A 57,671-nucleotide genomic window follows, 5' to 3' on the forward strand; every position below is an offset into this window, starting at 1 on the left:
GCAATTTTAATGGTTCAAGACAATGTACCTTAAAAGGTGGCTATTATGGTTTGGAGGAAGTGGTCACACCGTATATCAAATACACCAAAGGTACGCCACGTTCGAATGTTAGTGCTGAGGTGAAATATGATTTACTCAATCAAACACTGAAGTTGAAAGATGCTTTAACGCATGCAAAAAATCTCTTAAAACAAAGATTCCACATTCAGTCACCTCACTTTGACTCAGTTTTTGTTGATACTGCTGATATTGAGAAATTAAAAGCCAATATTCAACTGGAACTTGAGCGCTACGCTGTACAGATTCAAGATACTGAGCGTCTTGAACAGCTGTGTAAGCAATAATGAGTTGAACTGAATGAAAAGCCCAAAGCATTTGAGTTCAGACGCAACGTCTTCAATACTCGAACAAGCAACACAACAGTTATATGATGAACTGGAGCAATCGACATTAAGGCATTGGTTAAAAGATCATAAAGTTGCTAAAAATTTAGATGAAAAGGTTCGGCAATGGGCATTTCAGGCAAAATCAAGTTTAGATCAACAGCATCCGTTTATGACTGCGCAGAAGCAGTTACAAGGATGGCTTGAATTATCCAACATTGACGGAGCTCAATTTAGACACATGCTCTCTGAATATCAGGAGTTTAATCATCTATTGGGTGCGCCTGATTTAACCGAAATGTTAAAACCGCAAGCGAATTTAGATCTGTCATTTTCCAAGATTTCTGCCAATACTTTACAATTTCAACTCTTAAAAGAAAAGTGGCAACGTAAACTGACCCAAGCGGTGGCGCACTGGGAATTTGAGCAATTGGCATTACAACGAGATGCTTTTTTAGATGAAATGAAAGACTTTTTAGCCACTTTGCAAAAAATGTCTAAGCATAAAGATTCTTTGGGCATCGAAACAGGCGTGTTTATTGATTACTCCAGTGGAAAATTAACCCCACAAGATGTGCAGCAATTTGAAGAATGGCTGAGTTATCTGGAACATGATGCCGAGTTATTGAAACTATGCAAAATGATCGGTTCAGCTCAACCAGCTCAGCACCATAGAAAAGCATTGCCAGTGACCAATAAATACAGTGTGGAGGACGTGATAGAACAACAAGCCAAAGAAGAAATTGTCGGTATTCAACTGTCTAAAGAATTAAGTTTGGCTTTACCCAGTGAGCTGGCGCTATTGACTGATCCAGAGTTGCAAATTTTATTTGACCTGAAGTACTTAGAGTCAAATCTGATGAGTTTTAACATGCAGGGGCAGCAATCAGGCCGTGTTATTGAAGATCAACATCAATATAAAAGAAAACTCGGTCAGAAAGGACCAATGGTGATTTGTTTAGATACCAGTGGTTCCATGCATGGTCAACCTGAACTCATTGCCAAAGCGATGACTTTATATTTGGCGATGCAAGCTATGAAGACAAAACGCGCCATGTATATCATCAATTTTTCGACCAATTTAACTGCACTGAATTTAAATGGTAAAACAGCCTTGGATGAATTGATTCACTTCTTAAGTCAATCCTTTCATGGCGGTACAGATATTCTTCCTGCCATCGAACATGCAGTTGATATGCTTGTAGATCCACATTTTCAACATGCAGATGTGGTGGTGATTTCAGATTTTATTATGGGTCAACTTAATGATGAGTTGATGGAAAAAATCATTGAGCAAAAACAGCAGGGCAATGGTTTTTATGCCGTAGCAATTGGTAATTTAAGTCTAGATCATTTGGATGAAGAATTATTTGATCATCAATGGATTTATCAAAGCAATCATGGAAAAGTGGTTAAAGTTCATTAAATCTTATATTTTGAAAATGGCCTTTTATTGTTGATGGATTGCTTGTATGTCAATAAAATGCACATTTCATTTTTTATGATTCGATTTATATGTCTTTTATTTTTTAAATTTATTGTTTAGATAGGTTTATGACAATATCAATCTTAATGGTCATAAGACTAAATCAACTTCGCTTGATAAAGTAAAATCACAAAATTCAGAAACAAAAAATGAGAACCTCAGTTCTCATTTTATTTAAAAGCCTTTCAACGGCTTTTCATTCAACACTTCATCATTAAATATGCCCAATAGAGCGAAATCGTAATGGACAATGAACGACTTCTTCCATTTCTTCAACATCGATAATTTTCCCCGGTACCCATTGCTCAAAACAACGCTGGCGTTGTCTTTCGCTAAAACGAACTGAAATGTAGCATTTCATTTCATGGGTTTCTTGTGCTTGATCTAAATAGGTAATTTTGTATACGAGATCGTGAGGCCATGCCACGATGCTCCAAAGCACCAGTAATAGTGCTGCGATTGACAGAAAGACAGAAGGAAGACCTTCAGCGTAATAGCTGAATACTGAAAGAACGACAGCGCATAAAATGATGACAATGCAAATCGCAGTATTCTGTTCAATGATTTTGATTTTCATACCAATGACTCGTATTAATCTAGAGTGGCTCGACTAACGACTCGAATAAGTGTCTTCTATGACATTAAAATCCATCATGCAGATGTGTTTAGATTGGGATAAGCCAAGAGATTAATCAGAGGGAGAGAAAATTAATCTGACAGTTTGAGCTCATCTAAATGAGAGACGACACATCTTGTTCTAAGAGTTTGTTTTACTCCAAGATCAAATGATGAATGGATCACCCTGAAAATGACTTTATACCCGCATGAAATATGGTGCTAGTGATCTGTAAAAGAAAGTGATTGCATGTTGATTTATTCAACAAAATCAGATGCTTTGCTGTACATTATGTTTCTGAATGTGTCATTTGCTTAAATGATCAGCGCTTAAAAATCGACTTTTAAGGATGAAATTGATCTTAAACAAATGAGATAAAACTAAAAATTACTTCAATAATCAGTGTTCTAATTTAATTGTTAGAGGTCATATTTATATTTAATCGCAATTTATTCGGCATAATTGAGAAAAATCAAATCTGATGAAGTGCGATATTGAGCAACACCATAAAGAAAAAATAAAAAAAGGCTTTTGTCCTGTATTGATAAAATTTGGAATGAAATGAAAAATAAACAAATATTTTGTTAGACAAATTAAATAATAGTCATTATTTGCAAATCTAAAGGACACTTCTGCAAATGGTTCATGCATCTTTTTGGCTTACTTTTTAGTCATTCCAGATTCGTTTGTTGTTTTAAAGACATTCGATCAAATGATAAAGACAAAAAGAGAATTCGCCATGTTACTCACACAGCCGATTAAAAAGACCGTATCGAGATTATTATCTGCACCATTTTTTGATCCAGAAAAACAGTCAAAAAGTATTCCCATTCGTCATATGAAATTTGATTTTGATCCAAAACAGATCGATCCAAAATTTTATTTAAATGCCGAATTGGCCAGTGCATATTTTGCATCACTTTCAATTTTCTTGACCTATGGTGAAGATTTAGTGATTGATACAGCACGCTATCATCGAGATTTTATTGATGATCCATTACTTAAACAACGCGTCACGTCTTTAATTGGGCAAGAGGCGTTACATTCTAAATTACATGAAGAGTTAAATGATGCATTTTTACAAGCAGATTTGCCTGTGAAATTATTCCGCTTTCTGGCGCATCATGTCTTTGAATATGGTTTTAACCGCTTACCACAGCCAATGAAATTATCACTCATGGCTGGGATTGAACATTTCACTGCAGTGCTCGCTGAATACATGATGAATCACGAAGAGATTTTCTTTAAATCTCAAGATGAAAAACAACGTGCAATTTGGATGTGGCACATGCTTGAAGAATCTGAGCATAAAGATATCGCCTATGATGTGTTCCAAAGCTTATCCAATAATTACGCACTTAGAATCGCAGGTTTCTTCCCAGCATTGATTACGATTTTAGGATTAATTTCAGCTGCTTCGTTGATCGTACCTTTTTATCGTAAACCATCAAATTTGATTAGTCTGACTTATTATAAAGATATGGTACGCAGTGTTGGACTGATTTTTGGTTTGAAAAATGGCGTTTACGGTAGCTCAATTGGTCATATTTTTGATTACTTGCGTCCAAGTTTTCACCCCAATGATCATGACACTTCAATCTTCCTTGAATATTACAAAGAACGTCTACTCAATCCAGTCGATGGAATTTTGACACCTTACTTCACCAAAGAGTTTACACCTGCTTTAAAAGCATAAAATTTTTGCATGGTTTTGATGATAACGATAAAAATTTTAATGGAAAGAACACATGGGATTATTTAAAAAGAAAATCCAGCCTAGCCAAAAAGCCTATGCTGTTGTAACAGGCGCGGGTAGTGGGATTGGACGCAGCTTCGCAATGCAATTGGCTGAACGTGGTGGATCGGTAATCTGTGCTGATATCAACTTAAATGCAGCACAAGAAACAGTTGATTTGATCCAAAAACAATTTGGACCAGTTGCATTTGCGATTCAATGTGATGTTGGAAACAAAGAAGATGTGCAAGCATTGGCTGAAAAATCAGCTGAACTTTTGAAGCATCCTGTCACGCTGCTCATTAATAATGCAGGGGTTGGACTGGGAGGTAAATTTGATGAAGTCAGTTTAGAGGATTGGCAATGGTGTATGCATGTCAATTTATGGGGCGTGATTCATGGTTGCCATTACTTCGTGCCTAAATTTAAGCAACAAGGTTATGGTGCAATTATTAATGTGGCTTCGGCTGCAGGCTATACCGCCGCACCCGAAATGACAGCATATAACGTCACTAAATCAAGCGTTTTAGCATTGTCAGAAACATTATCCGCTGAACTGTATAGCGCTAATATCCGAGTTAATGTGCTTTGTCCAACGTTAGTTCCAACCAACATTATGAAAAATGGTCGTTTGCCTAAGCAATATTCTGGTTTGGCGGACGATTTGCTGATGAACCATGCCTTTGTGACAAGCGATGATGTAGCCATTAAAACTTTAAATAATTTGGATGCAGGAAAGCTATATACCATTCCGCAACCCGATGCGAAATTATTCTGGCTCATGAAGCGTATATCACCTGTTTTATACGCAAAAATGTTAGGTGTGGGTTATCCATTATTCAATAAATATATAAAACAAAAAGGAGCTTAAACGTGAATAGCAAAGCAAAATTACAAGATGATATTCAGTTGAGTTCTAAAGCGAAGCAAAAAATCAAATTGTATGACACGATAGTGGTAGGCGCAGGAATTTCGGGTATTGCGGCAGCAGTTAAACTCAATGAAATTCACTATGACAATTATATTGTGATTGAAAAGGCCAATGAGGTGGGTGGAACTTGGCGTGACAACACCTATCCAGGCTGTGGGTGTGATGTGCCTTCTGCATTATATTCATTTTCATTTTCTCCAAGTTCAAAGTGGAGTCATTTGTTCGCGCGCCAACCTGAAATTTTAGATTACTTAAAAGACGTTGCTCAAAAATTCGATTTGTATAAAAAAATCCAATTTGACACTTCAATGGATGAGGCAGTTTGGAATGAAAAGGAAAATCTTTGGGAGCTTGAAACATCGAAAGGGCACATGCGTGCAAAGACCGTAATTTTTACCACGGGGCCAATTACTGAACCTCAAATGCCAAAAGTTAAAGGGATTGAAAGCTTTAAAGGTGAAATGTTTCACTCCGCTCGTTGGAATCATGATTATGATTTACGTGGCAAACGTATCGCTGTGATTGGAACAGGCGCTTCTGCAATCCAATTTGTTCCTCAAATTCAGCCTTTGGCAAAAGAACTCTACGTTTTTCAACGCACAGCGCCTTGGGTGTTACCAAAACCAGATATGGATCTAGGGAATTCATTACAATCCTTCATTGAGCGTTTTCCAAAGATTCAGCAAACGTGGCGTGGTGCGGTTTCACAATCACTTAATTTGATTAATTTAGGTCTACGTAATCCAGGTTTTTTAGAACCCGTTAATTTTCTAGGTAAAAAACTACTCAATTTACAAATCAAAGATGAACAATTGCGTAAAGATGTCACGCCGAATTTTTCTATTGGTTGTAAGCGATTATTGTTTGCCAATAATTATTATCCTGCTTTACAAGCGGAGAATACGCATTTGATTCCACACGGTTTGGTTGAGCTCGATGGAAATACGGTGATCTCAGCCAATGGTGATCGACATGAAGTTGACGTCATTATTTGGGGAACAGGATTTGAAGTTGCACACCCTCCAATTGGTAAAAAAATTAAAAATACCAAAGGGCAAGTATTAGCAGAACTATGGAAAGATAGCTCACCAGAAGCCTACTTGGGTGCGAGTATCAAAGACATTCCAAATGCATTTTTAGTCTTAGGACCGAACATTCTGGTGTATGACTCATTTATTGGTATTGCTGAAGCGCAGATCAATTATATTGTGGATGGTTTGAGAAAGCTGAAGGAGCAGGGCATTAAACGAATTGAAATTCGACCTGAAGTGTTGAAATTTCATAATGTGCGAGTACAACAGCATCTTCAAACTACTGTCTTTAATGCAGGCGGATGCAAAAGTTATTATCTAGATCAAAATGGACGAAACTTCGCAGCATGGCCTTGGTCATTAAAAGAGTTAAAGCGCCGTTTGAAAGCGTTTAGCCTTGATGATTATGAATATGTTTAATTGCTAATTGAAATAAGCCTTGTGGATACAAGGCTTATTTATTTCATTCGTTTTTTAGCTTGTGATGGTGGTAAATATGGAAGAGGAAACCAATGTCCTAACTTAGCTAGCAATTTTAAAAAGAATCGTTGTTTAAAGCTTAGTCTTAGGTGTTTAAGAGAAGGCATGGTTTTTACGTATTCTGGCGCAATTTCAATTGCCGCTTTGACCATCAGGATTTGTAGCCATTTCAAAGGGCGCGGTAAAATATCTGCTGTTTGCATAATATGCACAAATTCTGCCAAGATTTTACTATCCGTGAGTCTGGGTTGGGTTTGCGCATAGAGTTCCTCCCATTCTTTCCACGAATAGGGTAAGTCTTTGGCGCCATAAAGTTGAGCAGCGGTTTGCCCCTCAATAAAAGCCAAATCTTTTTCAATTTTTCTTAAGGGTTCGACGAACGCTGAATAAGCTTCTGTAAACCCAAATAGCGCTGTAGCTTGAACCCAAGTGAGTAGTTCAGGATCATTAGCACGATAGGCTTGCCCTAAAAAATTAATCCCTTGAACTTGATCATGCATTTTGACGACACGTGCAATCATTTGCTCAGCAATTTCTTTAGGCGCATAAACCGTGACCATGGCTGCATAACCAGTACGATGTAAGCGACCAAAAGTATCTGTCTTAAAATTACTATGATTCCAAACACCAGAAGCAACTGAAGGTTCAGTAAGTTCTAATAAAACTGCTGTAATGCCACCAATATATAAAGATACTGGGTTGGAAAAAATTCTCCATGAGATTCCATGATGTGGAGTAAGTGCAGGGCTACCTTTGGGTTCGCTAAAGTTGTAATTCATGCCTCTGGGAGGAGTCACAAATTTTTTTACAGTCAAAAACATATTGGATTAAATTATTTTTAATTAATACTTATCATAAATTCTATTGTTCAGCTGGTCTGTAATTTTTGTTAGACGGAATAAAAAAACCACCCAGAAGGGTGGCTTTTTTTGGTTTTTAATTCGAAATGAATTAACGACCTTGGATATCGCGTTGAGTTTCGCCAGTGTAAAGCTGACGAGGACGACCGATTTTGTAAGGAGCGCTGTGCATTTCGATCCAGTGGCTGATCCAACCAACAGTACGAGCAAGAGCGAAGATTACAGTGAACATTTCTGTTGGGATACCAATCGCTTTAAGGATGATACCTGAGTAGAAGTCAACGTTCGGGTAAAGGTTACGTTTAACGAAGTATTCGTCAGACAACGCAATGCGTTCAAGTTCCATTGCAAGTGCAAGTTGAGGATCATTGATACCAAGTGCACTTAACACTTCGTCGCAAGTCTCTTTCATTACTTTCGCACGTGGATCGAAGTTTTTGTAAACACGGTGACCGAAGCCCATGAGTTTAACTTCTTTAGTTTTCACTTTTTCCATGAAGCCAGCAACGTTTTCTACAGTGCCGATTTCGTCAAGCATTTTAAGAACAGCTTCGTTTGCGCCACCGTGAGCAGGTCCCCAAAGTGCAGCAATACCCGCAGCGATACATGCATATGGGTTCGCGCCAGTAGAGCCAGCTAAACGTACTGTAGATGTAGAAGCGTTTTGTTCGTGGTCAGCATGAAGCGTAAAGATACGGTCCATTGCTTTAGCAAGAATTGGGTCAACTTTGTAGTCACGGTCAGCTGGAGTAGCAAACATCATGTACAAGAAGTTTTCTGCATAGCTTAAGTCATTACGTGGGTAAACAAACGGTTGACCGATTGTGTACTTATACGTCCAAGCAGCTAAAGTTGGTACTTTAGCGATTAAGCGAATTGCAGTGATTTCACGGTGGTCAACATTTTCAGCATCAAAACCGTTGTGATAGAACGCAGAAAGCGCACCAACAACACCACACATCACTGCCATAGGATGTGCATCACGACGGAAACCGTTGAAGAAGCGGCTTACTTGGTCGTGAACCATAGTGTGGTTACGTACTTTCGCATCAAATTCTTTCTTTTGCTCAGCAGTTGGAAGGTCGCCATTTAATAATAAATAGCAAGTTTCTAAGTAGTCTGCTTTCGTTGCAAGTTGGTCAATTGGGTAACCACGGTGTAAAAGAACACCTTTACCGCCATCAATGAAAGTGATTTTTGACTCGCACGCTGCAGTCGAGACAAAACCAGGATCAAAAGTGAAGTGACCAGCGGCCAACACATCTTTAACGTCAATTACATCTGGGCCCAATGTACCACTGTAGATTGGTAATTCAATTTCTTTGCCATCAAGTTGTAAAACGGCTTTTTTGCCAGTTGCTTCAGACATTCAATAGATCTCCTGTCCTGGTGAATGTTTTATCTAACGTCGATATAGATCTGTGTAGTGATCGAGTTAGACGGATCAAAATTTGCATTAAGCTTAGTGAGTAACAAAAAATTGTCAATTATACTTATGGATACAAATAACAAATTCACTTGCCAAAAAGAGTGAGAGAACTCAACTAAGGGCGAAGTATGTTTCACTGTTGCCGCAGTATCATAAGGTAATTTTATGCAAAGTTGCAGTATAAAAAATAGTCGCTGTATGTCATTTATGCATTTTATTTCGTTCAATTTGAAGATATTGATATCGTTTTAGATTTTATTCCGACCAATTTGGATGGAAAATTCCTTGGTTTTACAATTATTAGAGCGTTAAAATAGGTTGTTTTTTAAGCAAAAATGATCTTGAAATATTTCTTTGCATTTTGCTGATTGATTGGTTAAAAAATAACTTATTTTTAAGTTTGTTTGTGCTAAAAATGATCATTTTGTGTGAAAAAATAAAATCAATAGATCAAAAAACAGACATTTAAAATAAAAAATATAATTAAAACATCAATTATTCACAAACTAAGTTGTTATTTCTCTTAAATATGTATTAAGTCAAATCATTTTTGGCAATGTCAATATTTTGAAAATAAATAAAAGGGGGTGTTGTTGATTGATAAAGCACCGTTATTACTGGCTTTGCGGTGAACTTCCAAATTATCCAAGCGCTGTTTAAATTCATGACTGCTAAGTTGTGCTTTAGTCTATGAAGATTAAAAAAACAAACAAACATTTTTTCTATGTCTGAATGAATGAAATTATTATTGAAAAATATAGGTTTAGTTTAAGAAAATGGGTTTTATTTAGAGGTTAAAATATCACTTTAAATGTAAATGATTCTTATTTAAGTGCTTTTTACGCTTTTGTAAAAATCCACCTGTTTGTAATTTCATAGTTGACGTTTTATAATTTCGATGTCATTTATAGGTTCAGGCGATTGCTTGCCTGACAATGCCAGCTTTCCTTCGAATTAATTCCAACAAACTCCGGATGGAGTTTTTACTTACAGGATGCCCGCTGTGAAAAGCAACAGACCTGTCAATTTGTCCATGGGTCAAGTTTTAGATGTAAACTTAAAATCCCCTGTGGCAATTGCATCAATTCTACACCGTCTTTCTGGTGTCATCGTATTTTTACTCGTACCGGTTCTATTGTGGCTCTTAGACAAATCATTGTCTTCGCCAGAGGGATTTGCTGAGGTTCAGGCAATCTTTGGTGGCTTCATTGTACGTTTTATCGTATGGGTATTTGTAGCCGGCCTCATCTTCCACTTCATCGCTGGTGTTAAGCATTTACTTGCTGATATGGGCTTTGCTGAAGAGTTAGAGAGTGGTCGTCTTGCAGCTACAATTTCATTAATCTTGTCTGCGATTGGTATCATTGCAGCATTTGTATGGATTGTTCTCTAATGAAAAGTGCTACAGGTTTAACGGGTTCAGGTTCTCGCGATTGGTTTATCCAACGTGTAAGCGCTGTCGTATTAGCAGTTTATACAGTTGTTGTCTTCGGTTGGATTCTTTGCAATGGCGGATTCAACTATGAACAGTGGTTCGGCTTTATGATGACATTACCAATGAAGATTTTATCTTTGTTGGCGGTCTTATCACTTGTTGCACACGCTTGGATCGGTATGTGGCAAGTATTCACTGACTATGTGACTACTCGTCAGATGGGTCCTTCAGCTTCAGGTCTACGCCTTGTGCTGACTTCAGCAGTCATTATTGCTGTATTTGCATACGCAATCTGGGCAATCCAGATTTTTTGGGCAAATTGATAGGAAAATATCATGGGCGCTATAACCCCTAAAGAAGATTACACTAATATTCCACATGAAACTTTCGATGCTGTTATCGTTGGTGGTGGTGGTTCTGGTATGCGTGCGTCTTACCAACTTGCTCAAGCTGGTTTGAAAGTAGCTGTTTTGACTAAAGTATTCCCAACACGTTCACACACTGTGGCAGCACAGGGTGGTATTGGTGCGTCGTTAGGTAATATGCAAGAAGATAACTGGCACTACCATTTCTACGACACAGTGAAAGGTTCTGACTGGTTAGGTGACCAAGACGCAATTGAATTTATGACGCGTGAAGCGCCACAAGTTGTGTATGAGCTTGAACACTTAGGTATGCCATTTGACCGTAACGCTGATGGTACAATTTACCAACGTCCGTTTGGTGGTCACTCTGCGAACTATGGTGAAAAAGCAGTTCCACGTGCATGTGCTGCAGCTGACCGTACTGGTCACGCGCTTCTTCATACGCTTTATCAAAGCAACGTGAAAATGGGTACTCAATTCTTCGTAGAATGGATTGCACTTGACTTAATCCGTAATGAAGCAGGCGATGTACTTGGTGTTACAGCAATTGACCAAGAAACAGGTAAAATTGCAGTGTTCCAAGCGAAAGCAACATTGTTCGCAACTGGTGGTGCAGGTCGTGTGTATCGTGCATCAACTAACGCATATATCAACACTGGTGACGGTCTTGGTATGGCAGCTCGTGCGGGTATTCCATTACAAGATATGGAATTCTGGCAGTTCCACCCTACAGGTGTTGCGGGCGCAGGCGTATTGTTGACAGAAGGTTGTCGTGGTGAGGGTGCAATCCTTCGTAACGATGCTGGTGAGCCATTCATGGAACGCTATGCACCAACTTTAAAAGATTTGGCTCCTCGTGACTTCGTATCACGTTCTATGGACCAAGAAATTAAAGAAGGTCGTGGTTGTGGTCCTAAGAAAGATTACATCTTGCTTGATATGACGCACTTGGGTGCAGATACGATCATGAAACGTCTTCCATCTGTATTTGAGATTGGTAAGAAATTCGCGAACGTTGATATCACAAAAGAGCCAATTCCTGTTGTACCAACAATCCATTATCAAATGGGTGGTATTCCAACGAATATTCATGGTCAAGTTGTTGTTCCTGAAAGTCGCGAAACTGAAGCGCTTGAAGCAAATTACAATAAAGACACTGATGTGTATTCAATAAACCAAGAAGGTCGTAATTTCACTAAACCAGTGAAAGGTTTCTATGCGATTGGTGAATGTTCGTGTGTATCTGTACATGGTGCAAACCGTTTAGGTACAAACTCATTGCTTGACTTGGTTGTATTTGGTAAAGCTGCTGGTGAACACATCATCGATTACGTGACTAAACATCACGGTGATGAATATTCTCCATTGCCTACAACTGTGCTTGAAAAAACATTTGCGCGTATTCGTAAATTGGACGAATCGACTTCTGGTGAAAATGCACAAGAAGTTGCTGATGCAATTCGTGATATCGTTCAAGATCATGCTGGTGTATTCCGTACATCAGAGTTGCTTGAAAAGGGCGTAAAAGAAATTCTTGCGCTTGAACCACGTATTCGTAATATCCATTTGAAAGATAAATCTAAAGTATTTAACACTGCGCGTATTGAAGCTTTAGAAGTGGAAAACTTATACGAGGTTGCTAAAGCAACGTTGATTTCTGCTGCTGCACGTAAAGAATGTCGTGGTGCACATACGGTTGTAGACTTTGAGTTGCCGCCAGATCACCCATCTTACCCTTACGGTCGTCGTGATGATGAGTGGATGAAGCATACTTTGTGGTTCTCTACAGATAACCATCTTGAGTACAAGCCTGTGCGTTACAAACCATTGTCTGTAGACGCTATTCCACCTAAACCACGTACATTCTAATTGGGAGAAGTAAGATGAGTAGAGGTACTCGTACATTTAATATCTACCGCTACGATCCTGATAAGGATAAAGCACCGTACATGCAGACTTTTAAGCTTGAGTTGACTGATAAGCACCGTATGTTGCTTGATGCACTTTTGGCATTAAAAGTTCAAGACGAATCTTTAACGTTCCGTCGTTCTTGTCGTGAAGGTATTTGTGGTTCTGATGGTGTCAACATCAATGGTAAAAATGGTTTAGCGTGTCTTTGGAACCTAAACGATCTACCAGAAACAATCACAATTCGTCCTTTACCTGGCTTGCCAGTGATTAAAGATTTAGTTGTGGATATGAATCAGTTCTACGATCAGTATGACAAAATTCATCCATTCCTAATCAACAATCAACCAGCGCCACCAAAAGAGCGTTTGCAATCTCCTGAAGAGCGTGAACACTTAAACGGTTTGTATGAATGTATTCTTTGTGCATGTTGTTCAACTTCATGCCCATCATTCTGGTGGAACCCAGACAAGTTCTTGGGTCCTTCAGCATTGTTGAATGCATACCGTTTCATTATTGATTCGCGTGATACAGCAACTCAAGAGCGTTTGGCTCGTCTTGACGATCCATTCTCACTTTTCCGTTGTAAAGGGATCATGAACTGTGTATCGGTTTGTCCTAAAGGTTTGAATCCTACAAAAGCGATCGGTCATATCCGTAGCATGATGTTTGATCAAGCAGGTTAATTTCGATTAACTCAAAAAAACACACCTTCGGGTGTGTTTTTTTTGCTCTCTACATTCTGAGTGTGTGGCATGAGGCATGGTGAAAAATTAGGTTGTTCATCTTAATTTTAGATAAATGTTTATTTTTTTGGTCAACAATCTAACTTTTATTAAGGGTTAGTGGTGTTATTATATAACATTAGAGATCTTAGATTAGATTTCTAAACTCGCATGAACTGCTGGTTTTTCTGATATCAATTTTAATCGCCTTAGACTTTGGTCGTAAAACGGTTTAAATTAAGTTTTAGGAACAGATATTAAGTTAAAATTGAGTAGGTGTATTTAGCTAATTTATGTGAGGTATGTGTCAATAAAATCAATTCGTAAATCTGTTCATGTTAGCATTTACAAGAACATTATTTAGGAAAAAATAATGAGATTATGTACATTTTTTCAACACTTTGGCGCTGTGTTAAGGTCTAAAATTGTACAGTATGATTTTGCATCAAGTTGTTTTAGAAAAGGTAAATTTTACTTTGGTTTTTCTAAGTCAATTTGCAAAAAAATTGCTCGATTTCGGTCGAGTATAAGAATGAGTGATGATGCCAGAGAAGGCGTTATGATTCGTTGTTGGTATTAGAGAAAAGCTAATGCTATAAACGCCCCATGGCCATTCGTGGTGGATGGGTGTATGTCAATTTACCGATTTGGCATTATCAATCATGGGCGAGCTTAACAAGCTCCCTGTAATGTTTTGCAATAGGAAATGGGTCCACAAATGCAAGAAGTTGCTGACGCTTCGCGTCTTGACACTGAACTTTCCGCTGACAGTGCAGCGTATATTGAAGAACTGTATGAGCAGTATTTAACGTCTCCAGAGTCTGTTGGCTCCGACTGGCAAGAATACTTCAACAAATTCCCGAAAGGTGATCAACCACACAGTAATGTACGTGAGCAATTCCTTTTATTAGGTCGTAATTCAAATCGTATTCAGCCTGTCGTTCAAAGTTCAGTTAGCCCTGAACATGAACAACGTCAAATTGGCGTTTTACAACTGATTGCAGCTTACCGTAACCGTGGTCATCAAAAAGCAAAATTAGATCCATTAGGTTTGGCAAAACGCGAAGATGTGCCTGATCTTGATCTAGCTGCTCATGGTTTAACTAAATCTGATCTTGATACTGTATTCAATGCAGGTAACTTGGCGATTGGTAAGACACAAGCAACTTTAGGTGAAATGGTTAATGCCATGGAAGCAACATATTGTTCTTCTATTGGTGTTGAATACATGCACATCGTCGATACCAAAGAAAAGCGTTGGATTCAACAACGTTTGGAAGGTACACACGGTCAGTTTGGATTTACTGCTGAACAAAAGAAACATGTTTTAGAGCGTTTAACTGCTGCTGAAGGTCTTGAAAAATTCCTTGGTAACAAATACGTAGGTGCTAAACGTTTCGGTGTGGAAGGTGGTGAATCATTCATTCCAATGGTGAATGAACTTATTCAACGTGCAGGTTCTGTTGGCTGTAAAGAAGTGGTTATTGGTATGCCACACCGTGGCCGTCTAAACCTTCTTGTAAACATCATGGGTAAAAACCCAGCTGACCTTTTCGGTGAGTTTGAAGGTAAGGCACTGAACAAAAAAGGTTCAGGTGATGTTAAATACCATCAAGGTTACTCTTCAAATGTGATGACTCCAGGTGGTGAAGTACACTTGGCATTGGCATTTAACCCATCGCATTTAGAAATTGTAGGGCCTGTTGTTGAAGGTTCTGTACGTGCACGTCAAGTGCGTCGTAAAGACATTGGTGGTGATGACGTATTACCAATCATTGTACACGGTGATGCAGCATTTGCAGGTCAAGGTGTGAACCAAGAAACCTTCCAAATGTCACAAACTCGTGGTTATACAGTAGGTGGTACGGTTCATATTGTTGTGAACAACCAAGTCGGCTTCACAACTTCTGATCCACGTGATGCGCGTTCTACAGAATACTGTACTGACATCGCAAAAATGATCCAAGCACCGATCTTCCATGTAAACGGTGATGATCCTGAAGCTGTATTGTTCGTTTCTCAATTGGCACACGATTTCCGTCACACATTCCGTAAAGATGTTGTGATTGATATGTTCTGCTACCGTCGTCGTGGTCACAACGAAGCGGATGAGCCAGCAGCAACTCAACCATTGATGTATCAAGTGATTAGCAAAAAAGCGACAACACGTACGCTTTACGCAGACCAATTGGTTCAACAAGGTGTGTTAGATCGTGCCTCTGCTGATGCAATGGTTGAACAATACCGTGCAGATTTAGAAGCAGGCAACCACGTTGCAAATGCATTGGTATTAGAGCCAAACAAAAAAATGTTTGTGGATTGGACACCATACTTGGGTCATGAATACACAGACAAATGGGATACTTCTTTCCCAATCGAGCGTTTAAAAGAACTTGGTCGTAAAATGCGTGAGCTTCCTGAAGGCTTCGTAATGCAACGTCAAGTATCGAAAGTGATCGATGACCGTTTGAAAATGCAAACAGGTGAAATGCCACTCAACTGGGGTGCTGCAGAAACTTTAGCGTATGCAACAATCCTTGATGAAGGCTTCCTTGTTCGTTTAACAGGTGAAGACGTAGGTCGTGGTACATTCTCACATCGTCATGCGAAACTTCATAACCAAGTTGATGGTTCTACATACATCCCACTTTGCCATATCAAAGAAAACCAACCACGTACTGCAATTTATGACTCATTGTTGTCAGAAATGGCGGTTCTTGCGTTCGAATATGGTTATGCAACAACGCTTCCTAAGAGCCTTGTGATTTGGGAAGCTCAGTTCGGTGACTTCGCTAACTGTGCACAAGTCGTGATTGACCAATTCATCGCTTCTGGTGAAACCAAATGGGAACGTGTGTGTGGTTTGACTATGCTTCTACCACATGGTTTTGAAGGTCAAGGTCCAGAGCATTCATCTGCACGTTTAGAACGTTTCTTACAGCTATGTGCTGAAGACAACATGCAAGTGATTACACCGACGACACCTGCGCAGATTTTCCATGCATTACGTCGTCAAGCACTTCGTCCTATTCGTAAGCCGTTGATCGTGACTTCACCGAAGTCATTGCTTCGTCACAAACTTGCAACGTCTACGCTTGAAGAACTTGCAAATGGTCAATTCCAAACTGTGATCGATGAAATCGACAACATCAACAAAGCTGACGTAACACGTCTGGTTCTTTGTGGTGGTAAAGTTTATTACGACTTACTTGAAAAACGTCGTGAACAAGAATTGAACAATACTGCAATCGTTCGTATCGAACAATTGTATCCATACCCAGAAGCACGTCTTGCGGAAGTTCTTGCGCAGTATCCAAATGTTACTGAACTTGTTTGGGCTCAAGAAGAACCGAAGAACCAAGGTGCTTGGTTATTCATCGCACCTCGTTTATATGACGATGTGATGAAATCTGGAAAACAAGTTCGTATCAGTTATGCAGGTCGTGAAGCTTCTGCTGCACCGGCTTGTGGTTCACCTTACTTACATGCAAAACAACAAGCTCAGCTCGTTAATGATGCTCTTGCAATCGCAGCTGAACAATCAGGAGATTCACACTAATGGCAACCGAAATTAAAGCACCGGTATTCCCAGAGTCAGTTGCTGATGGAACAATTGCAACTTGGCACAAACAACCAGGTGAAGCTGTATCACGTGACGAAGTAATCTGTGATATCGAGACTGATAAAGTTGTATTAGAAGTTGTTGCTCCTGCTGATGGTACAATTTCTTCAATCATTAAAGCGGAAGGCGATACAGTACTTTCAAATGAAGTGATTGCTCAGTTTGAAGAAGGTGCTGTATCTGGCGCTGCTCAAACTCAAGCAGTTCAATCTGAAGAAAAAGTTGAACAAGCTGCAGCTGCTACTCAAGCAGGTGCTGCACCTGTTGTTGAACGTGCTCAAGCTGTAACTGATCAAGCTCCTGCTGTACGTAAAGCTCTAACTGAGTCTGGTATTGCTGCGTCTGACGTTGATGGTACTGGCCGTGGTGGTCGTATCACCAAAGAAGATGTTGCAAATCATCAAGCGAAACCAGCTGCACCTGCTGCTGCGCCATTAAGCGTTGCTGTTGGTGAACGTATCGAAAAACGTGTTCCTATGACTCGTCTTCGTAAACGTGTTGCTGAACGTTTACTTGCTGCGACTCAAGAAACTGCAATGTTGACAACATTCAACGAAGTCAACATGAAACCAATCATGGACATGCGTGCTCAATACAAAGATGCATTTGAAAAACGCCATGGTGCACGTTTAGGCTTCATGTCATTCTTCGTTAAAGCTGCAACTGAAGCACTTAAACGCTACCCAGCTGTAAATGCATCAATCGATGGTGATGATATCGTTTATCACGGTTACTATGACATCGGTGTTGCTGTATCTAGCGACCGTGGTCTAGTTGTACCAGTTCTACGTGATACTGATCGCATGAACTACGCTGAAGTTGAAAACGGTATCCGTGCATATGCTGGTAAAGCACGTGACGGTAAATTGGGTATCGAAGACATGACTGGTGGTACATTCACGATTACTAATGGTGGTACTTTCGGTTCGTTGCTTTCTACTCCAATTTTGAATACACCACAAACTGCAATCTTGGGTATGCACAAAATCCAAGAGCGTCCTATGGCAGTAAATGGTCAAGTTGAAATTTTACCAATGATGTATTTAGCGCTTTCTTATGACCACCGTTTAATCGATGGTAAAGAAGCTGTAGGTTTCCTTGTAACAATCAAAGAATTGTTAGAAGAACCTGCTAAATTGATTCTTGATCTTTAATTCTTCGTTTACACATATAACAAAGTAGGTTTAGAGTGATCCTTTAAACCTACACTTGGAGATAGACATGTCTCAACAGTTTGATCTTGTTGTGATTGGTGGTGGACCAGGTGGTTATGAAGCTGCGATTCGTGCGGCTCAACTTGGTTTCAAAGTTGCTTGTATCGAAAAACGTATTCACAAAGGCAAACCATCTTTAGGTGGTACTTGCTTAAACGTGGGTTGTATTCCGTCTAAAGCATTACTTGACTCTTCTCACCGTTATGAAGATACAGTTCATCACTTAGAAGATCATGGTATTACTACTGGTGAAGTAAAATTCGATCTTTCTAAACTTCTTGCTCGTAAAGACAAAGTTGTAGATCAATTGACTGGTGGTATTGCTCAATTACTGAAAGGTAATGGCATCGAATGGTTGCAAGGTACAGGTAAATTACTTGCAGGTAAAAAAGTTGAGTTCGTACCACATGAGGGTGAAACTCAAGTTTTAGAACCTAAGTATGTGATTCTTGCATCTGGTTCTGTTCCTGTAAATATTCCTGTTGCGCCTGTAGATCAAGATCTTATCGTTGATTCAACAGGTGCGCTTGAATTCCAAGAAGTGCCTAAACGTCTAGGTGTGATTGGTGCAGGTGTAATCGGTTTAGAGCTTGGTTCAGTTTGGCGTCGTTTGGGTGCAGAAGTTGTTGTATTTGAAGCAATGGATGCATTCTTACCAATGGCTGATAAAGCTTTGGCAAAAGAATACCAAAAATTGTTGACTAAACAAGGTCTTGATATCCGTATTGGTGCTAAAGTTGCTGGTACTGAAATCAACGGTCGTGAAGTAACAGTTAAGTACACTGAAGCTGGCGAAGAAAAATCTCAAACTTTCGATAAATTGATCGTTTGCGTAGGTCGTCGTGCTTATGCTGAAGGTTTATTGGCTGATGACTCAGGCATTAAATTGACAGAACGTGGTTTAGTTGAAGTAAACGATTGGTGTGCAACTTCTGTTGAAGGTGTATATGCAATTGGTGACTTAGTACGTGGTCCAATGCTTGCACATAAAGCAATGGAAGAAGGCGTAATGGCAGTTGAGCGTATTCACGGTCATGCTGCACAAGTGAACTACGACACGATCATTTCTGTGATTTACACACACCCAGAAGCGGCGTGGGTAGGTTTGACAGAAGAACAAGCAAAAGAGAAAGGTCACGAAGTTAAAACGGGTCAATTCGGTTTTGCTGTAAATGGTCGTGCTTTGGCTGCGGGTGAAGGTGCTGGTTTTGTGAAGTTTGTTGCTGATGCAAAAACAGATCGTCTTTTAGGTATGCACGTGATTGGTCCAAACGCATCTGACATCGTACACCAAGGTATGATTGCTCTTGAGTTTGTATCTTCAGTTGAAGATCTTCAATTGATGACTTTCGGTCACCCAACATTCTCTGAAGTCGTCCATGAAGCTGCTTTAGCAGTGGATGGTCGAGCGATTCACGCGATCCAACGTAAACGTAAATAAAAAAAGAGCGGCTTAGGCCGCTCTTTTTGCCTTAGATGGTTGTTTTTATATGAATAATCATCTAAAACTATAAGTACAAATTTTAATAATTGCTAATACTTATCGTGATGGAAGTTTAAGTATTGGTCTGTCATAAAAACGTGAAAAGTAGTAAAAGGTTAAAAAAATGAATCTACACGAATATCAAGCAAAAGCGCTGTTAAAAAAATATGGAATGCCTGTTCAAGAAGGGATTCTTGCAACCAATGCAGATGAAGCTGTCGCTGCATTTGAGCAATTAGGCGGCAAATTCGCTGTCATGAAAGCGCAAGTACATGCAGGTGGTCGTGGTAAGGCTGGCGGTGTAAAAGTTGCAAAATCTAAAGAGGAAGTTGCGGCTTACGCAAACCAAATTATTGGTACACGTTTAGTGACCTATCAAACAGATGCAAATGGTCAACCTGTGAATAGCATCCTCATCTGTGAAGATGTTTATCCAGTTGAGCGTGAACTCTATTTAGGTGCTGTTGTTGACCGTTCAAGTCGTCGCGTTACATTTATGGCATCGACCGAAGGCGGTGTTGAAATTGAAAAAGTGGCAGAAGAAACGCCAGAAAAAATTATTAAAATTGAAGTTGATCCTTTGGTCGGCTTACTTCCATTCCAAGCACGTGAAGTTGCATTTGCTTTGGGACTAAAAGACAAACAAATTAATCAGTTCGTGACCATCATGACGGGTGCTTATAAAGCATTTGTTGAAAATGATTTCGCACTGTTTGAAATTAACCCACTTTCAGTTCGTGAAAATGGTGAAATTCTTTGCGTAGACGCTAAAGTGGGGATCGACTCAAATGCGCTTTATCGTCTGCCAGAAATTGCAGCAATGCGTGATAAATCGCAAGAAAATGAGCGTGAGCTGAAAGCCTCTGAGTTTGATCTGAACTATGTTGCTCTAGAAGGTAACATTGGTTGTATGGTCAATGGTGCAGGTTTAGCAATGGCGACTATGGACATCATTAAACTTTACGGTGGTCAACCAGCTAACTTCCTTGATGTTGGTGGTGGCGCAACCAAAGACCGAGTGATTGAAGCATTCAAAATCATTTTGTCAGATAGTTCTGTTCAAGGTGTTCTAATCAATATCTTTGGTGGAATTGTACGTTGTGACATGATCGCTGAAGCGATTATTGCGGCGGTTCAAGAAGTGAATGTGACTGTACCTGTGGTTGTTCGTTTGGAAGGGAATAACGCAGAATTAGGTGCAAAATTACTCGATGAATCAGGTCTTAAATTAATTTCTGCGACTGGTCTTGCTGACGCAGCAGAAAAAGTCGTTGCTGCAGTAAAAGCATAAGGGGAGTATCAATCATGAGCGTATTAGTAAATAAAGACACAACTGTATTGGTACAAGGTTTTACGGGTAAAAACGGTACTTTCCATTCTGAACAATCGATTGCTTATGGCACGAAAGTGGTTGGTGGTGTAACACCAGGTAAAGGTGGTCAAACACATCTTAATTTACCTGTGTTTAACACTATGGCTGAAGCTGTTAAAGAAACAGGTGCAACTGCAACTTCAATTTATGTTCCAGCGCCATATGTATTAGATTCGATTATTGAATCTATTGATTCGGGTATTGAGCTGATTGTGGTGATTACTGAAGGTGTACCGACTTTAGATATGCTAAAGGCGAAACGCTACCTTGAAACCTATGGCAATAATGCACGATTAATCGGTCCAAACTGTCCGGGGATTATCACACCAGGTGAATGTAAGATTGGCATTATGCCAGGACATATTCATCAACCAGGTAAAATCGGGATTATCTCGCGTTCTGGTACATTGACTTATGAAGCGGTTGCGCAAACCACTAAACTTGGTTTAGGTCAGTCGACTTGTATCGGTATTGGTGGTGACCCAATTCCAGGGATGAACCAAATTGATTGCTTAAAATTATTCCAAGAAGATCCACAAACTGAAGCTATCATTATGATTGGTGAAATTGGTGGTACTGCGGAAGAAGAAGCAGCAGAATATATTAAGTCAAACGTGACTAAGCCTGTTGTGGGTTATATCGCAGGTGTGACTGCACCTAAAGGTAAGCGTATGGGTCACGCTGGCGCAATCATCTCTGGTGGTAAAGGTACAGCAGATGAGAAGTTTGCGGCATTCGAGAAAGCTGGAATGGCGTATACACGTAGCCCAGCAGAACTTGGCTCAACTATGCTTCAAGTGTTAAAAGAGAAAGGTTTGGCTTAAGCTAAATTTTCTATCATGACATCAACAGCGTATTGTTATTGATTGCATGGAATTTAAAAAAAGCCTCATTGATGAGGCTTTTTTTATGCTGAATAAAACATCTTAAAATGAAATACAGTAAGAAAAAGTGTGAATGCTATTGGAATTGTTAGAAATACAAGATAGTTTAATTTTAGAACACAAAAAGCATTATTTTTGAACAATATTATTTAATATAGAGATCTGTTTTTAAAGAATATTTAAATATACTTAATAAAATAGAGTGAATTGTGAATATAAAATTTGCATAAATTTACAATAGCTACAAAACCTATTCATACCAATCGAGCATAATCTGTACAAGGAAAGAATTCGATTAGGTGAAACAAATGAAAAATTTACTCATCGTTGCTTTGTTAGGTGTATCACTTACAGGCTGTGTCATGGCACCATATGATGATTATAATAATGGCACATATAATAATAGTGGTTATGATTATGGTCGTTACGATCATCGTTATGATAATAAACGCTATGACCATCGTTTCGATAAAAAACGCTATGACAGTAAGCACTACGACAAAAAACACATCGACAGAAAATTAATCGAAAAGAAAAAGCAAGAAAAAGCGCGTTTTGATAAAAAGCGCTATGAGCAAAAATACAAAAAATATGACAACAAACACAAGCCAGAATTCCGTAAAGATCATCCTGGTAACTGGCATAAATCTAAATAATCTGGCGAATCACGGCAGATGTTTGGGATAATATATCGGTTTGCGCATGTGTATATTTTCCAATAAAAAAAGGGCTTTATGCCCTTTTTTTTATGGTTTATCTATCGGGGTTTATGAAAAATTATCCCCGGTAGCTTTAAGTTTTATGACGGATTTAAACATTTTTTTGATATAAGCCTGCACGTACTGCACCCGCTTTAGTCTCTTTACTGAGACGCCATGAAGTGGGGAGAACCAGTTGGTCTAATGGGCAATCCGCTTCAACATAAATAAATCCTTCATTTTTAATCAACGGATCAACCAGACCAGCTAATTCTTGCCATAAACTGAGGCTATAAGGTGGATCGAGAAAAACTAAATCGAAGTTATTTTCGGGTAAATGACGGACGGCTGCTTGAGCAGTAGAAACGATCAGTTTGCTGTTTTGGATTTTCAATAATTGTAGATTGTCTTTGAGATATTGCGCTTGCTTTGTACTGGGTTCAATCATGGTGACATGCCCAGCACCACGAGATAAAGCCTCGAAACTAAGCGCACCAGAACCTGCACATAAGTCCAGCACTTGTGCATTCTGTACATTCCACATGAGCCAATTAAATAAAGTTTCACGAACACGATCAGGTGTTGGTCTTAGACCGTCAACATCTGCAAAAGGTAAAACTCGACGTTTAAAATCGCCACCAATAATACGTAATTGATTCTTCACTTACTCAATCTCATCTGTAGAATGTGTTGCCTCTGGTGTGTTTGCTGGCTGTACAGCAGGTGGTGCTTGTTCAGCACTTGGTACTGGCTGATTGTTTGTTGGTTTTGGTTTTACATTGGGTTGATTGGGTTTCTTAGCTTTAGGAACCGCATTAGGATTTGCTGAGAGGGAGATATCACCACTAGGTAATTCTCCAGGTTTAATACCCGCAGTCATTAAACCGCCACTAATATGATGATTAACAGGTTTAACGGGTTGACGTTTGCGATTGACTAACCAGTAATCAAATACAGGTTTAGCCAGTTGAGCTGCTGAGCCACCGTGTCGACCATTTTCCCAAATCACAGCAACCGCAATTTGTGGGTCTTCAGCAGGGGCGAACCCAACAAATAAACCATGATCCAGTTGACGTTCAGTCAGTAAAGCTTCGTTGTATTTTTTACCCTGCGCAATACTCTTAACTTGCGCTGTACCTGTTTTACCTGCAATCGAATATAGATGACTACGAATACCGCGTCCTGTACCAGATACGACAACATCGACCATGGCATCGCGCATTTTGACCCAATCTTCATCTTTACCATTGAAGTTGATTTTGCCGTCTGGGGCATTGAGCACTGTATGTGGTTTTGCACCTTTGGATTCACGTAAAACGTGCGGGATCACATGTGCACCGTGATTTGCTGTAATTGCCGTTGCCATAGCAAGTTGTAAAGGCGTTGCGGTAAATGCGCCCTGACCAATACTTACAGAAATGGTTTCACCTTTAAGCCATTTGGTTTTTCGGGTGCGCATTTTCCATTCAGGAGAAGGGTAAAGACCTGTACTTTCACTTGGTAAATCGACGCCAGTTTTTTCACCAAAGCCAAATTGGCGCATCCAAGCATTCATTTTTTCAATCCCCATCTGGTATGCAAGTACATAGAAGAAGGTGTCGCATGAAACGACGATGGATTTATGCATGTTGACTACGCCATGACCTGTTTTACGCCAGTCACGGAATTTGTGGGAATCACCTGGTAAATGGAAATACCCTGGGTCATTGATGGCAGTCCCCCAATCGGCAATACCATAATGGATACCGCCTAAAGCAGACATTGGCTTAATGGTTGAACCTGGTGGATAGGTCCCTTGAACAGCACGGTTATAAAGCGGTTGGTCTAGATTGTCACGTAAAGCGCTATAGTTAGTGTTGCTAATACCTGTCACAAATAGATTGGGATTGAAACTTGGACTCGAAACTAAGGCTAAGATTTCACCTGTACGCGGATCCATAGCCACAATTGCACCACGACGGTCAACCAATTGTTCTGCTGCAATGGTTTGCAAACCATAATCCAACGACAAATACAGATCATTACCACGAACTGAATCTTTACGACCTAAGTGTTTAAGTACATTACCAAAGGCATCCGTTTCAATCGATTCGAATCCAGGTTGACCATGCAGTAAATCTTCGTAATGATTTTCAACCCCAATTTTACCAATCAAGTTTGTACCCGCGTAGGCATCTTTATCAATTGTTTTTAATTCTTTGTCATTGATTCGACCCACATAACCAATCACATGAGCAAATAATTCTCCATGTGGATAGTAACGGGTCATTTGGGTTTCAATGGCTACACCCGGAAATTGATATTTGACTTCGCTAAAACGTGCAATATCTGTTTCGGTCAAATTTAATTTTAAGGTCACACGTTCAGTTTTTTTGGCTGTTTTTACACGACTATTAAAACGATCAATATCTTCTTCAGACAGCTCAATAACTGACTTGAGGCGGTTCACCGTATCGTCAATATCTTCTACGTCAGCTTTACTTAATGTCGCAGTAAATACAGGATAATTGTCTGCCAATAAGATGCCGTTGCGATCATAGATATAACCACGAGCAGGGCTAATCGGCTGTAAGCGTATCCGATTTTTGTCAGAAGCATCTTTGAATTGTTCATAGTGTACGATTTGCAAATAGGCATAACGCGACAACAGTAACATCAAGAAAAAAATCACGAATCCAATGGCGAAATACACTCGACTACGGAAAATACGTTTTTCTTGTTGAACATTTTTTAAAGGAAACTGATGTTTCATACGTAGTCGACTTGGCGCACATTCAATGGGTAATTAGTTCATCATTTTACATTAGATTTGACCGAGTGTTGGTAAAAAAATATGTGAAACAATACTAGAAATTTTCAGAAGTTTGACCTTAGCGACATTAATTTAAAAGAGTTTTGTATATAAGATCGAAATTTAATCTGTTAAAGTCAACATTTAAAGGACGAATAAAATAAATGACCTAGTTTTAGGAGCAATGGAGAAAATAATGAGAAGAAACCTTCCTTTGTTTTTACTCATATTTAGCGCAACTCTGGCGCATGCAGATTTAAAAAATTATTTACCGGATGCAAAAATAAAAGTAGAAAATATATCCACTTGGAATTTTGGTATTGGAATGACACAAAAACTTGCACATTTGAATGCCGAATGGGTCAACCCTTATGGCATCGGGTATGCTAAATTAGGTGCTTTCATCAATGATGGACACGAAGCTGGTGGTCAAATCGGCTATCGTTATCCAGCTTTTTTAAATGGAAAAGATTATAACGGATTTTATGTTGGTGCTTTTGGTGGTCAATTAAAAAGCAAAGAAGTAGGGACAAAAACTGAAAGCCAGTTCGGTGGCGGTATTGATCTATCTTATGTGTTATTGAACAAAGACAGAATCAGTACAATAAGTGTCGGACTCGCGGCGGGTCAAGAGGTAAAACAAGGAGATTATGTTGTGTATGAAAGCAAACCTGAACTACAATTTTCCTACACCTTAAGTTTTGGTTTTTAAAAATTTACATGTTTGTATGCGCTTTATTAGACCGCAAATAGAAATAAATATGAGAGTCTTACATGTTTGAATACGTAAGTGATTTGTGGCAAGCCTTTTTAAATCGACCTGATTTTTATGCAATCTTAAGTATTATCCCTGTGACTGCGTTTGTCACTTGGGCGCACGTTTGGATGGCACTTAAAATGGTATTCTACCCAATCAAATTTTGGGGATTCCATATCGGGCCATTGCCAGTCGGTTGGCAGGGTATTGTTCCACGAAAAGCTGGACGTATTTCAGGTATTATTACCGATAATACCTTATCGAAACTCGGTTCATTGCGTGAATTTTTAGATGCCATGGACCCTGAAGATATGGCGCGTATTATTGGTGAGCAAGTTGGATTTGAACTTGAGCACTTAATTGACGAAGTCATGTTGGATCGCAATGCCGTGCTTTGGGAAAACTTACCTTATTCAATTAAACGCCGTATTTATGCGCAAGCGCATAAACAACTCCCTGCGATATTGAGGCAGTTAGTGACTGAGCTGACCATGAACGTAGAGTCACTTGTTGATATGCGTGAGATGGTGGTGAGTCAAATGGAAGGTGATCGCCAACTTATGGTGAACATGTTCTTGAAGGTTGGGCAAAAAGAAATTAATTTTATTTGGCATATTAGTGCTTTGATTGGTATGTTCTTTGGTATATTCCAAATGATTGTTTGGTTTGTTGTGCCATGGCATTGGACTGTACCGTTTTGGGCTGCAATTTGGGGATTCTTAACCAACTGGATCGCGATTTGGATGGTATTTAATCCGATTGAACCCCACTATATACGTTATCCGCAATTCTTTACGCGTACTGAAAATCGCAAATTTCCTTGGATTAAGCCTGTGATTCCGCGCATTGGCACTTATAATATCCAAGGGGCATTTATGAAACGCCAAGAAGAAGTTTCTGATGTCTTTGCAAGTGTTGTCACAGAAGATTTAATTACATTAAAATCCATTATGACTGAAATGATGTATGGCGGGAAAAAAGACAAAACTCGTCGCATTGTTAAACGTCATATTAATGAAATTATGGAAACTCCTTTGGTTCGGACCTCATTACAGTTATCTTTAGGGCCAAAAGAGTACGCAAGATTGAAGACGGACTTGATCGATCGCTCAATTGAAATTACGATGGTGCCTGTATGCGACCCTGCCTTTAACGCAAGCCGTGCACAGAAAATCTATCAGATGTTTAGAGACCGTATTAGTGAATTAACCCCACGCGAGTTTCAAAATCTATTACGTCCTGCGTTTCAGGAAGACGAATGGATTTTGATTGTGCTTGGTGGCGTAACAGGATTCTTTGCAGGCCTTATTCATTTGTTTGTGGCTTTCTTATAATTAGATGTTGGATTTCATGCAATATGATGTTGCATGATTTTGAACGTCATACATATTGTTTAAATGAGGATGTTTATTTATGCGCATTATATTACTCGGACCACCTGGAGCAGGTAAAGGCACACAAGCTCAGTTGATCTGTAAGCGCTACAATGTCCCACAAATTTCAACCGGTGATATGCTCCGTGCTGCAATTCGTGAAGGAACTGAATTAGGTCTTAAAGCTAAAAGCGTTATGGACAACGGTGGTCTAGTATCTGATGAACTGATCATTGGTCTAGTGAAAGAACGTATTTCACAACCTGATTGTGTAAATGGCTGTATCTTTGATGGTTTCCCTCGTACTATTCCGCAAGCTGAAGCTTTAGAAAATGAAGGCATCAACATCGATCACGTGATTGAAATTGATGTTCCAGATGAAGAAATTGTTCAACGCCTATCTGGTCGTCGTCAACATCCAGCGTCTGGACGTGTATATCATATCGTTTACAACCCACCAAAAGTGGAAGGTAAAGATGATGAAACAGGTGAAGACCTTGTTCAACGTCCTGATGACCAAGAAGCAACCATTCGTAAACGTTTAGGTTCATACCACACTGAAACTGAGCAATTGGTAGGTTTCTATCAAGGCCGTGCAGCTTCAGGTGAAAATGCACCAACTTATGATAAATTGAATGGTCTTCGTCCAATTGAAGAAGTTCAAACTGATTTATTTGCAATTTTGGACAAATCTAAATAATTCGTAATCGAATCGCTTAGAATAAAAGAGCCCAAGTTTAGATGAGGGCTCTTTTTTTATACTGGTTATTTGTTAGCGATTTTAATTGCAAATTTTATTAATCGTTGTTTGATCCATAATTTTTATGAATGAGTGGGAGAAAAGCACATGCTTAAAATGGCATTGATCATTATGGTGGTCATGGCAATCGCTTTGATTGTTGGGTTATTCATTTACAGTTTTAAATTGTTACGTAAAGCTGAAAAAGAGCAAGCTTTAGCAGCGCCTAAACAACATGAGCAAGATAAACAATATCAACTGCATCCAAAGTTTAAACAACACTCCAATAAAGATCAGTCATCAAAAAAGTGATGTGAATGATTTAAATGGTTTGTCTTAAAATTTTGATTTTAAAATTCGAATTTTATGCTTCAGAATCAGCAGCGGTCATATGAATTTTTGCTGAACTTGGACGTGCTGCACCGAATTCAAAACGATCTGGCCAATTGCAGACATCCGAAACGACACATTCATGACACTTCGGTTTGCGTGCGATACAGCAATAGCGTCCATGCAAAATCAGCCAATGATGCGAATCGACGATAAATTCCTTTGGAATCACTTTCACTAAACGGTGTTCAACTTCTAGAACATTTTTCCCAACCGCTAAACCTGTTCGATTGCCTAAACGAAAAATATGCGTATCAACGGCCATGGTCGGTTGACCAAAGGCGGTATTGAGTACCACATTTGCTGTTTTACGACCCACACCAGGTAAAGCTTCTAAATCTGCACGATTGTTCGGGACCACGCTGTTATGCTTCTCTATGAGCATTTTACAGGCTTTAATCACGTTTTCAGCTTTGGCATTGTATAGGCCAATGGTTTTAATGTATTGCTTTAAACCATCAACACCTAATGCATAAATAGCTTCAGGTGTGTTGGCAACAGGAAAGAGCTTGTCGGTGGCTTTGTTGACACTGACATCTGTTGCTTGAGCCGAAAGTGTGACTGCAACTAAAAGTTCAAAAGGGGATGAATAATTGAGTTCAGTTTCAGGATGGGGACGCTGCGCTCTTAAACGTTCAAAAAAAATTTGAATCTGTTTTTTGGTCATATTTTTGACAGGTTTGGTTGCAACAGTCATCCTTTTAAACTCCCTGTAATTCCGCTAGTTTGATTTGCAGATCATTTAACTGTAGACGTTTATTAGCATCGTCACGGACACTGAGTTGTTTTTCTAATTTTTTAATTTGAGTACGGATTTTAGCAAGCTCAATGGTGGTTTTTGCATCCAATGTAATAACAGGTTGTTCAGGTTTTTCAATCATCTGAATTTCAGGAATATTGTTTAGCTGAGCTGTAAATTGGGCAAAAAGTTCAGTATTGATTTCTGCACGAACCACAGGGCCTTTACGATGAAGACGACTTTTTTCTTCACGTTGGATATGTGCGTAATAACGGAGTCTTAAATCATTTTGCTCTTGAAGACGTAATGCTTCAGTAGGGAGTGGGTTAATGTCTTCTACGAGATCAATACAATCCACAGGACATGGTGGAATACACAGTTCACAACCTGTACATAAGTCAGTTAATACGGTATGCATAAGCTTACCAGAGCCAATAATTGCATCGACAGGGCAAGCGCTAATACACTTGGTACAGCCAATGCACTCATCTTCACGAATGATCGCTTTCATACGCTGTGGACGACCATCAGCTTGAATGGGCCAGACACTCTCTTCAGCTTTAAGGTAGGTTCGATCAAGCAACTGAGCAATTGCATCAGCAACAGGTTGACCACCTGGGACACACTTATTTGCTTCTTCGCCCTCTACAATAGATTTTGCATATGGCAGGCAGCCGTCACGATGACCACACAGACCACATTGTGTCTGAGGTAAAAAAGCATCAATTTGCTGAATTAGGGAAATTTGCGAGTTCATGAAAGTATAAAACTTTAAATCGTGGATAATGCTAATAAAAATCAGCTAGAGAAGGCTATTTTAACATAAAAATCGTTTTCTATGGTTGCGCTATTTTAGCGCAAATATTGGTCTTTTTTAGTACGTTTTTAAAGCAAAAATTGATAACTATAAAGACGGAAAATAATAAAAAAAAATTATAGATACTATATTTAAATCATTGATTAGAAAATTAATTTAAAAAAAATAACAAAAAGTATTGTAGATATGCTTTAAAAGATATTTAATACTTTGCGCCAAAACTTATCAATCTTTTGAGATTTTGACCAATTTTGATCCACCTTTCTGCTGAGGATTAAGCGTTGAAATATAACAGCCTTAACGAATTCCTAGACTACGTAAAAACACGTGATGCGAATCAACCCGAATTTCTACAAGCTGTAGAAGAGGTAATGATGAGCTTGTGGCCTTTTATTGAAAAGAATCCACAGTATGCTGCTCACGGTTTGCTTGAGCGTTTAGTCGAACCAGAACGCGCGATTCAATTCCGTGTTGCTTGGGTAGATGACCAAGGTCAAACACAAGTTAACCGTGCTTTCCGTGTTCAATACAACTCTGCGATTGGTCCATTTAAAGGGGGGATGCGTTTCCACCCTTCAGTTAACCTTTCAATTTTAAAATTCTTAGGTTTTGAACAAACGTTTAAAAATGCGTTGACTACACTTCCTATGGGTGGTGGTAAAGGCGGTTCAGATTTCGACCCTAAAGGTAAATCTGAAGGCGAAATCATGCGTTTCTGCCAAGCACTGATCATCGAATTATACCGTCACTTAGGTTCAAACACAGATATCCCTGCGGGTGATATCGGTGTAGGTGGCCGTGAAGTCGGTTACATGGCGGGTATGATGAAGAAGCTCAGCAATGACACTTCATGCGTATTCACTGGTAAAGGGATTACTTTCGGCGGTTCATTGGCTCGTCCAGAAGCTACAGGTTACGGTACTGTGTATTTCGCTGAGGAAATGCTCAAGACACGTGGCGATAACTTCAAAGATAAAGTGGTGACGATTTCAGGTTCAGGTAACGTTGCACAATATGCTGCTGAAAAGGCAATGTACCTTGGTGCTAAAGTTGTGTCACTTTCTGACTCAGCAGGTACAGTACACGTGAAAGACGGCTTTACAACCGAGTTACTTGCTGAAGTAATGGAGCTTAAAAACGTTAAACGTGGTCGTATTTCAGAATTTGCATCTAAGCACGGTTTCGAATACTTCGAAGGTAAACGTCCTTGGGCAATCAAATGTGACATCGCACTTCCATGCGCAACACAAAATGAATTAGATGCTGACGACGCTGCTACTCTTATTGCAAATGGTGTAATTTGTGTGGCTGAAGGCGCGAACATGCCTTCAACCCTAGGTGCTGTTGAGAAATTTATTGAAGCGAAAATCCTGTATGCACCAGGTAAAGCATCGAATGCAGGTGGTGTTGCAACTTCTGGTCTTGAAATGTCTCAAAACGCAATTCGTTTGGGTTGGACATTTGAAGAAGTTGACGAACGTCTTCATTCAATTATGAAAGAAATTCACCGTAACTGTGTGAAATACGGTACGCAAGAAGACGGTACTGTGAACTATGTTGACGGTGCAAACATCGCAGGTTTCGTAAAAGTTGCTGATGCGATGTTAGCGCAAGGCGTATTCTAAGTTTAATTTGAAAAAATAAACTTCGTTTAAGCTTTTAAAAAAAACCGAGGCCATAGCCTCGGTTTTTTAGTTCAAAGATTTTGTTTAAATTTTACATTGAGAATGTAGGCATCTGTTTAGCTGTTTTTATTTAATCGCTTCACGTTCAATGGTCATATCATGAACATATGCGTACTTAGACTGATCTGCAGCTGGATTTTTTAATTCATAACGTTTTACGCGAATCACTTGGCGTTCATCTGACTGATGCTGAAAACCTTCAATTTGGTCATAAAAAAGAGTCCAGTCTTTGTCGACTTGTGATTTTACACCACTTTCTGAATATTTAATTTCACGCACTTGTAGACAGGTTTGTTTCGCCACGCCCGTACATTCTTTGGTTTCAGGAGAAACTTCTAAGAAAATTGTTTCTGCTTGTGTTTGATAGCGTGTTTCAGGTGTCATTTTACCAGTGAACGTATATTTTTGACCATTTGCAGCAGTGATGGTCAAAGTTGGATTTTGCGTATCTTTACTATCAAGCGTAAATGCAGCTTTTCGATTTGAGAATAAGCTAGAAGCAATGCTTTCTTGTTTCATCGCAGCTTCGCCACATGCCATCATGGTTGACATAGCATTGCCTGTGACAATTTCATTGCCTACAACTTTCCAACTGCTACCCACAGTATTACAACTGGTAGCAACACTTAAACGACCTTGATCATCAAAATTTAACACCAACGGTTTCGGCGCACCATCAGTATTGGTGCTCCACTGATAGGCTGTTAGGGTTTTATTTACATTGGATTGTTGCAGTACAGACACAGCGGCATCCCCCAATTTTTGAACATCATTCGATTGACATGCAGAGAAAATAAGTGGACAGAATGCGAGAGCTAAATATCTGATTTTCATTTTAAAGTTAATCCAAAAAAAACTTTATTTAGATTAAACCATCAGCTTATAAAAGAAACGGATACATTTAACGTTTTAAGTTTCATTATGTATCTATATTGATATCAAAATGTAATTTTTATTTTAAATAGTTGATAAATCGTTTGAGCATTCACTGAATGACCTGACCGATGGGGCAAGTCATTCAGTAAAAGTTATGATTTATTCAATCAATAGACCCTAATCAAAACGATAGATATCCATACCTAAAGCACCCATGCTAAAGCTGCTATGTACTACACTAAAACGAGTACCTGTCCCCATGGCAAAAAATAAGGGAGCAAAATGTTCGAGTGTCGGGTGGTTTCGATTGACATAAGGAATCGTTGGCCAATCTAAAACTGCATCATAATCACTATGCGTCAGTTTACTCACCACATAGTTACGGAAAGTAGACGCCCATTCAGGAACTTCATCAGATTCACCATGCCATGAAAGTTCACGTAAATTATGCGTGATACTACCTGAACCAATAAGCAAAACTTGCTGCTCACGTAAGGGGGCAAGCACCTGACCAATTCGATAGATTTCATCTGCAGGCATATTCATAGGCAATGAAATTTCAATGACTGGAATATCCGCTTCTGGATACATATGCAATAGGGGCATCCACACGCCATGATCGCGTGGTCGTGTGCTATTTGCATGAGCAGGCAAGTGTGCATCAGCGAAACGTTTTAAAATCTCTTCAGCAAACTCAGGGTCGCCAGCAGCAGGATAGCGAATTTCATAGAGTTCTTCAGGAAAGCCTCTAAAATCATGCCATGTAGTAGGACGAATGGCAGTACTGACTTCCAGAGCATTACTTTCCCAATGCGCTGACATAATAATGATGGCTTTGGGTTTAGGTAGATTTAAACTCAAACGATCAAGCGCTGGACCTACTTGTTCAGGGTTAATCGCCAACATGGGAGAGCCATGTGAAATAAATAAACCGGGAAGCGTTTGTAAGTTCATGACCATGCGCCTATTTTAGTAAAGGAAAGTATTCGTAGATGGATATATCAGTTGATGAAACAATAATGTGATAAATCACAATTCAGATAAACCGTATTTACATCAACATATTGTTCTATAAATAAAACGATAAACAACAATTATCCAGCACGGTGATAAGGATGATTATGATTTATAGTCATTGCTCGGTAGAGTTGCTCAATGAGCATGACACGTACCATAGGATGAGGCAAAGTTAGTTTAGATAAAGACCAATGCCAAGCTGCGGCTTTACGTACGGCTTCAGAATGTCCATCTGGTCCACCAATGGCCAAGACTACATCATTGCCTTCAAGCATCCACGCTTTCATGGTTTCAGCCAGTTTTTCAGTACTAAATTCTCGTCCACCCACTTCCAAAGCGATCAAAACTTCATTTTGCTTCATGGCATTTAAAATGCTGTCACCTTCAATTTGACGATATTTCAAAATATCCGCTTCTGAATCATTTTTACCGCGTTTTGCCATTGGTAGCTCGACAATTTGCGTCTGTACAAAGGGCTGAATACGTTTGAAATAGTCCTCAAATCCAGTCAGTACCCAAGCAGGCATTTTTTGTCCAATGGTCAAAATTCGAATTTTCATGATGAGATCAACATAATAGCGTAACACTATTATAACGTTGATTTGCTGGTCTTGTATGGATGAAAATGCTATGAGTACAGAGTAAATACTAACTACAAAATCATCTAACAATTTTACATAGATATAAAATACTCGGTTTTTATTATGCGAACAAAAATATTTCAACTGCTGATCTTCAGTTTAGCTTTTATAGCATGTCAATTTTCAACGGCTGCTTCACAAAATTCAAAAGTACAACTGGCAGATCGGAGTAATTTATCCTTTTATTTGAGCCAAATCGTGCGTCCTAAACATTATCGAAATTATCAGAACATTGATGAACTCAATCGTGTGTCTTTTTGGTTAAAAGGGCAAATGGAAAAATTTGGTATACCTTGTGAGTTTCAAAATTATTTGGTGAATGATGCCCAATATCGAAATGTCATTTGTAAACTGAATGTGGGCGCTGCAAATACACTGATTGTAGGTGCGCATTATGACGTTCATGATGAAACAGATGGCGCAGATGACAATGCATCAGGTGTTGCAGGAGTCATAGAAACAGCACAAATTTTGGCGAAGGAGCGTAATCAACTCAATCATAACGTTGAATTCGTCTTCTATACTTTAGAAGAACCGCCATTCTTTAGAACAGATAATATGGGCAGTGCTGTACATGTCAAATCTATTTTGAACCGTAAAGACCAAATCAAAGGTGTTTATATTTTGGAGATGATTGGGTACTTTGACCGCCGAAATATTCAAGAATATCCTGTTGGATTAAAATGGTTTTATCCAGATCATGGTAACTTTATTGGTGCGGTAAGTAATATGAGTTCAAGTTTTTTAGGAACTTCATATTGTGATGCCATGAAAAAGATTAATCGTTTGGACTGTCAACGTTTGGTTGCACCTTCTTTTATCACGGGCGTCGATTTTTCAGACCACTTAAATTATTGGAATCATGGTATTCCAGCCACCATGATTACAGATACCGCCTTTTTTAGAAATAAAAACTATCACACTCATGGCGATACGATCGATACGCTGAATATTGATAAGATGAAAGATGTGGTCGATGGTGTGGTTTTAAGCATTTTGAGTATGCAAAAGTAATGACATCTTTTATGCTCAATTTCGCATTAAATATGAAATAAAATGTTCAAAAAAAACGCAGTCTAAATAGGCAGGCTGCGTATAAAGGATCATCCGTCTGGAGACACAGATGATCTTAAAGAAAGCGATTTCCAATGAGCTTTATATGTTTATGGGGTATGGGTTGGTTATTTTCAATACAGTTTAAAAGTAAATTTATCGATGTGATCTTTATTGTGTTAAACAATGATAAAAAAAGAGCGCCGAAGCGCTCTTTTTTGTTTAAAGCTGTTGATTAATGACGTGCAGCTTTGCCATCTTCAACTGGTTTTACAATCGGCGTTTTTGGAAGTGGTTTTGGTTTCTCAATCAAAGCCAAAGTAAGGATTTCATCAATACTCTTCACCGCTTTAATTTCCAAACCTTCTTTAACATTGTCTGGAATCTCAACAAGATCACGTACGTTTTCTTGTGGGATAAACACCAGTTTAATGCCACCACGGTGCGCAGCAAGAAGTTTCTCTTTTAAGCCACCAATACGCATTGCACGGCCACCTAAGCTGGTTTCACCAGTCATAGCAATATCAGGACGAATCGCAATACCTGTGAATGCAGACACAAGGGCAGTGGTCAGTGCCAAACCAGCAGATGGTCCATCTTTTGGTGTTGCACCTTCTGGTAAATGCACGTGTACATCGGTTTCTTCAAAACGAGAAGCTTCAATACCGAGTTCATCTGCACGTGTACGTACTACCGTCATCGCAGCAGTAATGGATTCCTTCATCACATCACCGAGTGAACCCGTGGTAATGAATTTACCTTTACCTTTCACGGCTGCAACTTCAATGGTTAACAACTCACCACCAACAGATGTCCAAGCTAGACCATTGACACGACCCACTTGTGCTTCTTCTTCAGCCATACCGAAGTCGAACTTGTGTGGGCCTAAGTAGTCTGGAAGATTCGCAGAAGTCACATCTACTTGTAAGTTTTTCGCTTTCTTGCTGACTGCTTCTTTCACGACTTTACGCGCAATTTTAGACACTTCTCGTTCTAAGCTACGAACACCCGCTTCACGTGTATAACGTTGTACGATGTCACGAATCGCTTCTTCATGAACGGTCAATTCTTTTGCACGTAAACCATTGTTCTTAATTGCTTTAGGAACAAGGTAGCGTTCAGCAATATTCACTTTTTCATCTTCGGTATAACCCGGTAGACGAATCACTTCCATACGATCTAGCAAGGCTTCAGGAATATTCATACTGTTCGCAGTACAGATGAACATCACTTCAGACAAATCAAGATCAAGGTCTAAATAGTGATCGTTAAATTTACTGTTTTGCGATGGATCAAGCACTTCAAGCAATGCAGAAGCTGGATCACCACGGTAATCTTGCGCCATCTTGTCAATTTCGTCGAGTAAGAACAATGGGTTCTTGACGCCGACTTTGGTTAAAGACTGCACAATTTTACCTGGCATCGCACCAATATACGTACGACGGTGACCACGGATTTCTGCTTCATCACGTACGCCACCAAGTGCCATACGAACAAATTCACGTCCAGTCGCTTTTGCTACAGATTCACCAAGCGAAGTTTTACCCACCCCTGGAGGACCAACTAAGCACAGAATCGGACCACGAAGTTTTTTCACGCGAGATTGAACTGCTAAGTATTCAACAATACGTTGTTTCACTTCGTCTAAACCATAATGGTCGGCATCTAAAATTTCTTGTGCTTTAGACAAGTTAATGCTGACTTTGCTGGCTTTGTTCCAAGGTGTATCTAAAATCGCTTCGATATAGTTACGTACTACAGCTGCTTCACTTGAAGCAGGTTGCATTGCTTTTAATTTACGGAATTCAGATTCCGCTTTTTTACGCACATGTTCAGGCAAATCAGCTTCAGCAAGACGACGCTCGATTTCGCCAATTTCATCCTCAGCGCCACCATTCATGTCTGAAAGTTCACGTTGAATGACTTTCATCTTTTCATTGAGGAAGTATTCGCGCTGATTCTTTTCCATCTGACGTTTTACGTTGTCATGTAAAGACTGTTCAATTTGTTGCTCTTCAGATTGTTGCAACAAATAGGTCATCAATTCTTGTAAATGTGCTTCAAATTCATCATGTTCCAAGAATTTTTGTTTTACATCGATGTTCAATGGCACACGTGTTGAGACAAAGAATAAAAGTTGAAGTAAGTCTTCAATTTTATTTGCCGCAGTAATTAACTCACGTGCATTACGTAATTTCGCTTCTGCATATTGAGCAAAAAGGGCACGTAATTCTTGAACGCGTGTCTCTTGAGTATCTTTATCAACAGATACAGTCATTGGGCTAAGTGCATGCTCAGCAGACAAGTATTCATCATTTTCAATGATGTTGACCAATTTAGAACGTTGTAAACCTTCGATTAAAACTTTGATGCAGTTTTCATCGTTTTCATGATTTACAACTTGCACAATCTTCGCGACAGTACCGTATTGATATAAATTATCGTGATCAATTTCTTCTGTTAACGAATCTTGTTGTGCAACTACAAATACTAAATTGTCACTGTTACGAGCGACTTCAACTGCATTAATCGATTTTTCACGACCAACGAATAACGCAATTTGCATGTGCGGATAAACCACAACATCGCGCAAAGCCAAAAGTGGTAACACGTTTGGGATCTGAAGTTCTAAGTTTTCTTCATTCATAATAATATCAGTCATGAGCACTCCTAATGAGTGACAACGGTGTTGCCATATTTTTTATAGTGATTGCTATTTTAAAAATTACAAGGGCTTTTTTTGATAAAAATGAAAAAAGATCACAGTTCAGGTGTTTATGATGAAAAAATAGGAATCAAAGCTCAATATTAATGTCGTTTGAATTGAATCAAGTGCTTAGGGGTTAATAAATAATCTAAAGCCTGATCCCATTTTTGTTTATATAAAGTCATAGGTACAAATTGAAAGTCATGTGCCAATCCTATGCGTAATGGTCCATGCGGGGCAGATGCTAAAGTTCGATCGTAATAACCTCCACCCATACCAATACGTGTACCAAAAACATCACAAGCAAGTAAAGGCATGATCAGCAAATCCAAATGAGATACGTGTACGCCACGACTTTGCATCGGTTCTTTCATACCCAGAGGATGATGTGAAAACTTACGATTAACATACTGATGTTGTGATACCTTGACCCAAACCAGACGCTGATCCATATTACAAATCATGGGCAGGTAAACCTTTTTACTCAATTTAAAACAAAGTTGAATGATTAAATGGGTACGGATTTCACCAAAGGAATGTAAATAAAGTCCAATTTTTTCGGCAGTGTGAAATGCAGGTAAATATCGTAATTGTTGTAGCACTTTTTTTTCTGACTGAATCTGTTGAAAATGATTGAGTTCACGACGTGCTCGACGCAGATGTTTACGCAACACTTTTAAATCGCCATTTGCAGCAAATTCTGCATCATTTAGATGGGTGTTGGAATCTTTGAGTGGTGAAGGGTTTTGAATCATTTCAGTGGATTATCCAGCCAATATTTGAAGACATCTTCAAGCGTATTGCATTTCAGTGTTCATGAACTTGAGTTATTATTCAAGTAAGGTTTGTTCAATAAGAGCTTGTTAAAACATTCTTTTTTAACATTTTCAAGCATTGCCTGAATTTTATTTACTCATTTGCACAGACCCTATTTCTTATTGTTTAAGCGCTTGCAAAATCGGGCAACTGTTTTCATTTGTTGTTTTACATTCATCCACCCAAGAAGCAAGGCGAATTTTGAGTGCTTCAAGTTCTCGAATGCGTTCATCAATCTTCAGTAATCGTTGTTCAATCACTGCACGAACTTTTTCTCGGTCATATAAAGACAAATGTAATAATTCTTGAATTTCATTGAGTTGAAGTCCTGCATCTTTGCCTTTTTGAATAAATTGTAGGGTTTCAATATCCTGATCATCATAATAACGATAATTCGAATTAGTAGTTGGCACTCGCATCAAACCAATACGCTGATAATAACGGATGGTTTCAACATTGACATGGCAATGTTTAGCAAGTTTACCAATCGTCATTTGTAACATGGGAAAAATCTCACTAAGCTTGATGCAATTTTAAAATTGAAAAGACTTGACTCTGTACTTAGGTACGGACTTTAAGCTCATTATACATCATCATTTGGGTCATGTTTATGTCAACTGAAAATCACGTATCGTGCTGTTCTGGAAAAAAAACACCATTAGAAATAATCAATATCGATCCAGTATGTGGTATGACGGTGTCTGAAGATTCAGCACATTTTTATGATTTAGATCAGAAAAGATATTTATTTTGCTGTAGTGGCTGTCAACAAAAATTTCAACAACATCCCGAAGTTTATCTTTCAAATATAAAAGCTAATGTTGAATCAACTGATTCATGTTGTGACGGAAAAAATGAGCAAAAGCATCCGAATGCACATGTTCATGGTGAGGCTGTTGCGCATGATGCATCAGGCAGTAAAGATTCAAATGTAGTCACTTTAACGAAAAAAAGTAGCTTTGGTTCAAATCAAACTGAAAAGCCAGATGAACTCGAAAAAGCGTTTCATGCCATTGATCCTGTCTGCGGCATGACTGTAAGTGATCCAAATAAACCACATTTTGCATATGCAGATCAGAGCTATTATTTTTGTGGTCAAAGTTGTCTAAATAAATTCGCTCAAGATCCAGAACATTATCTCGGTGCATCACAAGCTTCGCAGGTTCATCACCATCATATAGATGCAAATCAGACAGCATCTGCATGTTGTGGTGGACATACTGAGACAGCATCATCAGCGGATACAGAAATTGATCCTGTATGTGGTATGTCTGTCGATACTGCTACGGATTTAAAAACAGACTATCAAGGTAAAACCTATTATTTTTGCAATCCTTCATGTTTAAGCAAATTTGAACAAGATCCTGAAAGTTATATGATTCCTTTTGCTGAACGAAAACAGCCTGAGGGTATGGATGATGTTTTGTTTACTTGTCCAATGGATCCTGAAATTGTGCAAAAAGGACCGGGAACTTGTCCAATTTGTGGTATGGCCTTAGAGCCGATGCAACCCAGCTTAGATGATGGTCCGAATCCTGAATTGGTGGATTTTAGTCGCCGTTTCTGGACAACATTACCTCTGACACTTTTAGTGTTTGTCTTGGCGATGGGGTCACATCTACATACCTTTATTTCACCTCATATACAGCCGTGGATTGAATTGGTGTTGTCTCTGCCTGTAGTGCTTTGGGCAGGTAAACCCTTTTTAGAACGTTGCTGGTTCTCTTATAAAACTCGCAATTTAAATATGTGGAGTTTAATTGGCGTCGGGATTTTGGCGGCATTTGTTTATAGTGTGATTGCGACCGTTTTTCCAAGTTTAATTCCAGATGCTGCCAAAACGGGGCATGGCGTTGCGGTCTATTTTGAAGCGGCGTGTATGATTGTCTCTTTGAGTTTGCTTGGACAAATCATGGAGCTGAAAGCTCGTGCCAAAACAGCGGATTCATTAAAAGCTTTGCTCAAACTACAACCCAATACTGCAAAACGTGTAGAGCAGGATCAGATTGTCGAAGTTGAGATCAGCCAAATTCATCAAGGTGATATTTTACAAATTTCATCAGGTGAACACATTCCGCTTGATGGTGTGGTGGTTGATGGTCAAACCTATGTCGATGAATCGATGATGACGGGTGAGCCATTGCCAGTGAAAAAGCAATTGGATGATATCGTCATTGGTGGAACGATCAATCAGCAGGGCAGTATTCGCATACAAACCACTGCCGTGGGTCAAAACACGACATTGGCAAAAATGATTCGTGTGGTTGCTGACGCACAACGTTCTAAAGCGCCACTGCAAAAAATGGCCGATGTTGTGGCTAAATACTTTGTGATGATTGTCCTGAGCATTAGTGTGCTGACATTTATTACATGGATGATCTTTGGACATGCCCAATTTGATTTGGCACTGATGTGCGCCGTTGCGGTTCTGATTATTGCATGTCCTTGTGCTTTAGGTTTAGCAACGCCAATGTCGGTGATGGCGACCACTGGACGGGCAGCACAAAAAGGAGTGCTGTTTAAAAATGCAGAAGCCATTGAGTCATTGAATGCTGTTAACACCATCATTGTAGATAAAACAGGAACACTGACTGAAGGGCAGCCGAGTGTACAAAACATTCACGTGGTAGAACCTGATATTGATCAAGACCAAATTGAAACGTGGATAGCGTCTTTAGAACAATATTCTTCACATCCGATTGCACAGACTTTAGCGAAAATTGTTCCGTCAGAAGATTATGTTGAAGTGACCGATTTTCATGAATTTTCAGGTTTTGGTGTTGGTGGGCAAATTGATGGTTTTAGTATGTTTGTTGGCAGTCAAAAACTCATTGAACAACTGGGCATAGACATAGAGCCAGAGCTTGAAGCTTTGCTTGATCATGAGCGTGAATCTGGTCAGGTCATTTCCTTCTTAGCCACAGAACAGCAAATTTTAGCAATTATCACTGTCCAAGATGCGATTAAAGCGCATGCGAAACAGGTCATTCAACAACTGTTAAATAGTGGTGTTGATGTGGTTATGGCAACAGGTGATCATGAAAAAAATGCACGTCATGTTGCAGATAAACTTGGTATTCAACATGTCTATGGTAACTGCACACCTGAAGAAAAATTAGAGATTGTGAAGAAGTACCAAGCCGAAGGGAAAGTCGTGGCTATGGCTGGGGATGGGATAAATGATGCACCTGCTTTGGCTCAAGCCAATGTCGGTATTGCAATGGGTACAGGAACAGATATTGCGAAGCAAACAGCCCAAATTACCTTGGTGAAAGGTGATATACGTGGGATTTGTGACGCCATTCAAATGGCGCAGCAAGGTGTGAAAAACATGAAACAAAATTTAGCGTTTTCTTTCTTGTATAACGGCTTGGGTGTCCCTGTTGCAGCAGGCATATTCTATCCATTCACAGGGTGGTTACTGACCCCGATGATTGCTGCTATTGCAATGTCGCTTAGTTCATTGTCAGTAGTTTTAAATGCCTTACGACTGAATAAGTCTTAATACGCATTTTTATTGATCGGTTTTATTTTAAATATATCCATTCAAAAGGGCAGTTTAGACTGTCTTTTTGCTGTTCAAAATCCACTTTCAGATAAATAGTATCTAATAAAAAATATATAAAAATAAATGCTTACCCAATAATTTTTGTTTTTTTACTCAATTGACTCGCTTAGAAAAAATAGGGTCAATTCGTTTTGACTAACTTTGATCTAATTTGAATCTTAATGCTTAGTCTTTGTAGGGCAGATTTATAGTGCAGTTAGATATCAGTACAAAGTACAAGTTGAAGAAAAAACGGAATATTCAATTTCAAAAAATCATTATAAAAAACCAATGAAAAACATGTGAACAAGTCAGGAAGACCTTATGAAACAAGTAAATCAAACTCAGAAAAAGAATACTTTAAATATTCAAAAATTCTTTTTTAGCCTAAGCGTAGGATTATTTGCGATCCCTTTTTTGACTGAATGGCGTGTTGCTCATGCTGCGCCAGCAAAACTCGATTTGACCTTGTCAGAACATTCCACTGCAAAAATCAAAAAAATGCTGAATGATCCAAAGACATGGAAGCAAATCCCGCAAAAAGTATTACTTTGTGTCTATTCACCCAATGGTGCAAATGGCGAAGCATTTGAACAGGCCACCAGTTATATCAGTGAACTTCCTCGAATTGCACAAGTGGCTAAAGGCTTTGGGGTGAATATGCATATTACCCGACCGTCGAAACTGCAAATGCAAATTGAAGTGGATTATCCAAAACTTAAACAAAAAACTTCGACCACAGTAAATTTGAAAGTGTATACAGATGAACGAGTGCTCACTGAAGATTTCCGCAGTAAAAAATGTGATGGTGCTGGTATTAGCAATTTACGTGCACGTCAATTCAACCCCTTTGTGGGTAGTATTGATGCAATTGGTGCGGTACAAAGCTATAAACAATTAACCCAAGTCATTCAGCTTTTGGCGCGTCCAGAGTTTGATTCGAAAATGATCAATAAAGATTATGAAGTGGTCGGGGTGGTGCCATTGGGTGCGGCTTATATCATGGTGAATGATCGACGAATTGATACTTTGCCCAAAGCAGCAGGTAAGAAAGTTGCAGTCATGAATTTTGATGCGACACAAAAAAAATTAGTTCAAAACGTCGGGGCACAACCAGTCACGGTCGATCTAACTTCTGTTGGAGGGAAATTTAATAATAAAGAAGTCGATATTATGGCAGCACCTGCCATTTTGTTTGATCCCCTAGAACTGCATAAAGGTTTGGAGGATAAATCAGGAAAAGTCGTAGGTGCAATTATTAAATTTCCACTGATACAAGTGACAGGCACGCTCATTATGCATCGCAATAAATTTCCTGATGGTATGGGGGCAATTGCGCGTGAAATCATTGCCAAACAGCTTGATCCTGCTTTTGAATTTGTCGATAAAACTGAACGTGCTATTCCTGCCAAATACTGGATGGATATACGTGATGCAGAAAGAGCAGGCTATCTAAAAATTATGCGTGAAGCTCGTATTCAAATGACCAAAGAAGGTTATTACGATAAAGACATGATGCGAATTTTGAAAAAAGTTCGATGTTCTCAAGATCCGAAAAATTTTGAATGCAGTCTAAATGATGAATAGTCATGCTATCTAAGCACTAAGCACTAAGCACTAAGCACAATTTTTCTCGATAGCATTTAGCCTAAGCAACATTGGATCAATTTTAGGAATTCACGAAGTTAAACATTTTCATTTAACAGCAGCTAATTCATCTGTAAGAAATGCAGTCGATAGGGATGATCTTCAGGTAAAACATCGATTAAACGTTGTATTGCATCCACGCGTTCAGGCACACGACTCAGCAAAGCCAATAATTGAGGCACATCGTGCATTTGATAAATCAGATGACTCAAACGAGCATCAAAACAATGTCGCCAATTGCTTAAGAAAGGGCTTTCAGATTTTGCTAGAAAGCTACCTTGATAGAGTGCAAATGTGCTGGCAATAAACCCACCATTTAAAGCTTGTTCAGCTTTAAAAAAATCGCATTCAACTTCACAGGTCAATTTATAGGTCCGTGTTTCAATACAGTTGGGGAGGAGTTGTCGAAGCTGTGAAAGTTCGGACTTTAAGGTTTTTATACTGACCTCTCGGTCGCCGTACAGCGCATAATGCAACTCATCTAAAGTCAATCCATGTCGATGTAATGCTAAAATACATAAAATCTCAATTTGGCGTTGAGTTAAGTTCAACAGTTGACCATTAAACTGTACATAGGGAGAGCCTAAGGCTTTAATAATAAGCACATTTTTTTGTTCATACTGAATGGCTTTTTTAATCAGCTCAGCACAATGTTCAACAGCCAGCAGACCTAGACTGCTGTGTTTTTTATATTTGGTCGATAAATTGACGATCCCTTGGAGTTGCCCTGTCATCGGATCATGAATCGGGGCTGCATAACACACCCAGTCTCTGACGCTATTCATTTGATTTTCATGCGAATATACACAGCTCGCGGTATGACTATTGAGTGCTAAACCAATTGCATTGGTGCCGACGGCTTGGGTTGACCAATGACCACCTTCAACAAAATGAACTTGTTCTGCCGAAGTGAGCATGGAATGACTACTCCACGTCCACAATAAAGTACCGTGTAAGTCTGTTAAACCAATAGCCATATCTGCATCACGCGCAATTTGATGCAAATTTTGATATTGATGTTGAATGGATCGACAAAAGACTGAACTCGCTTTTTCTTCAGGTAAAACAATTAAAGGTGCAGCACTTACGTCCATGGTATTCACTAGATGTGTGGTTTGTAGTGCTGTTTTTTTCATTTTGATCAAGTTCATATCATTGTCCTTAATGATCGTTAGCGCCTTGCTTTCAAATATGTCAGTTGTTTATCGTCAAATTTCAAATATATCCATATTCTGAGTTGTATATTGATCAATGTTTTGTATCGATCAGTGCTTAATGTTTAATTCAACAATGGTTAATTTAACCTGAGTGATCATGCTTAGAAATGACCTTTTATATCTAAAGTGTTAATAATCGTAAATTAAGAGAATAAACTCACTCATTTGGGTTTATTTGTTTATATTTTTTATATTTTTTATATTTTTTATATTTTTTATATTTTTTATTAAATAAATATATTGATTATAAAATAGAAAGGTTGGTTAAAGGTTTGTTTTGCTAAGTTTTTGAAAATTAATATTTTATTACATTATTTCACTTGTTTTTAAGTGTTTGGATTATTTTATTTATTTTTATATTTTAATTAAAAAAATATTTAGTCTAATGTTTATTTTGATTATTTGGTTTTATATATTTGGTTGTGGTTAAAATAAAATGAATGGAAAATTAAAATCGCAATGAATTCGGTTTTAAAATAAAAAGGACATGGTATATGCAATTAACGGAACAGCAACTGCTGGCAGCATATGAACGTATGCGTGATATTCGTGAGTTCGAAGATCGACTGCATGATGAAAATAATTCAGGGGATATCCCTGGTTTTATCCATCTTTACAGTGGTGAAGAAGCTGTAGGTGTGGGCATTTGTGAAAACTTAACCGACAAAGACTTTATTACCTCTACCCATCGTGGTCATGGGCATTGTATTGCCAAAGGTTGTGATATTCACAAAATGATGCTGGAAATTTTCGGCAAAGATGAAGGTTTGTGTCGTGGTAAAGGTGGCTCGATGCACATTGCCGATTTGGACAAAGGCATGCTCGGTGCAAACGGTATTGTGGGTGGTGGGCCTCCTTTGGCGATTGGTGCAGCACTCACCGCAAAAACCTTAAAGACAGGCGGAATTGGCTTGTCCTTTACTGGTGATGGTGGATCGAACCAAGGCTTGACTTTTGAAGCTATCAATATGGCAGTGGTGTTAAAACTTCCCGTGGTCTTTGTATTTGAAAACAATGGTTTTGGTGAAGGAACTGCACACGATTACGCAGTGGGCAGTAAGGATATTGCAGGACGTGCAGCTGGCTTTGGTTTACCTGCTGAAAAAGTCGATGGAACTGATTTTTTTGCCGTGTATGAAGTGGCGCAACGTGCAATTCAACGTGCCCGAAATGGTGAAGGGCCAAGTGTGATTGAAACCGTGACCAATCGTTTCTATGGACATTTTGAAGGAGACCCTGGGCTAATTCGTTCCAAAGAAGAAATCGATTATGTCAAAGAACATAAAGACCCACTGAAAATTTTCCGAGAGAAAGTTAAAGGCAAAATTGATGAAGCCAAACTGGATGCGATTGATGCAGCGTCCAAAGCCAAAGTGGATGATGCCGTCGCCAAAGCTCGTGCGGCCAAGTATCCAGAAGTTTCTCAACTGACCACAGATGTATACGTCTCTTACTAAAGGAATAGTCTAGACATGCCAAATAAAAGTTATCGAAACGCGATTAAAGAAGCGATTGAATCGGAAATGCGCCGCGACCCAAGTGTGATTGTGGTCGGTGAAGATGTCCGTGGTGGTCATGGTGGTAAAAATACCGATGACAATAAATTGGAAGGTTTTGGTGGTGTACTAGGTGTGACCAAAGGGCTTTGGACCGAATTTGGTTCGGAGCGCGTGATTGATACACCTATTACCGAATCGGCAATTATTGGGATGGCAGCAGGGGCAGCGGCAACAGGTTTAAGACCCGTTGCAGATCTGATGTTTATGGATTTTTATGGCGTCTGTTATGACATGCTGTATAACCAAGCTGCCAAGTTCCGCTATATGTTTGGTGGTAAGGCCAAAGCACCGATGGTGGTTCGTGGCATGATTGGCGCAGGCTTTTCAGCAGCAGCGCAACACTCGCAATCGCCTTATAACGTATTTGCATCTGTGCCCGGTTTAAAGGTGGTTGTGCCATCCAGTGCTTATGATGTCAAAGGCTTATTGATTCAAGCCATCCGTGATGATGATCCAGTCGTATTCTGTGAACATAAATTGCTATATGACATCAAGGATGAAGTGCCTGATGAGTCTTATACCATTCCGTTTGGCGTGGTGAACTACACCCGTGAAGGTACAGACATCACCATTATTGCGCTGAGTTTGATGGTACATCGTGCCAATGAAGTCGCGGATAAATTGGCCAAAGAAGGCATTTCGGTAGAAGTGGTCGATCCTCGAACTATTTCACCATTAGATGAAGAAGGCATATTAGAGTCTGTGGCATCGACAGGCAGAGTCGTGATTGTCGATGAATCTGCTGCACGCTGTGGTTTTGCCCATGATGTCGCAGCACTGATTGCACAAAAAGGCTTTCATTATTTAAAAGCGCCAATTGAATTGGTGACACCTCCGCATTCTCCTGTGCCATTTTCTCCAGTCTTGGAAAAAGAATGGTTGCCAAGTGTAGAACGCATTGAACAGGCTGTTCGTAAAGTTTTGGAGGCTTAGCATGAGCGATATTAAAACTTTAGAGATCCCCAAATGGGGTCTGTCCATGGAAGAAGGGACGATTGCGCAATGGTTAATTCAAGAAGGGGATCATTTTAGTAAAGGGCAAGACATTTGCGAGATTGAAACCACCAAAATTGTCAATGTCTTAGAAGCACCATTTGAAGGGACGTTGCGTAAGATTATTGCGCATGAAGGTGATACCTTGGTGGTGGGTGGATTTATTGCAGTCTGTGCAGAAGCAGATGTTTCAGATAATGATATTCAGGCTTTTATACAATCATTAAATGGCGTTACATCTTCAACATCAAGCACAGAAGAACAAGTTCAGCATCAATCGACTACCGAACAAACTGAACAGCAGAATTCATCTCATCAAAATTCGTCACAGCAAAATTTGGCCGAAGAACAAATTTCGACAGCTTCTTCGACACCAACTTCTACACCGAATGTACCTAAGTCTGAGCAAGGCGCTCAAACTTATGTCATTCCTGAAGCACTACGAGGTTTTAATGTATCGGCGGATATTTTTGCCACACCACATGCTTTAAAACTGGCAGAACAGCATCAGGTTAATTTAAGCAAAGTCACAGGCTCTGGACGTGAAGGTCGCATCAGTGTTGCCGATTTAAAACAGGCGGTCATTGCGGCAGGAGGGCAATGGCCAGATCAGCCGAAAGCATCGGCACAGCAAGCGAGTACACAGCAGCACAAATCGACTCAAGATGATTCACAGGTGCCTGCAACACCAGTCGCACGACGCTTGGCAAAACAGTGGGGTATCAATTTACATGATTGTCGTCAATCAGGTAGTCGAGGGCGGATTTGTAAGGAAGATGTCGAAGCGGTGTATTTCCGTCAACAGGCAGGAAATCAAGCGACACAAAGCCATCAATCAGAACAAACGGTTCAAACCGCTCCACAAAAAACTGTCGTTGAAATGAATGGCATGCGCCGTGCAATTGCCTCTCGGTTACAGGTAGCGAAACGTAATGCACCGCATTTCAGATTAGTGATTGACTTAAATGTCGAAGCGATTCAGGCCTTGCGTCAGCAAATTAACAACACCGTGCCTGAAGTAAAATTGTCGATCAATGACATGCTGATCAAGTCTGCGGCGGCAGCTTTAGTGAAAGTTCCACAAGTAAATGTACAGTTTGATGAAGACAAACAGCAGATTATTCAATTTGATCAAGCGGATATTTCTGTGGCAGTAGCCATCGATAATGGATTGATTACCCCGATTGTGAAATCTGCCAATCAAAAATCGCTGTCGGATATTTCCAATGAAATGCGTGATCTAGCAACACGTGCCAAAACTGGAAAATTAAAACCTGACGAATTCCAAGGCGGCAGCTTTAGTATTTCCAATTTAGGGATGCTGGGCATTAAACATTTTGATGCGATTATTAACCCACCTCAAGGCGCAATTTTAGCCTTAGGCGCATCGGAAAAACGCACCGTGGTTAAAAAAGATACGGTGGTGATTCGTGAAATAGTGACGGCAACCTTGTCTTGCGATCATCGAGTGATTGATGGTGCTTTAGGGGCAAAATTTTTATCAGTTTTTAAGCAGTATGTTGAAAATCCTGCATTAATTTTAGTGTAGGAGCGGCTTATGTCAGATATTCAATTTGATCTCATCGTGATTGGTGCTGGACCGGGTGGTTATGTCGCTGCCATTCGTGCTGCACAATTGGGACTGAAAACTGCCATTATTGAGGCTGAACATTTGGGCGGAATTTGTCTGAATTGGGGCTGTATTCCGACCAAAGCTTTATTGCAAGGGGCTGAGGTTAAACATCAGCTTAAAAGTGCAAAAACCTTTGGTTTTCATGTGCAGGATGTGCAATTTGATTTAGACACGTTAGTGGCACATAGCCGACGTGTTTCAGGACAACTGGTACAGGGCATTGAGCAGCTGCTTAAGAAAAATCAGATTCAAGTCTTTAACGCCAAAGCCAAATTTATTGCTAAAGAGCGCCTTGAACTGACCACGATTGAGGGAAAAACACAATATTTGTCAGCACCGCATATTATCGTGGCGACTGGTGCACATGCAGCAAGTCTGCCACAAGTCCCTGTCGATGGTGAACGGGTCTGGAACTACAAACATGCTTTGGTTCCGAAAGCGTTGCCTAAATCACTGTTGGTGATTGGTTCAGGCGCAATTGGCAGTGAGTTTGCCAGTCTTTATGCTGACTTAGGAACAGAAGTGACATTGATTGATATTGCAGATCATATTTTGCCAACTGAAGATGCTGAAGTGGCTGCATTTATGCACAAACAGTTTCAACAACGTGGCATACAAGTGTTGACGCAAGCGTCTATCGAGTCAATTTATATGCATGATCAAGGGGTGAGATGCCATATCAAAACCACGCAAGGCGTTCAAACCTATACTTTTGATCGAGTGCTTTCAGCAATTGGTGTCAAACCGAATATTGATGATTTAGGACTTGATGTCTTAGGTATTAAACTGGATCGTGGATTCATTGCCACAGATGCGTGGTGCAAAACCAATGTGGTGGGTGTCTATGCCATTGGCGATGTCGCAGGTGCACCTTGTCTTGCACATAAAGCCAGTCATGAAGCCATTGTTTGTGTCGAGAAAATCGCAGGAGTGGAAGGTGTACATCCTTTGCAACGTGATCGTATCCCAGGTTGTATTTATACCCATCCACAAGTGGCCAGCATTGGTTTAACAGAACAACAAGCCAAAGCCACTGGTAAACAGATTCGAGTAGGACGTTTTCCCTATCAGTCCAATGGTAAGGCTTTAGCGATTGGGGCTACGCAAGGTTTTGTGAAAACCATCTTTGATGATAAGAGTGGTGAGTTATTGGGCGCACATATGGTGGGTCACGATGTGACTGAACATATTCAAGGTTTTGCGATTGCGCAGCATTTGGAAGCCACCGATGAAAGCTTAAGTCAGGTGATATTCCCACATCCGACCTTATCGGAAGCGATGCATGAATCAATTTTGGCGGCGCTCAATCGAGCGATTCATATTTGAAATAAAATAATTCGATCGGGCTGTGAAGACAGCCACATCAATGACAGCAAAGTCTTATAAATACAATTTAAATCAGATACTCATTTTCTCAAAGTGATGTTCATTGGAGGAACGATAAAATGTCTAAAGGATTAAATAACAAGATTGCCATAGTCACTGGCGCTGGAAAAGGGATTGGGCGTGGTATTGCTTTGCGTTTGGCTGAAGAAGGTGTACATATCGCACTTGTCGATTTAAATGAAAATGATTTAAAACAAGTACAACAAGAAGTGGAACAGATCGGTGTCAAGGCGAGTGCGTTTGTTGCTGATGTCAGTCAATTAGAGCAAATCACTCAAGCCATAGAGCATGCTGAGCAAAGCTTAGGTGGTTTTGATGTGATGATTAATAATGCAGGCATTGCCCAAGTTCAGCCAATCAGTCAAGTGACACCAGAGGAATTTCATAAAATTAACGACATCAATGTCGGTGGCGTTTTATGGGGCATTCAGGCAGCGGCAAAGAAATTCATACAACGCAAGCAAAAAGGCAAAATTATTAATGCGGCTTCCATTGCGGCACATGATGTTTTTGCTATGTTGGGCGTTTATTCGGCAACCAAGTTCGCCGTCAGAGCTTTAACTCAAGCCGCAGCCAAAGAATATGCGAGCAACGGTATAACTGTAAATGCCTATTGTCCAGGGGGTGTCGGCACCGATATGTGGGTAGAGATTGATAAACGCTTTTCAGAAGTGACTGGCGCGCCAGTCGGAGAGACCTATCAAAAATTTGTTGAAGGAATTGCTCTAGGGCGTGCGCAAACCCCTGAAGATGTGGCTGCCTTGGTGGCGTTCCTTGCCAGTGATGACTCAGACTATATTACAGGACAATCCATTATGACCGATGGCGGGATTGTCTATCGTTAGGCTGAACAATAGCGAAGAAATAAATCCATTCCAAAAATGAATAACGCTAAAAAGGAAGTGATCGTACTTCCTTTTTATGTGTTTAAATTCTAAACTACATGATGATTAAATTTTTAGATTTTAGATGAATAACAATGAACAATCAGAAATCACTTTTAGAACAAAATTTTCAACATAAAAATCAGCAACAAAAAAACCAGCAACAAGAAGATCTACAAACAGAACATCCTCAGCCATCTATTGAATCTATTCAAGCAGAGGACGATCCACAACAACAAGAAAATTCCAGTACTTCTGATTGGACCAGTGGTATAGACCCTGTTGCCTTAGTCGATTTAGCTGTGGAATTAGGCCAAGGTGCTTTGGATATGGTCAGTTCGGTTGTAGAAAATATTGATCTTGATTTTTAATCTCTGATTTTACAAGTCACTGTTTGATGTGGTTATGGTATCTAAAATGCCACTTTGAGATAAAAACAATTTATCACTCTATGCTAATCAAAATCGCCTAAAGTTAGTATTGCTTGATTTTTTTAGTCCTCATGCTGAGAACTACAATACAGTGCATCTAGAGTCTGCATCAGTTTCAAGACATTTTGATCTTGAATCTGATAATAAATCTGTTTACCTTCACGACGTGTGACAACAATATTTGTTTGTCTCAGTACGGTTAATTGCTGAGACAAAGTCGGTTGTCGAATTTGAGTGAAATTTTCTATCTGTTGTACATGTAGTTCCTGATTCACCAAGACACATAAAATTTTTAAACGATCAGGATTCGATAAAACCTTCAGCCTAGCAGTAACGGTATCGAGTTTATCTCCTTGAAATTTTTCTAAATAAGGATTGTCTAAAAGAATTTGAGTTTCCATAAGATAGATTTCATATACCTACAGTGAATAAACATTGCGCTTGAACAATTTATAAAATTATATAATATAAAGTTAAATATTGTAAATGGCGTGAATTCAAATGCACGATTATGTCTTGGCCTTATTGGGCGGCAGCTTACTGGGCGTTTCTGTGGTGGGATATTTATATCTACACGGGCGTATAGCAGGCGTCAGTGGTCTTATTGCTCAAGTGCTGAATCCAAAAACAGTCATGAAAACACCTGCGCTGTGGTTTATGTTGGGACTTGTCATCACACCATTTCTATATAGTACTTTTACTGCACCGACTATTGAATTGGATGCATCACCCATGTGGATGATTGTCGCAGGCTTATTGGTAGGCTATGGAACTCGTTTAGGTTCAGGCTGTACCAGTGGACATGGTATTTGTGGCATGAGTCGTTTATCTATGCGTTCAATTGTCGCTACGCTGACATTTATGTTGGCAGGGTTTATCACGGTTTATGTGATTCGTCATGTGATAGGGGCAGGGCGATGAAAAATATTTTAGCATTTGTTTTAGGTGGATTATTTTCTGTTGGATTGATTGTATCTGGCATGTCGAACCCTCAAAAAGTGCTCGATTTTTTAGATGTGTTTGGTCATTGGGATGCGAGTTTAGCTTTTGTGATGATCGGGGCGATTTTAGTGGCATTTATTCCATTTCAAAAAGCAGTGCGAAGTCAACAACCTAAAACCCTATTTAAGGAAAACATTCAGTTACCGACAAATAAAAAAATCGATGCTAAATTGGTCTTTGGTAGTCTGATATTTGGAATTGGTTGGGGGATCGCAGGAATTTGTCCTGCGCCAAGTTTTACCTTATTAGGACTAGGGCATTATGAAGCGCTCTATTTTATTGTGGCAATGTTAGTGGGTGTTTATGTGTTCCGTAAAACTTCAGGAGAAAGCTGATGTCTAAAACACCACAAATACAGCATTTTTTTGATGAAAATACCCATACTTTTAGTTATGTGGTGGCCGATCCCTTCAGCAAGCACTGCGCCATTATTGACAGTGTTTTGGATTATGATGCTGCTTCAGCGACAACCTCTACTCAGCATGCAGATGAAATAGTCCAATTTATTCAACAGCATGATTTGAACGTTGAATGGATTTTGGAAACCCATGTTCATGCAGATCATCTGACTGCATCTCAATATTTAAAGTCTAAACTGGGTGGAAAAATTGCCACTAGTCAAAAAATAGAACAAGTACAGAAGACTTTTAGTTTTATCTATCATCTTGATTTTAAAATTTTCAATACACAGCAACCTTTCGATTATTTATTTGCAGATCATGAAACCTTCAATATCGGCGAACTTAAGGCCTACAACATACCAACGCCGGGACATACGCCTGCCTGTTTAAGCTATGTGATTGGTGATGCTGTATTTATCGGAGATACGTTATTCATGCCAGACTACGGTACTGCGCGCTGTGATTTTCCTAATGGTAGTGCAGCCGATTTATTCGATTCTGTGCAAAAACTGTATGAATTACCCGATGAGACGCGAGTCTTTTTATGTCATGACTATTTGCCTGAAGGGCGTAGCAAATTTCAACATGAAACAGATATTGCAACGCAAAAAAACAAAAATATTCACATTCAAGCCACAACTCAAAAACATGATTTTATCCAGATGCGGCAACAGCGTGATGCGACTTTAGATATGCCGAAACTGATTTTGCCATCAATTCAAATCAATATGAATGCAGGTCAATTTCCCAAACCTGAAGAAAATGGCATTGCTTATTTAAAGTTGCCATTCAATTATTTTAAATAGATCGGAAGACGATGCAGAATAATAAAAATTAGCTGATAAAAATACAGGGCATTAAAAATTAATTTTTGATTTTTATAGCAGATTTACTATATATAAACGCAGTTTTTATTTCTTAACTTAAGTTGGCTTTACTCGAATGAATTTTTATTATTTTGCTTGACATAATTCTTATAAAAATAAATATGTGGGTCAGAATCATGAAGCGTTCAAATTTTCATTTCATAGTTAAAATGAAAGTTGAATAATATAAAATATAAAGTGCTATTTAATTATAAATTAAAAATATCTGTAGAATCTTACTTTGAAATTATGTTTAAAAAATAATGAATCAACATGATGAATGGAAATCTTTATTCATAAATTACTAAAAAAAACACAAAAAATAATATTATTTGTATAATGATTACATACTGAAAATAACCAATCATAATTTTATTGTCTATAATTTGATCGTTTGGTCAACTTTTTAAAAAATATTAAATTATCATATGGTGACAATAGTTAGGCTAATTTTTGGCTTTATACCTATAATTATTAACAAAATTTTTATGATTAAATTTCTTAGTTAAATTGCTGATTAGCTTATAAAATCTATAAATATAATAAAAGTCATTCAATTTATCCATGACCATTCTTTACACAAATTAACTATACTTGCCCTCGCCAACAAATGCTCCCCATGAGTTATTGTCGACATGATGTGATTTTATCTATTATTTATTAGGATACATGCAATGTATAAATCTCTCGTTTTTGCTGCAGTTGCTCTATTACTCAGTGCTTGTGCTTATAATCCAACTGATTATGAAGAGTTACATGCTTATGAAAGTATTCAGCATGCAAAAACTATGAATTGATATTGTATTCTTCGGAGTGTTTATTAAAGAAGTGGTATGATGTTGAATAAATACTCCGAAGAAAAATATTGAAAGAAGTTACTGAACTAAAATAATAAAAATGAAAGTTTTATAAAAATATTTCAATCCAGAAAAATAAATTTTTAGATTTTTTAAAGCATCATTTCATGTTTCTTTTAAAAATTTTTGAGCTTTGATAAGTGTTGATCTAATCCATCTAATTCTATTTTCTATAAGTATTGATTTGATCGAGAAAGGTAACTGCTATAGAAAAATTTTAAGGATGTGCAATGTAGTGACGAGGTTGAAATGATGCTAGAAAAACTCTCTTCAAGTTCAAGTCAGGAACAGACCTTGAGACATCACCTCATCACAGAGGATATGCCTAACTTTATTTGGTTTTAAATTATTGATATATATGAATTATAAGTAATAAATTCTATTCATTATCTATTTTGAAAATGTATGAAATATGAAATCAATTTAATTGAATTTTTCAGATGATATATATTGTTGTGTATTTTTCTTATTCTAATGCTACTCATAAATTAATATTTGATATTCTTAATTTTTTTAAAATTTTATGAAAAAATAATCAATTTTTATTGGTGGGCTTTATAGTTCAAATATTTAACTTTTTGATCATTGCATTTTATATAAAGTTTTGGTAATGTTCAAAAGCAACGTGTTTTAATCTAGAATAGACGTGAAAATCCCTGAGTAAAAGATCTTTAACATGATCATAGAAACGATAACTTATGTCTGCACCCGTTGCCAATCACCCAATATCCATAAGAATGGTCACAACAAAAGTGGGAATGCACAGTTCAGATGTAAAGATTGTGGGCGCTCTAGTGTACTCAACCCCAAAGTTAAATATACCGAAGAACAGAAAGAACTCATTATCAGTACCTATCTTGAACGAGGCAGTTTGAGAGGCATGCAGCGTCTATTCGGTGTTGCACCTGAAACACTGATGGGCTGGATAAAAAAAAGTAAAGAACAGAAAACTGAGTGACGAATTACTTGATGCTCGTCCAACAGATCTCCTTGAACTTGATGAACTGTGGAGTTTCGTAAAAGCCCGTTGTCATAAGGTTTGGACTTGGATTGCGCTCTGCCGTCGTACACGCCAAGTAGTGGCTTATGTGTGTGGTCAGCGTAATGATAAAACGTGTACAGATTTACGTTGCCGTATTCCCACAGCCTACTTTAATTTAGCAACATATAGTGATTATTGGTCAAGTTATGCTGAGGTATTTGATCCTACTACCCATCGCTCTGTAGGTAAACATACAGGTTTAACGAACCATGTTGAGCGGTTCAATGCCACATTAAGAAATCGCTTAGGGCATTTTACACGGAAAACTTTAAGCTTTTCGAAGAAGAAAGAAAATCATGAAGCTGTCTTGCATATGTTTTTATTAAAATACAATCAAGACATGAGGATTAAGTGGGTAACACGTTAGATTTAAGCACTACCCAATTTTTATTGGTGGGCTTTATAGTTCAAATATTTAACTTTTTGATCATTGCATTTTATATAAAGTTTTAAATGTGTTTTTTTTGTTCATGTTATTTTATTTGTGAGGATTGCTGAATTATATAAAAAAATAAATATTATGTTATATGTCAAACTTGATGAAATAGTATCTATAGCAATTGTGAGCTTTAGCAATTTTTTTTATACATTCGTGAACAAGATGTAGTTGTGAAAACTGTGATAAAAAACACAAAAACTAAAGAAAATGTTACATATAATTCGCTTATTTTGAGCTTTTGAATTGATATTATTATCTTAAATAAAAGTTATAATGCCTTGAATAAATTTATTTATTTTAAATTTCATTAGCATTTTTTCTTTCAATAAAATAGTTGATTTTTAATTTTAAAAATAATCATTGTTTGTTTGTAACTCATTGTTTTTGAATTATTAATATGTGTTTTTCTATTTTGTTGTAAAGTTTACTTTTATAGAAAATAATCAAGTTAATTTAATATTTAATATGCTGGTATTATTTTTCTTCTAAAATATTTATTTTGTATTTAGTAGTTTTAAATCGTTTGTTATGTGTAGTAAAATAAACTATAAAAGTAGTTATAATAATTTTTAAAAATATAGATGAAATTGGTTTTTATATAAGATTTTTAAATTAAAAAAATAATACGCCAAAAATAAAGGATAAGAATATGCAAATTATTTCAAAATCTACACATAACGTACTCTTAAAAACTGGGGCGAATAGCGTA

The 57,671-nt window shown here is 38.8% G+C and carries 50 protein-coding genes and 2 pseudogenes (2 of these 52 only partly in view); 37 read left to right on the top strand and 15 right to left on the bottom strand.

From position 1 onward, the window contains the following. Both G8E00_RS04995 and G8E00_RS05000 read left to right on the top strand, forming a co-directional pair. Positions 1-344 carry the 3' portion of an AAA family ATPase gene (locus G8E00_RS04995; RefSeq protein WP_166222380.1) on the top strand. It extends 1,159 nt beyond the left edge of the window, so only the last 344 of its 1,503 coding nucleotides appear in the window; the start codon falls outside the window, past its left edge; the stop codon is at positions 342-344. A 13-nt stretch (positions 345-357) separates the two neighbouring features. Continuing rightward, entirely contained in the window at positions 358-1,809 is a 1,452-nt protein-coding gene (locus G8E00_RS05000; RefSeq protein WP_166222382.1) for a VWA domain-containing protein, read from the top strand. Positions 1,810-2,083: 274 nt separating this feature from the next. Here G8E00_RS05000 and G8E00_RS05005 read toward each other — a convergent pair whose 3' ends face one another. After that, positions 2,084-2,446, bottom strand: coding sequence for a hypothetical protein (locus G8E00_RS05005; RefSeq protein ID WP_166011764.1), 363 nt, complete (start codon positions 2,444-2,446; stop codon positions 2,084-2,086). A gap of 778 nt (positions 2,447-3,224) precedes the next feature. On the opposite strand from G8E00_RS05005, the gene G8E00_RS05010 reads away from it, so the two are divergent. Genes G8E00_RS05010 through G8E00_RS05020 form a run of 3 tightly spaced genes read left to right on the top strand, consistent with a single transcriptional unit; the run spans position 3,225 to position 6,602 of the window. After that, positions 3,225-4,181 (top strand): metal-dependent hydrolase, encoded by a 957-nt coding sequence (locus G8E00_RS05010; protein WP_166011765.1) that lies wholly within the window; start codon positions 3,225-3,227, stop codon positions 4,179-4,181. A gap of 52 nt (positions 4,182-4,233) precedes the next feature. Continuing rightward, positions 4,234-5,091: an SDR family NAD(P)-dependent oxidoreductase gene (locus G8E00_RS05015; RefSeq protein ID WP_166222384.1), complete on the top strand. Its 858-nt coding sequence runs from the start codon at positions 4,234-4,236 to the stop codon at positions 5,089-5,091. 32 nt (positions 5,092-5,123) lie between these two features. Then, on the top strand, positions 5,124-6,602 hold the full coding sequence (locus tag G8E00_RS05020; RefSeq protein WP_166226432.1) for a flavin-containing monooxygenase: 1,479 nt from the start codon (positions 5,124-5,126) through the stop codon (positions 6,600-6,602). 38 nt (positions 6,603-6,640) lie between these two features. Here the strand turns inward: G8E00_RS05020 and G8E00_RS05025 are convergent, their stop codons facing one another. Further along, positions 6,641-7,459: an oxygenase MpaB family protein gene (locus tag G8E00_RS05025; RefSeq protein WP_166222386.1), complete on the bottom strand. Its 819-nt coding sequence runs from the start codon at positions 7,457-7,459 to the stop codon at positions 6,641-6,643. 154 nt (positions 7,460-7,613) lie between these two features. After that, the gene (gene gltA / locus G8E00_RS05030; RefSeq protein WP_166011769.1) at positions 7,614-8,891 is read right to left on the bottom strand and encodes a citrate synthase; all 1,278 of its coding nucleotides are present in this window, start codon (positions 8,889-8,891) and stop codon (positions 7,614-7,616) included. Positions 8,892-9,945: 1,054 nt separating this feature from the next. On the opposite strand from gltA, the gene sdhC reads away from it, so the two are divergent. The 10 genes from sdhC to G8E00_RS05080 all read left to right on the top strand — a co-directional run bounded on the left by sdhC (position 9,946) and on the right by G8E00_RS05080 (position 22,615). Beyond that, the gene (sdhC, locus tag G8E00_RS05035; protein WP_166011770.1) at positions 9,946-10,344 is read left to right on the top strand and encodes a succinate dehydrogenase, cytochrome b556 subunit; all 399 of its coding nucleotides are present in this window, start codon (positions 9,946-9,948) and stop codon (positions 10,342-10,344) included. Further along, positions 10,344-10,709: a succinate dehydrogenase, hydrophobic membrane anchor protein gene (gene sdhD / locus G8E00_RS05040; protein ID WP_166011771.1), complete on the top strand. Its 366-nt coding sequence runs from the start codon at positions 10,344-10,346 to the stop codon at positions 10,707-10,709. The genes sdhC and sdhD overlap by 1 nt, the downstream gene beginning before the upstream one ends. 12 nt (positions 10,710-10,721) lie before the next feature. After that, positions 10,722-12,620, top strand: a complete 1,899-nt coding sequence (locus tag G8E00_RS05045; protein WP_166222388.1) for an FAD-binding protein — start codon at positions 10,722-10,724, stop codon at positions 12,618-12,620. Between the two features lie 14 nt (positions 12,621-12,634). Beyond that, entirely contained in the window at positions 12,635-13,345 is a 711-nt protein-coding gene (locus G8E00_RS05050) for a succinate dehydrogenase iron-sulfur subunit (protein ID WP_166011773.1), read from the top strand. Between the two features lie 757 nt (positions 13,346-14,102). Beyond that, positions 14,103-16,943, top strand: coding sequence for a 2-oxoglutarate dehydrogenase E1 component (locus G8E00_RS05055; protein ID WP_196782005.1), 2,841 nt, complete (start codon positions 14,103-14,105; stop codon positions 16,941-16,943). Then, a complete protein-coding gene (odhB, locus tag G8E00_RS05060) occupies positions 16,943-18,160 on the top strand; it encodes a 2-oxoglutarate dehydrogenase complex dihydrolipoyllysine-residue succinyltransferase (protein WP_166011775.1) in 1,218 nt (405 codons plus the stop codon). The genes G8E00_RS05055 and odhB overlap by 1 nt, the downstream gene beginning before the upstream one ends. A 67-nt stretch (positions 18,161-18,227) precedes the next feature. Beyond that, the gene (gene lpdA / locus G8E00_RS05065; protein ID WP_166011776.1) at positions 18,228-19,661 is read left to right on the top strand and encodes a dihydrolipoyl dehydrogenase; all 1,434 of its coding nucleotides are present in this window, start codon (positions 18,228-18,230) and stop codon (positions 19,659-19,661) included. Between the two features lie 166 nt (positions 19,662-19,827). Further along, the gene (gene sucC / locus G8E00_RS05070; protein WP_166011777.1) at positions 19,828-20,994 is read left to right on the top strand and encodes an ADP-forming succinate--CoA ligase subunit beta; all 1,167 of its coding nucleotides are present in this window, start codon (positions 19,828-19,830) and stop codon (positions 20,992-20,994) included. Between the two features lie 14 nt (positions 20,995-21,008). Continuing rightward, a complete protein-coding gene (gene sucD / locus G8E00_RS05075) occupies positions 21,009-21,899 on the top strand; it encodes a succinate--CoA ligase subunit alpha (RefSeq protein ID WP_166011778.1) in 891 nt (296 codons plus the stop codon). A gap of 368 nt (positions 21,900-22,267) precedes the next feature. Beyond that, entirely contained in the window at positions 22,268-22,615 is a 348-nt protein-coding gene (locus G8E00_RS05080; RefSeq protein ID WP_166221137.1) for a hypothetical protein, read from the top strand. A gap of 154 nt (positions 22,616-22,769) precedes the next feature. Here G8E00_RS05080 and rsmD read toward each other — a convergent pair whose 3' ends face one another. Then, positions 22,770-23,321 (bottom strand): 16S rRNA (guanine(966)-N(2))-methyltransferase RsmD, encoded by a 552-nt coding sequence (gene rsmD, locus G8E00_RS05085; RefSeq protein WP_166011779.1) that lies wholly within the window; start codon positions 23,319-23,321, stop codon positions 22,770-22,772. Next, positions 23,322-25,409, bottom strand: coding sequence for a penicillin-binding protein 2 (gene mrdA, locus G8E00_RS05090; RefSeq protein ID WP_166222390.1), 2,088 nt, complete (start codon positions 25,407-25,409; stop codon positions 23,322-23,324). 235 nt (positions 25,410-25,644) lie between these two features. Between mrdA and G8E00_RS05095 the strand changes: the two genes are divergently transcribed. The 4 genes from G8E00_RS05095 to G8E00_RS05110 all read left to right on the top strand — a co-directional run bounded on the left by G8E00_RS05095 (position 25,645) and on the right by G8E00_RS05110 (position 28,629). Continuing rightward, on the top strand, positions 25,645-26,160 hold the full coding sequence (locus G8E00_RS05095; protein WP_166222392.1) for a hypothetical protein: 516 nt from the start codon (positions 25,645-25,647) through the stop codon (positions 26,158-26,160). 62 nt (positions 26,161-26,222) lie between these two features. After that, positions 26,223-27,539: a hypothetical protein gene (locus G8E00_RS05100; RefSeq protein ID WP_166011782.1), complete on the top strand. Its 1,317-nt coding sequence runs from the start codon at positions 26,223-26,225 to the stop codon at positions 27,537-27,539. A 79-nt stretch (positions 27,540-27,618) separates the two neighbouring features. Continuing rightward, positions 27,619-28,278, top strand: coding sequence for an adenylate kinase (gene adk, locus G8E00_RS05105; RefSeq protein WP_166011783.1), 660 nt, complete (start codon positions 27,619-27,621; stop codon positions 28,276-28,278). A 147-nt stretch (positions 28,279-28,425) separates the two neighbouring features. Continuing rightward, on the top strand, positions 28,426-28,629 hold the full coding sequence (locus G8E00_RS05110; RefSeq protein ID WP_166222394.1) for a hypothetical protein: 204 nt from the start codon (positions 28,426-28,428) through the stop codon (positions 28,627-28,629). 52 nt (positions 28,630-28,681) lie between these two features. On the opposite strand, the gene nth is transcribed toward G8E00_RS05110, so the two are convergent. Continuing rightward, the gene (gene nth / locus G8E00_RS05115) at positions 28,682-29,404 is read right to left on the bottom strand and encodes an endonuclease III (protein WP_196782006.1); all 723 of its coding nucleotides are present in this window, start codon (positions 29,402-29,404) and stop codon (positions 28,682-28,684) included. A gap of 4 nt (positions 29,405-29,408) precedes the next feature. After that, positions 29,409-30,203, bottom strand: coding sequence for an RnfABCDGE type electron transport complex subunit B (locus G8E00_RS05120; protein ID WP_166011785.1), 795 nt, complete (start codon positions 30,201-30,203; stop codon positions 29,409-29,411). 341 nt (positions 30,204-30,544) lie between these two features. On the opposite strand from G8E00_RS05120, the gene gdhA reads away from it, so the two are divergent. Next, positions 30,545-31,888, top strand: coding sequence for an NADP-specific glutamate dehydrogenase (gdhA, locus tag G8E00_RS05125; protein ID WP_166222396.1), 1,344 nt, complete (start codon positions 30,545-30,547; stop codon positions 31,886-31,888). A gap of 126 nt (positions 31,889-32,014) precedes the next feature. On the opposite strand, the gene G8E00_RS05130 is transcribed toward gdhA, so the two are convergent. The 3 genes from G8E00_RS05130 to rlmH all read right to left on the bottom strand — a co-directional run bounded on the left by G8E00_RS05130 (position 32,015) and on the right by rlmH (position 34,401). Continuing rightward, a complete protein-coding gene (locus tag G8E00_RS05130; RefSeq protein WP_166011787.1) occupies positions 32,015-32,782 on the bottom strand; it encodes an META and DUF4377 domain-containing protein in 768 nt (255 codons plus the stop codon). 219 nt (positions 32,783-33,001) lie between these two features. After that, positions 33,002-33,778 carry a dioxygenase family protein gene (locus G8E00_RS05135; protein WP_166011788.1) on the bottom strand — a complete coding sequence of 259 codons (777 nt, stop codon included), beginning with the start codon at positions 33,776-33,778 and terminating at the stop codon, positions 33,002-33,004. Between the two features lie 140 nt (positions 33,779-33,918). After that, on the bottom strand, positions 33,919-34,401 hold the full coding sequence (gene rlmH / locus G8E00_RS05140) for a 23S rRNA (pseudouridine(1915)-N(3))-methyltransferase RlmH (RefSeq protein WP_166011789.1): 483 nt from the start codon (positions 34,399-34,401) through the stop codon (positions 33,919-33,921). Between the two features lie 144 nt (positions 34,402-34,545). Between rlmH and G8E00_RS05145 the strand changes: the two genes are divergently transcribed. After that, positions 34,546-35,496, top strand: a complete 951-nt coding sequence (locus G8E00_RS05145; protein WP_166222398.1) for a M20/M25/M40 family metallo-hydrolase — start codon at positions 34,546-34,548, stop codon at positions 35,494-35,496. Between the two features lie 274 nt (positions 35,497-35,770). On the opposite strand, the gene lon is transcribed toward G8E00_RS05145, so the two are convergent. The 3 genes from lon to G8E00_RS05160 form a co-directional block, all read right to left on the bottom strand. Next, positions 35,771-38,197, bottom strand: coding sequence for an endopeptidase La (gene lon / locus G8E00_RS05150; RefSeq protein WP_166222400.1), 2,427 nt, complete (start codon positions 38,195-38,197; stop codon positions 35,771-35,773). A gap of 146 nt (positions 38,198-38,343) precedes the next feature. Further along, positions 38,344-38,997, bottom strand: a complete 654-nt coding sequence (locus G8E00_RS05155) for a 5-formyltetrahydrofolate cyclo-ligase (protein WP_166222402.1) — start codon at positions 38,995-38,997, stop codon at positions 38,344-38,346. A gap of 180 nt (positions 38,998-39,177) precedes the next feature. Continuing rightward, a complete protein-coding gene (locus G8E00_RS05160; protein WP_166222404.1) occupies positions 39,178-39,561 on the bottom strand; it encodes a MerR family transcriptional regulator in 384 nt (127 codons plus the stop codon). Between the two features lie 107 nt (positions 39,562-39,668). Between G8E00_RS05160 and G8E00_RS05165 the strand changes: the two genes are divergently transcribed. Together G8E00_RS05165 and G8E00_RS05170 are read left to right on the top strand one after the other, a co-directional pair. Beyond that, on the top strand, positions 39,669-42,563 hold the full coding sequence (locus G8E00_RS05165) for a heavy metal translocating P-type ATPase (RefSeq protein WP_166222406.1): 2,895 nt from the start codon (positions 39,669-39,671) through the stop codon (positions 42,561-42,563). A gap of 366 nt (positions 42,564-42,929) precedes the next feature. Beyond that, the gene (locus tag G8E00_RS05170) at positions 42,930-44,192 is read left to right on the top strand and encodes a putative solute-binding protein (RefSeq protein ID WP_166222408.1); all 1,263 of its coding nucleotides are present in this window, start codon (positions 42,930-42,932) and stop codon (positions 44,190-44,192) included. A gap of 122 nt (positions 44,193-44,314) precedes the next feature. On the opposite strand, the gene G8E00_RS05175 is transcribed toward G8E00_RS05170, so the two are convergent. After that, positions 44,315-45,403 carry a winged helix-turn-helix domain-containing protein gene (locus G8E00_RS05175; protein ID WP_166222410.1) on the bottom strand — a complete coding sequence of 363 codons (1,089 nt, stop codon included), beginning with the start codon at positions 45,401-45,403 and terminating at the stop codon, positions 44,315-44,317. Positions 45,404-45,963: 560 nt separating this feature from the next. Here G8E00_RS05175 and G8E00_RS05180 point away from each other — a divergent pair. The 7 genes and pseudogenes from G8E00_RS05180 to G8E00_RS05205 all read left to right on the top strand — a co-directional run bounded on the left by G8E00_RS05180 (position 45,964) and on the right by G8E00_RS05205 (position 52,295). Beyond that, positions 45,964-46,926, top strand: a complete 963-nt coding sequence (locus G8E00_RS05180; RefSeq protein WP_166222412.1) for a thiamine pyrophosphate-dependent dehydrogenase E1 component subunit alpha — start codon at positions 45,964-45,966, stop codon at positions 46,924-46,926. A 15-nt stretch (positions 46,927-46,941) separates the two neighbouring features. Next, positions 46,942-47,961 carry an alpha-ketoacid dehydrogenase subunit beta gene (locus G8E00_RS05185; RefSeq protein WP_166222414.1) on the top strand — a complete coding sequence of 340 codons (1,020 nt, stop codon included), beginning with the start codon at positions 46,942-46,944 and terminating at the stop codon, positions 47,959-47,961. Position 47,962: 1 nt separating this feature from the next. Beyond that, a pseudogene (locus G8E00_RS16525) lies at positions 47,963-48,253 on the top strand (biotin/lipoyl-containing protein); the annotation flags it as partial. Between the two features lie 189 nt (positions 48,254-48,442). After that, positions 48,443-49,570: pseudogene (locus tag G8E00_RS05190) on the top strand (2-oxo acid dehydrogenase subunit E2); the annotation flags it as partial. 9 nt (positions 49,571-49,579) lie between these two features. Next, positions 49,580-50,980, top strand: a complete 1,401-nt coding sequence (lpdA, locus tag G8E00_RS05195; protein ID WP_166222418.1) for a dihydrolipoyl dehydrogenase — start codon at positions 49,580-49,582, stop codon at positions 50,978-50,980. Between the two features lie 119 nt (positions 50,981-51,099). Then, positions 51,100-51,885 (top strand): acetoin reductase, encoded by a 786-nt coding sequence (locus G8E00_RS05200; protein WP_166222429.1) that lies wholly within the window; start codon positions 51,100-51,102, stop codon positions 51,883-51,885. Between the two features lie 134 nt (positions 51,886-52,019). Continuing rightward, positions 52,020-52,295 carry a hypothetical protein gene (locus G8E00_RS05205; RefSeq protein ID WP_166011802.1) on the top strand — a complete coding sequence of 92 codons (276 nt, stop codon included), beginning with the start codon at positions 52,020-52,022 and terminating at the stop codon, positions 52,293-52,295. 122 nt (positions 52,296-52,417) lie between these two features. On the opposite strand, the gene G8E00_RS05210 is transcribed toward G8E00_RS05205, so the two are convergent. Beyond that, on the bottom strand, positions 52,418-52,756 hold the full coding sequence (locus G8E00_RS05210; RefSeq protein WP_166222431.1) for an ArsR/SmtB family transcription factor: 339 nt from the start codon (positions 52,754-52,756) through the stop codon (positions 52,418-52,420). Positions 52,757-52,856: 100 nt separating this feature from the next. On the opposite strand from G8E00_RS05210, the gene G8E00_RS05215 reads away from it, so the two are divergent. From G8E00_RS05215 to G8E00_RS05240, 7 genes are all read left to right on the top strand, one after another. Continuing rightward, positions 52,857-53,276: a YeeE/YedE family protein gene (locus G8E00_RS05215; protein ID WP_166222433.1), complete on the top strand. Its 420-nt coding sequence runs from the start codon at positions 52,857-52,859 to the stop codon at positions 53,274-53,276. Then, entirely contained in the window at positions 53,273-53,692 is a 420-nt protein-coding gene (locus G8E00_RS05220) for a DUF6691 family protein (RefSeq protein WP_166222435.1), read from the top strand. The genes G8E00_RS05215 and G8E00_RS05220 overlap by 4 nt, the downstream gene beginning before the upstream one ends. After that, positions 53,692-54,564: an MBL fold metallo-hydrolase gene (locus G8E00_RS05225; RefSeq protein WP_166222437.1), complete on the top strand. Its 873-nt coding sequence runs from the start codon at positions 53,692-53,694 to the stop codon at positions 54,562-54,564. Before G8E00_RS05220 ends, G8E00_RS05225 begins: the two co-directional genes overlap by 1 nt. Positions 54,565-55,298: 734 nt before the next feature. Continuing rightward, on the top strand, positions 55,299-55,421 hold the full coding sequence (locus tag G8E00_RS16470) for a putative periplasmic lipoprotein (protein WP_264821368.1): 123 nt from the start codon (positions 55,299-55,301) through the stop codon (positions 55,419-55,421). 736 nt (positions 55,422-56,157) lie between these two features. Then, positions 56,158-56,439: an IS1 family transposase gene (locus G8E00_RS05230; protein WP_166222439.1), complete on the top strand. Its 282-nt coding sequence runs from the start codon at positions 56,158-56,160 to the stop codon at positions 56,437-56,439. Next, complete coding sequence (locus G8E00_RS05235; protein WP_166226436.1) at positions 56,432-56,890, top strand: IS1 family transposase; 459 nt, start codon at positions 56,432-56,434, stop codon at positions 56,888-56,890. The genes G8E00_RS05230 and G8E00_RS05235 overlap by 8 nt, the downstream gene beginning before the upstream one ends. A 721-nt stretch (positions 56,891-57,611) precedes the next feature. Then, positions 57,612-57,671: the 5' portion of an Ig-like domain-containing protein gene (locus G8E00_RS05240; protein WP_166222449.1), read on the top strand. Its footprint extends 24,078 nt past the window's final position; only the first 60 of its 24,138 coding nucleotides appear in the window; its start codon is at positions 57,612-57,614; the stop codon falls past the right edge of the window.

The sequence above is a fragment of the Acinetobacter shaoyimingii genome, assembly GCF_011578045.1.
In the GTDB taxonomy this organism is placed as follows: domain Bacteria; phylum Pseudomonadota; class Gammaproteobacteria; order Pseudomonadales; family Moraxellaceae; genus Acinetobacter; species Acinetobacter shaoyimingii.

Bases quoted from the DNA above. Each gene is read 5' to 3' on its own strand.
- G8E00_RS05000 (WP_166222382.1), top strand. From the start codon at position 358: ATGAAAAGCCCAAAGCATTTGAGTTCAGACGCAACGTCTTCAATACTC.
- G8E00_RS05005 (WP_166011764.1), bottom strand. From the start codon at position 2,446: ATGAAAATCAAAATCATTGAACAGAATACTGCGATTTGCATTGTCATC.
- G8E00_RS05010 (WP_166011765.1), top strand. From the start codon at position 3,225: ATGTTACTCACACAGCCGATTAAAAAGACCGTATCGAGATTATTATCT.
- G8E00_RS05015 (WP_166222384.1), top strand. From the start codon at position 4,234: ATGGGATTATTTAAAAAGAAAATCCAGCCTAGCCAAAAAGCCTATGCT.
- gltA (WP_166011769.1), bottom strand. From the start codon at position 8,891: ATGTCTGAAGCAACTGGCAAAAAAGCCGTTTTACAACTTGATGGCAAA.
- sdhC (WP_166011770.1), top strand. From the start codon at position 9,946: ATGCCCGCTGTGAAAAGCAACAGACCTGTCAATTTGTCCATGGGTCAA.
- sdhD (WP_166011771.1), top strand. From the start codon at position 10,344: ATGAAAAGTGCTACAGGTTTAACGGGTTCAGGTTCTCGCGATTGGTTT.
- G8E00_RS05045 (WP_166222388.1), top strand. From the start codon at position 10,722: ATGGGCGCTATAACCCCTAAAGAAGATTACACTAATATTCCACATGAA.
- G8E00_RS05050 (WP_166011773.1), top strand. From the start codon at position 12,635: ATGAGTAGAGGTACTCGTACATTTAATATCTACCGCTACGATCCTGAT.
- G8E00_RS05055 (WP_196782005.1), top strand. From the start codon at position 14,103: ATGCAAGAAGTTGCTGACGCTTCGCGTCTTGACACTGAACTTTCCGCT.
- odhB (WP_166011775.1), top strand. From the start codon at position 16,943: ATGGCAACCGAAATTAAAGCACCGGTATTCCCAGAGTCAGTTGCTGAT.
- lpdA (WP_166011776.1), top strand. From the start codon at position 18,228: ATGTCTCAACAGTTTGATCTTGTTGTGATTGGTGGTGGACCAGGTGGT.
- sucC (WP_166011777.1), top strand. From the start codon at position 19,828: ATGAATCTACACGAATATCAAGCAAAAGCGCTGTTAAAAAAATATGGA.
- sucD (WP_166011778.1), top strand. From the start codon at position 21,009: ATGAGCGTATTAGTAAATAAAGACACAACTGTATTGGTACAAGGTTTT.
- G8E00_RS05080 (WP_166221137.1), top strand. From the start codon at position 22,268: ATGAAAAATTTACTCATCGTTGCTTTGTTAGGTGTATCACTTACAGGC.
- mrdA (WP_166222390.1), bottom strand. From the start codon at position 25,409: ATGAAACATCAGTTTCCTTTAAAAAATGTTCAACAAGAAAAACGTATT.
- G8E00_RS05095 (WP_166222392.1), top strand. From the start codon at position 25,645: ATGAGAAGAAACCTTCCTTTGTTTTTACTCATATTTAGCGCAACTCTG.
- G8E00_RS05100 (WP_166011782.1), top strand. From the start codon at position 26,223: ATGTTTGAATACGTAAGTGATTTGTGGCAAGCCTTTTTAAATCGACCT.
- adk (WP_166011783.1), top strand. From the start codon at position 27,619: ATGCGCATTATATTACTCGGACCACCTGGAGCAGGTAAAGGCACACAA.
- G8E00_RS05110 (WP_166222394.1), top strand. From the start codon at position 28,426: ATGCTTAAAATGGCATTGATCATTATGGTGGTCATGGCAATCGCTTTG.
- nth (WP_196782006.1), bottom strand. From the start codon at position 29,404: ATGACTGTTGCAACCAAACCTGTCAAAAATATGACCAAAAAACAGATT.
- G8E00_RS05120 (WP_166011785.1), bottom strand. From the start codon at position 30,203: ATGAACTCGCAAATTTCCCTAATTCAGCAAATTGATGCTTTTTTACCT.
- G8E00_RS05130 (WP_166011787.1), bottom strand. From the start codon at position 32,782: ATGAAAATCAGATATTTAGCTCTCGCATTCTGTCCACTTATTTTCTCT.
- G8E00_RS05135 (WP_166011788.1), bottom strand. From the start codon at position 33,778: ATGAACTTACAAACGCTTCCCGGTTTATTTATTTCACATGGCTCTCCC.
- rlmH (WP_166011789.1), bottom strand. From the start codon at position 34,401: ATGAAAATTCGAATTTTGACCATTGGACAAAAAATGCCTGCTTGGGTA.
- G8E00_RS05145 (WP_166222398.1), top strand. From the start codon at position 34,546: ATGCGAACAAAAATATTTCAACTGCTGATCTTCAGTTTAGCTTTTATA.
- lon (WP_166222400.1), bottom strand. From the start codon at position 38,197: ATGACTGATATTATTATGAATGAAGAAAACTTAGAACTTCAGATCCCA.
- G8E00_RS05155 (WP_166222402.1), bottom strand. From the start codon at position 38,997: ATGATTCAAAACCCTTCACCACTCAAAGATTCCAACACCCATCTAAAT.
- G8E00_RS05160 (WP_166222404.1), bottom strand. From the start codon at position 39,561: ATGTTACAAATGACGATTGGTAAACTTGCTAAACATTGCCATGTCAAT.
- G8E00_RS05165 (WP_166222406.1), top strand. From the start codon at position 39,669: ATGTCAACTGAAAATCACGTATCGTGCTGTTCTGGAAAAAAAACACCA.
- G8E00_RS05170 (WP_166222408.1), top strand. From the start codon at position 42,930: ATGAAACAAGTAAATCAAACTCAGAAAAAGAATACTTTAAATATTCAA.
- G8E00_RS05175 (WP_166222410.1), bottom strand. From the start codon at position 45,403: ATGAACTTGATCAAAATGAAAAAAACAGCACTACAAACCACACATCTA.
- G8E00_RS05180 (WP_166222412.1), top strand. From the start codon at position 45,964: ATGCAATTAACGGAACAGCAACTGCTGGCAGCATATGAACGTATGCGT.
- G8E00_RS05185 (WP_166222414.1), top strand. From the start codon at position 46,942: ATGCCAAATAAAAGTTATCGAAACGCGATTAAAGAAGCGATTGAATCG.
- lpdA (WP_166222418.1), top strand. From the start codon at position 49,580: ATGTCAGATATTCAATTTGATCTCATCGTGATTGGTGCTGGACCGGGT.
- G8E00_RS05200 (WP_166222429.1), top strand. From the start codon at position 51,100: ATGTCTAAAGGATTAAATAACAAGATTGCCATAGTCACTGGCGCTGGA.
- G8E00_RS05205 (WP_166011802.1), top strand. From the start codon at position 52,020: ATGAACAATCAGAAATCACTTTTAGAACAAAATTTTCAACATAAAAAT.
- G8E00_RS05210 (WP_166222431.1), bottom strand. From the start codon at position 52,756: ATGGAAACTCAAATTCTTTTAGACAATCCTTATTTAGAAAAATTTCAA.
- G8E00_RS05215 (WP_166222433.1), top strand. From the start codon at position 52,857: ATGCACGATTATGTCTTGGCCTTATTGGGCGGCAGCTTACTGGGCGTT.
- G8E00_RS05220 (WP_166222435.1), top strand. From the start codon at position 53,273: ATGAAAAATATTTTAGCATTTGTTTTAGGTGGATTATTTTCTGTTGGA.
- G8E00_RS05225 (WP_166222437.1), top strand. From the start codon at position 53,692: ATGTCTAAAACACCACAAATACAGCATTTTTTTGATGAAAATACCCAT.
- G8E00_RS16470 (WP_264821368.1), top strand. From the start codon at position 55,299: ATGTATAAATCTCTCGTTTTTGCTGCAGTTGCTCTATTACTCAGTGCT.
- G8E00_RS05230 (WP_166222439.1), top strand. From the start codon at position 56,158: ATGATCATAGAAACGATAACTTATGTCTGCACCCGTTGCCAATCACCC.